Genomic DNA, 54,923 nt, shown 5'->3' on the forward strand with positions numbered 1-54,923 from the left:
AGCCAGTTCGGCAACGGCACCGCCATCTTCACCAACGACGGCGGCGCCGCCCGACGGTTCCAGAACGAGGTCGAGGTCGGCATGGTCGGCATCAACGTCCCCATCCCCGTCCCCATGGCGTACTACAGCTTCGGGGGCTGGAAGAACTCCCTGTTCGGCGACACCCACGCCCACGGCACCGAAGGCGTGCACTTCTTCACCCGCGGCAAGGTCGTCACCACCCGCTGGCTCGACCCCAGCCACGGCGGACTCAACCTCGGCTTCCCCCAGAACAACTAAGGAACCTCTCCCATGACCGCACATCTCTCACTCCCCCGTTTCGCCAGGATCGGGGCCGGAGCAGTCGACGAGATCGGCTCGGTTGTCGACCAATTGGGTCTGCAGAGGCCGGTTCTCGTCACCGACTCCTATCTGACCGGCACCGGCGCGGCCGACCGGATCATGAGCCTCCTCAAGTCCGCGGGCAAGGAGCCGGCACTGTTCTCCGGCACCGTGCCCGACCCCACCACCGATTCCCTGGAGGAGGGGCTGAGGATCGTCGCCGAGCACAACGCGGATTCGGTGATCGGGTTCGGCGGCGGTAGTCCGATGGACACCGCGAAGGCATTGGCCGTGCTGTCCGCGAACGGCGGCGAGATGCGGTCGTACAAGGCGCCTCACGTGTACACCGGGAAGGCGCTGCCGATCATCGCGGTACCGACCACCGCCGGAAGCGGCTCGGAGGCGACGCAATTCACCGTCATCAGCGACAGCGCTTCCGACGAGAAGATGCTGTGCCCGGGACTCTCCTTCCTGCCGATCGCCGCGATCGTGGATTTCGAACTCACGATGTCGATGCCGCCGCGGTTGACCGCCGACACCGGAATCGATGCGCTCACCCACGCCATCGAGGCGTACGTCAGCAAGAAGGCCCAGCCGTTCACCGACGGACTCGCGCTCTCCGCGATCCGCACGATTGGTAAGCACATCGGCACGGCGTACGCGGACGGTGAAGACCGCACCGCGAGGGAAGCGATGATGGTCGCGTCCATGCAGGCCGGTATGGCGTTCTCCAACTCGAGCGTAGCGCTGGTGCACGGGATGAGCAGGCCGATCGGTGCGCATTTCCATGTCGCACACGGACTGTCGAATGCCATGCTGCTTCCCGCGATCACGGCGTTCTCCGTGAACGGAGCGGAGAGCCGCTACGCCGACTGCGCGCGTGCATTCGGCGCTGCACCGGAATCGGCAGGCGATTCCGTCGCCGCGCAGTTCCTCGTCGAAACCCTGACCACGCTGTGTCACGACCTGAAGGTTCCGACGCCGCTCGCCTACGGGATCGACCGCGACGCCTGGGACGGCCTCATTCCGTTGATGGCAGAGCAGGCGCTGGCGTCCGGATCGCCCGGCAACAATCCGGTCGTGCCCACCGCCGACCAGATCGAGACGCTGTATTCGGAGGTCTTCAGCCAGCGCTAGAACTCGACGGTGCCCCTGAGGTACCGCCGGTACGCCCCGGACAGATGGACGCGGTCGCCGCGCACCTCGCAGTGCACCGTTCCTCCCCGCGCCGACAGTTGTCGTCCGACAAGGCTGTCTCGGCCCAGGACGTCAGCCCAGTACGGTGCGATCTGCGAGTGCGCGGACCCCGTCACCGGGTCCTCCTGAACGCCGGCCGCGGCGCCGAACCATCGCGACACGAAATCGAGTCCCTCGACGTCGGATGCTGCGGTGACGACGATTCCCCGCACCTCCAGCGGGCTGATCACGGCGAAGTCGGGTGCCATCGACGCGATGTCGTGTTCGGATTCCGCGACGAACACGAGGTCGGTGGCCTTCAGGCACTCCCGCACCGGAATGCCGAGTGCGGCGACGATCCGGGGATCGGCCGCGGTCGGCGCCGGCGGCTCCGCCGGGAAATCCATCACCAGCGTCGCGTCCGGTCCACGGTCGACGTGCAGCCAGCCGCTGCGCGTCCAGAATTGGATGCGGTCGGCGTCCGGGTGCACGTCCTCGAAGATCTGCGCGGCCGTGGCGAGGGTGGCATGGCCGCACAGGTCCACCTCGACGGCAGGGGTGAACCACCGCAGGTGATATGCCGGGTGTTCCCGGTCGTGGGGCCCCGCGTCCACGGGAAGCCGAGCGGTGTAGAACGCCGTCTCGGACAGATTGTTCTCTTCGGCGAGTTGCTGAAGAACCGAATCGTCCAGCCAGTCGGTCAGCGGCATGACCGCCGCCGGGTTGCCCTCGAAGGGCCCGGCGGCGAATGCGTCGATCTGATAGATGTCCAGCTTCATAGCGTCCGATGGTGGTGGACGGTCCGGCGCCCGTCGAGGGCCATCGCACACACTCTGGACCGGTCCAGCCGGCGTCAGGCCCGCGCGAAGCTCATCGTCTCGCCTTCGACGCCGCGCATCCACAGGTCGTTGCACGCGGCCGCCAGTTCCGGCAGTCCCTCCTCGATGGCGGCGAACACGTTGCCCGGCACCCAGCCGACGTCGCCGTTGAGCAGGAGGTTGTTGCGGCCGTAGAAGATCGCGAGGTCGGTGGCGCCCTGTGCGGCGTGCGCCTCGGATCCCGGCTCGTACCCGTAGGCGGAGTTGCCGATCTCCCAGGGCTCGAAGTCGAACAGGCACACGTCACCGGGAATCGGTGTGACGGTGGGATTTTCCCGCCGCGGCGCCGCGGTGATCCGCGGGATCAGCGTGTACACCTCGTTGCGTGCGTACTTGGCGTGGTACGCGTCGCCGCTCTGTGGAAGCACGTCCCACACCGCGTCGCACGTGAGTGGTGCGTCCTCATCGAGAAGCCGGGCACGGCAGGTCACGCCGCGCTTGTCCAGGCTGATGGTGATGTAGCGAGCCACAGGTCCTCCTTCGGAGCCCGTGAGTACTTGTTAACCGCCCGCGGTTAACAAGTACTCACGGGTGCTTGTCACACCTCGTCGAGTACTTCGGACCAGATCTTCAGGGCGTCCTCGATCTGTTCCGCCGTCACGATGAGCGGTGGAATCATCCGTACCACGTTCATGTGGGCGCCGCAGGTCAAGAGCAGCAGCCCCTTCTTCGCGGCCAGCTGCTGCGCCGCAGCCGCTTTCGCACGGTCCGCACTGCCGTCGGCGGCCGTGAACTCGCTACCCACGAGCAGTCCGAGACCACGGACGTCGCCGATCCCGTCGATGGCACGCGTGCGCGCACCGTCGAGCAACTGGACGCCCCGCGCGGCGGCGTTGGCCACGAGGTCTTCCTTCTCGATCACCTCGAGCGTCGCGACCGCGGCCGCGCAGGACACGGCATTGCCTCCGTACGTTCCACCCTGCGACCCCGGCCAACCCTTGGCCATGAGCTCCTCGGACGCCGCGATGCCCGACAACGGGAAACCACTGGCCAGACCCTTGGCGATGGTGATGATGTCGGGCCGGACGTCGAAATGCTGGTGCCCGAAGAACTTGCCGGTGCGACCGAAACCGGTCTGGATCTCGTCGATGACGAGCAGGATGCCGTACCGGTCGGCGCGCTCGCGGAGCCCCTGGAAGAACGCGGTGTTGCCGGGCACGTATCCGCCCTCGCCGAGGACGGGCTCGACGACGAACGCCGCCGTCTCGTTCGGCGCGGTGAGCGTCGCGAAGATGTAGTCGAGTTCCTTCAGCGCGAACGCGGTCGCCTCCTCCTCGGACCAGCCGTAGCGGTAGGCGTTGGGGAACGGTGCCACGTGCACCCCGCCCATCAGCGGGCTGAAGCCGGCCGAGAACCGGGTGCCGGACGTGGTCATCGTCGCCGTCGCGACCGTGCGCCCGTGGAATCCGCCGTGGAAGACGATCACGTTGGGGCGGCCGGTCGCCTGCCGCGACAGTCGCAGCGACGCCTCGACGGCCTCGCTCCCCGAGTTCGCGAAGAACAGCGAGTCGAGCCCCGGGGGCAGCACCGACCCCAGCCGATCGACCAGTTCGAGCATCGGCTGGTGCATGACCGTCGTGTACTGGCCGTGGATCAGGGAGCCGACCTGCCTGCGCGCGGCCTCCACGACGTGCGGGTGGCAGTGCCCGGTGCTGGTGACGCCGATGCCCGCGGTGAAGTCGAGATAGCGCCTGCCGTCGGTGCCGTAGAGGTAGCACCCTTCACCGTGATCGACCGTCACGGGTGTGGCCTGTGCGAGCAGTGGAGATAGCCGAGTCACGAGAACCCTCCCACGCGTAGATGCCGGCGAATGTCGGCAAGTGCATTGTCAGATTGTTGACAATCTGTATAACATGGGGAGCGTCCCTTCGGCAATGGAGAATGGGGAAAAATCATGCTCGAGGAAGCAGCAATCGCATCGGTGCAGACCGGCCTGTTCATCGGCGGCAAATGGCGCGACAGCGCCCGCACCATGCCGGTCCACGACCCGTCCAATGGACAGATCCTGTGCACGGTCGCCGACGCCGACGCCGCGGAGGCCCGCGAGGCGCTCGACGCGGCGGTGGCGGCGCAACCGTCGTGGGCGGCCACGACACCCCGCGAACGCAGCACCATCCTCATGAACGCACACCGACTCCTGCTCGAGAACGTCGACCGGCTGGCGCTGGTCATGACGCTCGAGATGGGCAAGCCACTCACCGAGGCGCGGGGTGAAATCGCCTACGCCGCGGAGTTCTTCCGCTGGTTCGCGGAGGAGGCCGTCCGCATCGACGGCGGCTACATGACGGCGCCCGGCGGCGGGTCGCGGTTCCTCGTGACCCGTCAGCCCGTGGGGCCGAGCCTGCTCATCACCCCGTGGAACTTCCCGATGGCGATGGGCACCCGGAAGATCGGGCCCGCGATCGCCGCCGGATGCACGTCCGTCATCAAGCCGGCGGCCCAGACGCCGCTGTCGATCCTGGCGCTCGCCGACATCCTCACCGAGGCCGGGCTGCCGGACGGCGTCGTCAACGTCGTCACCACGTCCAGCCCCGACGAGGTCATCACTCCCCTCATCCTCGACGGCAGGGCCCGCAAGCTGTCGTTCACCGGTTCGACCAAGGTCGGGAAGCATCTGCTCGAACTGTGCGCGCGCACGGTGATGCGCACATCCATGGAATTGGGCGGCAACGCGCCGTTCCTCGTCTTCGACGACGCGAATCTCGACGACGCCGTCGACGGGGCCATGGCGGCGAAGATGCGCAACATCGGCCAGGCCTGCACGGCTGCCAACCGGATTCTCGTGCACAGTTCGGTCGCCGAGGAATTCACGCGCAAACTCACGCAGCGGATGGAGGCCCTGCCCGTCGGGCGCGGCACGGAGGACGGCGTCGTGGTCGGACCGCTGATCGACGAGGCGGCCGTCGCGAAGGTGAGCAGTCTCGTCGCGGACGCGGTCGACCGCGGCGCCTCGGTGCTCACCGGCGGCGAGGCACTCGACCGCCCGGGCAACTTCTACCCGGCGACGGTCCTGACGGGTGTGCCCGACGACGCCGAGATGTGCCACAACGAGATCTTCGGCCCGGTGGCCGCGATCAGCACGTTCGAGACCGAGGCCGAGGCCGTCGAGCGGGCCAACGACACCCCGTACGGGCTGGTGGCCTACGTGTACACCGAGAGCCTCAAGCGCGGCATCCGCGTGTGCGAGGCGCTGGAGTCGGGCATGGTCGGCCTCAACCAGGGCGTGGTGTCGAATCCGGCCGCGCCGTTCGGCGGCGTGAAGGAATCCGGGCTCGGACGCGAAGGCGGGACCACCGGCATCGACGAATACCTCGAGACCAAATACATCGGTGTCGCGGTCTAGGAACTAGAGCCAGGTGTCTTCCGACGACGTCGTGAGGAACGCCTCGAGGTCGTCGCGCCACGGCGCAGGCACCGTCTTGTCCGGCTCGATGCCGGTGTACTGCCCGCGGTAGAACAGCAACGGTCGCTCCTCCCTGATCTCGCTCAGGGAGGAGACCCGGCCGAACGCGACCCAGTGGTCGCCGCCGTCGTGCACGCTCTCGAGCGAGCAGTCGATGTGGGCGAGCGAGCCGGTGAGGATCGGCGAGCCCAGCGGCGACTCCGTCCAGTCGATCCCGGCGAACTTGTCCGGGTCGCGGGAACCGAATCGGGCGCACGTCGACTGTTGTTCTTCGGCGAGCACGTTGACGCAGAAGATGCCGCTGCGCTCGATCGCCGCCCACGACCGCGACGTCTTGGTCGGGCAGAACAGCACGAGCGGGGGTTCGAGCGACAGCGCGGCGAACGACTGGCATGCGAACCCCACCGGCACGCCGTCGTCGATCGTCGTGATGATGGTGACGCCGGTGCAGAACTGGCCGAGCACCGTCCGGAACCGTCGCGGATCGATCGCCTCGGCCGCGACGGCCCCGTCCCCGGTCACCTCGCTCACGGCTGCATCCCGACGCTGAAGTCGTGACCCCACAGGCTGACGGCCGTGCTCTCCCTCGCGATCCAGCTCTCGTCCTCCACCTGACGTCCCTCGCAACCGAATTCGATGTCGAAGCCGCCGGGGGTCTTCATGTAGAACGACAGCATCAGGTCGTTGACGTGGCGGCCGAGCGTGGCCGACATCTTGACCTTCTTGCGGAGCGCGCGGTCGAGGCACAATCCGACGTCGTCGGAGTTCTCGACCTCGATCATCAGGTGCACGATGCCGCTCGGCGTCGGCATCGGCAGGAACGCGAGACTGTGATGCCGCGGGTTGCAGCCGAAGAACCGCAACCACGCCGGCTTGCCGTCCGCCGGCCGCCCGACCATTTGCGGGGGCAACCGCATCGAATCGCGCAGGCGGAAACCGAGGACGTCGCGGTAGAAGCGCAGCGACGCCTCGTCGTCCGTGGTCGAGAGCACGACGTGCCCGAGGCCCTGCTCACCGGTGACGAACTTGTGCCCGTACGGGCTGACCACGCGCCGGTGCTCCAGGGCCGCGCCGTGAAACGCCTCGAGCGTGTTACCCGACGGGTCCTCGAACGTGATCAGCTCGTCGACCCTGCGGTCCTGCAGCTGCTCGGCCGTCCCCTCCTTGAACGCGACGCCGGCCGCCGACAGGTTGTCCCGGACCTCCTGCAACTCCGCGGCATTGGCCGTCTCCCAGCCCGACACCGACAGCCGGTCCTGTTCCCCCGGGAAGATCACGAGGCGAGCCGGGAAGTCGTCCATCCGCAGATACAGGGCGTCCGGGTCGGAGCCCTTGCCCTCGACCATGCCGAGCACCTTGAGACCGTATTCGCGCCACGCGGCCATGTCGGTGGCCTCGATGCGCATGTATGCCAGTGAACGAATACTCATCACTTACCCCCGTCCAGAAGGAAATCGGTGGCCAGGCGGTTGAACTCGTCGAACTTCTCCAGCTGCGCCCAGTGTCCGCACCCGCCGAAGACGTGCAACTGCGCCCGCGGAATCATCTTCAGCGCCACCAGCGCACCGTCGAGCGGGTTGACCCGGTCTTCGCGACCCCAGATCAGCAGCACCCGCTGGCGCAGCTTGTACGCGTCGCGCCACAGCATTCCCAGCTCGAAGTCGGCCGAAGAGAACGACTTTCCCATCGCCTTGGCGGCCGCGAGCGACTCGGGTGTGCTCGCCGCGGCGAAACGTTCGTCGATCAGTTCGTCGGTGATCAACTTCTGGTCGAACACCATGATGCGCAGGAACGCCTCGAGATTCTCCCGGGTGGGCTGGTAGCCGAACTTGCCGAGGTTCTTGACGCCCTCGGTCGGGTCCGGGGCGAACAGGTTGACGCTCAGCCCGCCCGGACCCATGAGCACCAGCCGGCCCGCGCGGTCGGGGTAGTCCAGCGCGAAACGCACCGCGGCACCGCCACCGAGCGAGTTGCCGAGCAGGTGGACACGCCCGCCGACGCCGAGGGTGTCGAGCAGGTCCTTCAACGCGGACGCACTGTGCACGAAGTACTGCGGGTGCTGGGTCGGCTTGTCCGACAACCCGTATCCCGGCTGATCGACGGCGAGCACGTGGAACTTCTCGGCGAGAACCGGGATGTTCCTGGCGAAGTTCGACCACGACGAAGCGCCCGGTCCGCCGCCGTGCAGCAGCACGATCGTGGTGTCGTTGCCGACGCCGGCCTCGTGGTAGTGCAACTTCAGGTCGGGCCGGACCTGCGCGAACTTCGAGGTGGACTCGAACGTGAGGGCCTCTTCGGTAGTCGTCACGTGTTCTCCTAGACCATCGTGTCGGTGATGGGCAGACCGAATTCGCCTGTGCCGTACATGACGTAGGCGCGCTCGGGATCGTTGGCCGCGTGGACGCGTCCGGCGTGCGCATCCCGCCAGAAACGCTGCAGCGGCGTCCCGTTGGCCAGCGCGGTGGCCCCCGAGCTCTCGAACAGTTTGTCGATGGACGAAATGGCGCGGCCCGTGGCGCGCACCTGGTCGCGGCGAGCCCGCAGCCGCAGCTCGAACGGGACTTCCTCACCGGCGACGAGCAGTGCGTATTCGTCGGCGACGTTCCCGGACAGCTGGCGCCAGGCTGCGTCGATGTCACTCGAGGCCTCTGCGATGCGAACCTTGGCGAACGGGTCGTCCTTCGCCTTCTCGCCGGCGAACGCCGCGCGGACGCGCTTGCCCTGATGTTCGACGTGCGCGTCGTAGGCGCCGTAGGCCATCCCGACGATCGGCGCGGAGATGGTGGTGGGATGGATTGTTCCCCAGGGCATCTTGTAGACGGGTGCGGTGTTGCGCTCGAGCCCGGGTGCGGTGAGGTTGCTCATCGCCTTGAAGCTGAGAACGCGGTGCGTCGGGACGAAGACGTCCTCCACCACCACGGTGTTACTGCCGGTTCCGCGGAGTCCCACGACATTCCACACGTCGTCGATCCGGTAGTCCTCACGCGGGATCAGGAAGCTGACGAAGTCGACGGGGCGGCCGTCCTTGATGACGGGCCCACCGAGCACCGCCCAGCTGGCGTGATCACAGCCGGAAGACCAGGCCCAGGCGCCGTTGACCGTGTATCCGCCGTCGACGACCTGCCCGGCGCCCATCGGCGCGTACGACGACGAGATGCGGACGTCGGTGTCGTTGCCCCACACGTCTTCCTGAGCCTGCTGCGAGAACAGGGCGAGGTGCCAGTTGTGCACACCGATGATCGACGAGACCCAGCCGGTGGAACCGCAGGCGCTCGCGATCTTCCGCACCGCGGAGTAGAACAACACCGGATCCGCCTGGTAACCACCCCACTGTTCGGGCTGGAGCAACCGGAAGAATCCGGTCTCCTGGAGCGCCTTCATGGAATCGTCGGGGATACGACGTAGATCCTCGGTCTCCTGCGCACGCTCTCGCAGCGTCGGCAGTAGTGCGTCGAGCCGCTGCATCACCTCGTGACTGTCATGGTCACCCACAGGACGCTCCTGTCTCGTTCGATGGTTCATTTATCTTCTGAGACTAGAACACGTTCCCATTTATGTCGAGATACCGGCAAAGGCGCTGTTTGACGGCCCGGGTCTGGAAGAAAGCCCCCGAAAATCTGGCGGATCGTGTCGAAGTTCTATAACGTGTTCTACTAACAGCATGAAGGGATGTGAGGGCACAATGGCGCAGATTCGCGAGATCGATGTGGGCACGGTCCAGACCCGCTTCGCGCGTGGTTGGCACTGCCTCGGTTTGACCAAGACGTTCAAGGACGGCAAACCGCATTCGATCGAGGCATTCGGCACCAAACTCGTCGTCTTCGCCGACAGCAAGGGCGAACTGAAGGTTCTGGACGCGTATTGCCGGCACATGGGCGGCGACCTGTCTCAGGGCACCGTGAAGGGCGATTCCGTGGCCTGCCCGTTCCACGACTGGCGCTGGGGCGGCAACGGCAAGTGCACCAGCATTCCCTACGCACGCCGGGTTCCCCCGATCGCCCGCACCCGGGCATGGCTCACCCTCGAGCAGAACGGTCAGCTGTTCGTCTGGAACGACCCGGAGGGCAATCCCCCACCGGAGAACGTGACCATCCCCCGCATCGAAGGCGCCTACAGCGACGAGTGGACCGACTGGACCTGGAACTCGATGCTGATCGAAGGGTCCAACTGCCGCGAGATCATCGACAACGTCGTCGACATGGCGCACTTCTTTTACATCCACTACGCGTTCCCGACGTACTTCAAGAACGTCTTCGAAGGCCACATCGCAACGCAGTACCTCAACACGAAGGGTCGCCCCGACGTCGGGATGGCGACGCAGTACGGCATGGAATCGCTGCTGCGCTCCGAGGCCGCGTACTACGGGCCGTCCTACATGATCAATCCGCTGTGGAACAGCTACGGCGGGTACGAGGTCGAGAGCGTCCTCATCAACTGCCACTATCCGGTGACCAACAATTCGTTCATGCTCCAGTACGGCGTGACCGTCAAGAAGCCGACCGGCATCGACGACGAAACAGCCGACAAGCTGGCCGCGAAGTTCACCGAGGGCATCGCCGAGGGCTTCCTGCAGGACGTCGAGATCTGGAAGAACAAGACCAAGATCGACAACCCCCTGCTCTGCGACGAGGATGGTCCGGTCTACCAGCTGCGACGCTGGTACGACCAGTTCTACGTCGACGTCGCCGACGTCACCGACAAGATGACGCAGCGTTTCGAGTTCGAAGTCGACACCACCAAGGCCAACGAGGCCTGGCAACACGAGGTCGAGGAGAACCTGGCCCGTCAGAAGGCCGAACGCGAGGCCGCGGAGCGGTCCGAGAACACGACTGCGGAGCGGTCCGAGAACCGGGAAGCGCAGGTCTGATCATGAGTGCCTCGATCGAATGGGCCAAAGCTCCCGACTTCGCCGGGCAGCCTGCTCGGCTCGAGGCCATTCATGCGCAGACGTTGGCCGACAAGGCCAATTACCTCGACGACGGCATGAACGAAGTCGAGTGCCGTACGTGCGGAACCTGTGTGCTGGTGCGCAAGAACAGCCTCAAGCACACGAGCGTCCAGTGGACGGACGACCCTGCGAAGACGTGCCCGACGTTCCGGGACGCCGTCGGCGAGGGACAGTCCACCGCGCTCCGCGAGGGGTGCCCGCGACTGTGGGACAGCATCAACCACGCGGTGATGGAGGGGTTCATCGACGTGCGAGATCGCGTCGAATAGTCGTCGGTACCGCTGTGACGCGGATGCGTCGCCCAATGTGACATTTGTGCAGTCAGGCTGCACGGATGTCACATTGGGCGCTTAGGCTGGATGTGCCGTCGGATCCGGCGGTTCCAGCCGAGCCGGAGGCGCGCCATGACAGGCCGAATCGTGCACTTCGAGATCCCCTTCGACGACGGTGACCGCGCACGAGCGTTCTATCGGGACGCATTCGGGTGGGCCATCGCCGAGATCCCCGACATGGACTACAGCATGGTCACCACCGGACCCGTCGGTGAGAGCGGCATGCCCGACGAACCCGGTTACATCAACGGCGGCATGATGCAGCGCGGGGAGGTGACCACTCCCGTGGTCACCGTCGACGTCGAGAGCATCGAATCCGCCCTCGAAAGGATCGAATCCCTCGGTGGCAAGACCGTCACCGGCCGGACCCCCGTCGGGAACATGGGATTCGCCGCGTACTTCACCGACTCCGAGGGCAACGTCGTCGGGCTGTGGGAGACCGCCCGCTGACCCGTGAGTACTTATCAACCGCCCGACGTTAAGAAGAACTCACGGGCGGCGCAGCCGCAGCCCGCTCGCGCTGCAGCTCGAGCGCGATGTCGATGAGCTGGTCTTCCTGGCCGCCGACGAGCTTGCGCTTGCCGGCGCGGACGAGGAGTTCGGCCGACGAGACGCCGTACCGTTCGGCCTGGCGTTCGGCGTGCTTGAGGAAGCTCGAATAGACGCCGGCGTACCCCATCATCAGCGCCTGGCGGTCGAGGAGGCATTCGGCGGGCATCGCCGGACGCACCACGTCCTCGGCGGCGTCGGCGATCGCGAAGAAGTCGATCCCCGTCTTGACGCCGATCTTGTCGCACACGCCGACGAACGCCTCGACCGGCGCGTTACCGGCGCCGGCGCCGAATCGTCGTGTGCTGCCGTCGATCTGCTTGGCACCTGCCCGCACGGCGGCGATCGAGTTGGCCACGCCGAGTCCGAGGTTCTCGTGACCGTGGAAACCCACCTGGGCGTCCGAGCCGAGTTCCTGCACCAGCGCCTCGACGCGGTCCGACACCTGCTCGAGCACGAGCGCACCTGCGGAGTCGACGACGTACACGCACTGGCAGCCCGCGTCGGCCATGATGCGGGCCTGCTTGGCGAGCTTTTCCGGTGCGATCGAATGCGCCATCATCAGGAAACCGACGGTCTCGAGACCGCGGTCGCGGGCCAGCCCGAAGTGCTGGATGGACACGTCCGCCTCGGTGCAGTGCGTGGCGATGCGGCAGATCGAGGCGCCGTTGTCCTGGGCGACGATGATGTCGTCCTTGATGCCGAGCCCCGGCAGCATGAGGAAGGCGATCTTCGCGTTCTTCGCCGTGTCGACGGCGATCGAGATGAGTTCCTGCTCCGGGACCTTGGAGAACCCGTAGTTGAACGAGGACCCACCCAGTCCGTCGCCGTGCGTCACCTCGATGACCGGGACCCCGGCGTTGTCGAGCGCACCGACGATGGCCCGGACCTCCTCACCGGTGAACTGGTGCCGCTTGTGGTGCGAACCGTCCCGCAGGGAGGTGTCGGTGACGCGGATGTCCCAGCTGCTGCTCATATTTCCCGTCGCTCCGCTCGCCCCGTCGAAATGAACCATTGTGCTCATGCCTCCACACTCAGGAGCTTCTGGGCGATCTCCTCGCCCACCTTGGTTGCCGCTGCGGTCATGATGTCGAGGTTGCCCGCGTACGGCGGCAGGAAGTCGCCTGCGCCCTCGACCTCGACGAACGTGGTGACCGTCGCCTGCCCGCCGGACACGACACTCGGGTCGTCGAACTGCGGTTCGTTGAGCAGCCGGTAGCCGGGGACGTACTGCTGGATGTCCGCGACGACGCGGTGGATGGAGTCGGTGATGGCGGCGCGGTCGGCGTCCTCGGGGATCGCGCAGAAGATCGTGTCGCGCATGATCATCGGCGGGTCGGCCGGGTTGAGGATGATGATGGCCTTGCCGCGCTGCGCTCCGCCGATGGTCTCGATGCCGCGGCTGGTGGTCTTGGTGAACTCGTCGATGTTGGCGCGGGTGCCCGGGCCTGCGGAGACGGACGCCACCGACGCGACGATCTCGGCGTACGGCACGTCGACGACGCGGGAGACGGCGTACACGATCGGGATCGTGGCCTGCCCTCCGCACGTGATCATGTTGACGTTGGGGGCGCCGAGGTGTTCGAACAGGTTCGCCGGTGGGACCACGGCGGGTCCGACGGCGGCGGGTGTCAGGTCGACGGCGCGGATGCCGGCGGCCTCGTACCGCGGTGCTGCCTCCCGATGCACGTACGCGGACGTGGCCTCGAAGACGAGATCGGGTTTCTCCGGCTGGTTCAGCAGCCAGTCGACACCCTCGGCAGACGTTTCCAGTCCCAACTTGCGGGCCCGCGCCAGGCCTTCGCTCTCGGGGTCGATCCCGATCATCCACCGGGGTTCGAGCCACTCGGATCGCTGCAGCTTGTAGAGCAGGTCGGTGCTGATGTTGCCCGAACCGACGATCGCCACACTTGCCTTGGTCATGAACAAACTCCTACTTGAACTGCAGGGATACGGAGCCGAGCCCACTGAACTCGGCGCGGAAGTGATCGCCCGGGTGCGCGTCGATGGCGCGGGTGCACGAGCCGGGCAGCACGATGTCGCCGGCCTTCAACAAGACGCCGAAGCTCTCGACCTTCTGCGCGAGCCAGGCGACGGCCGTCACCGGGTTGCCGAGCACGGCGTCGCTGCGTCCCTCGGCCTTGGTCTCGCCGTTACTGGTCAGAACTGCGTCGATGGACCTGATGTCGATGTCCTCGGGCCGCACCCGGTTCTTGCCGAGCACGAACCCGGCGGACGAGGCGTTGTCGGCGATCGTGTCCGGCAGCGTGATCTTCCAGTCGGTGATCCGGCTGTCGATCAGCTCGATGGACGGTGCGAACGCCACGGTGGCGTCGAGGACGTCCTGCTCGGTGCAGCCTGCGCCGGGGAGGTCGGCGCCCAGCACGAATGCGACCTCGACCTCGACGCGCGGGAAGCAGAACCGCGCCGTGTCGACGGGTTGGTCCTCGAAGACCTCCATGTCGGCGAGCAGGTGGCCGTAGTCGGGTTCGTCGACGCCCATCATCTGCTGCATGGCGAGGGACGACAGGCCGACCTTGTGCCCGACGACCTTTGCGCCGTCCTGCAGCCGGCGGCGGATGTTGATCAGCTGGATCTCGTAGGCGTCGACGACGTCGATGTCGGGATGGTCCGCGGTCAGGGGGCCGATGGGAGCGCGGCCACGTTCCGCGGCGTCGAGCTGATTCGCCAACTCGGTGCGTAGTTGCGTCGAGAGCATGGTGTGAGGACCTTCCCTGAAGTTCGTTTGCGTGCGCACGCCCACCGGTTTCCACTGCAACGTGTTTCGTTCTTGTTTGTTGGCGTCAGTAATACTTCCTGGCAGAAAGGATGGACTGACAACCCCATCATTCTATAACGTGTTCTACATGAGCAAGCACGAATACGACATCGTGGTCGTCGGCAGCGGTGCCGGTGGAATGACCGCGGCCCTCACCGCGGCCCACAAGGGACTCAGCGTCGTCATCCTCGAAAAGGCGCCGCACTTCGGCGGCTCCACCGCGCGCTCCGGCGGTGGCGTGTGGATCCCGAACAACGAGGCGCTGATCGCCGCGGGGGTCGAGGACACCACAGACGCCGCGCGGACCTACCTGCACAGCATCATCGGCGACGTCGTCCCGAAGGACCGGATCGACGCCTACATCGACCGCGGCCCCGAGATGCTGTCGTTCGTGCTGAAGAACAGCCCACTGAAACTGCAGTGGGTGCCCGAATACTCCGACTACTACCCCGAGGCCCCCGGCGGACGGCTCGGCGGACGGTCCGTCGAGCCGACACCGTTCGACGGCAGGAAACTCGGCGCCGACCTCGCGCAGCTCGAACCCGATTACGTCAAGGCGCCGTCGAATTTCGTGATCACCCAGGCCGATTACCGCTGGCTGAACCTGCTGATGCGCAACCCGCGCGGTCCGCTGCGCGCAGCCCGGGTCGGCCTCCGCTTCCTCGGCGCCAAGCTCACCGGGAAGCGGCTGCTCGTCCGCGGTCAGGCGCTCGTCGCGGGACTGCAGGCCGGGCTGAAGGCCGCCGGCGTCCCGATCCTGCTCGACACCCCGCTCACCGACCTGTATGTGGAGGACGGCGTGGTCAAGGGCGTCAACGCCACGGTCGACGGACAGCCGCAGGTGTTCCGGGCACGCCGCGGCGTGGTGATCGCGTCGGGCGGTTTCGAGCACAACGACGAGGCCCGCAAGAAGTACCAGCGAGCACCGATCGGCACCGAATGGACCGTCGGCGCGAAGGCCAACACCGGCGACGGCATCTGGGCGGGCGAAAAGCTCGGCGCCGCGCTCGATCTGATGGAAGACGCCTGGTGGGGACCGTCCATCCCGCTCACCGGCGGCCCGTGGTTCGCGCTGTCCGAGCGGAGCCTGCCGGGCTGCATCATGATCAACGAATCCGGCAAACGCTTCGTCAACGAATCCGCACCGTACGTCGAGGCGACGCACGCGATGTACGGCGGCACGCACGGCCAGGGCGACGGACCGGGCGAGAACGTTCCGTGCTGGCTCGTCCTCGACCAGCGTTACCGCGACCGGTACGCGTTCGCCGGAGTCACCCCACGGTCCCCGTTCCCCGGTCGCTGGCTGAAGGCCGGTGTCATCGTCAAGGCGGGCACCGTCGCCGAGCTGGCCGGGAAGATCGGCGTGCCGGTCGACGCGCTCACCGAAACGGTCTCACGTTTCAACACTTTCGCCCGCAACGGCAAGGACGAGGACTTCGGCCGTGGTGAGAGCGGGTACGACCACTACTACGGGGATCCCCGCAACAAGCCCAACCCGAGCCTCGGGGCGCTCGAGAAGGCGCCGTTCTTCGCCGTCAAGATGGTCCCGGGCGACCTCGGCACCAAGGGCGGTCTGCGCACCGACCGCAACGCCCGCGTGCTGCGGGAGGACGGCAGCACCATCGAGAACCTCTACGCGGTGGGCAATGCCAGCGGCCCGGTGATGGGCCACACCTACGCCGGACCCGGCGCAACCATCGGCCCGGCGATGACGTTCGGCTATCTCGCGGTACTCGATATCCTCGACAAGACCTCGCAGGCCGATTCCCCGACGTCACTCACCGGAGACACCACCAATGCCCATTGATCCGAACATCGCCATCGGAGCCGAACTGCCCGTTCAGGAGTTCTCCTGGACCAGTTCCGACGTGCAGCACTACCACCTCGCTCTCGGTGCCGGATCCCGTCCGCTGGACGAGAGGGAGTTGCGGTACCTGACCGACGGGAAGCCGCAGGTGCTCCCCACGTTCGCCACGGTGGCCGCGACTTTCCACGCCACCGAAGCCCCGCGAGTGTCGTTCCCGGGCGTCGAGATCGACCTCGCCAAGGTGGTCCACGGCAGCCAGGAAGTGACCGTGCACCAGCCGATTCCCCCGGAGGGCAAGGCCCGCACCACCACCCGCATCGCCGAGGTGTGGGACAAGGGCAAGGCCGCCGTCATCGTGCAGGAGTCGACGACCACCGACCTCGACGGCACCCCCCTGTGGACCGGGCGGTCGTCCATCTTCGCCCGCGGGGAAGGCGGTTTCGGCGGTGAGCGCGGGCCGTCCCAGTCCGTCGAACTACCCGACCGGCCTGCCGACGTCGAGGTCGACACGCCCGTCCTTCCGCAGCAGGCGCTGATGTACCGGATGTGCGGCGACCGCAACCCCCTGCATTCCGACCCGAAGTTCGCTTCCGCCGCAGGGTTTCCCGCCCCGATCCTGCACGGCCTGTGCACCTACGGAATGGTGTGCAAAGCGGCCGTCGACGCAGTGCTCGACTCGGACGCGTCGCAGGTCGCGGGCTTCCGAGGGCGGTTCGCGGGCGTAGTTTTTCCCGGCGAGACGCTGCACACGCGGATCTGGCGGGACGAGGGCAGGCTCCTCATCTCGGCCACGGTTCCCGAGCGTGATCATGCTCCGGCCCTGGCCGACGTGGTGCTGACCCTGGCCCAGGGGTGACAGTTACCGACATTTGACCGAATGTGCCCAGTTCGGGCGGATATTCGCGAATATCAGGCACGATGCCGCAACACTTTGTACGCTTTCCGTGACCTCATCGAGACGTGTCAACCGATGGTCGGGGCGGTTCCACGGCTCTCCACGAGCAGTAGCGAACAAAGGGGGGACCTCGTGTCCCAGCGCAGACATCTCCGTCCCGTGCGGCGCGCCGCCGTTGCCGGTGCTCTCGCGTTCTGCGCGACCGCCCTCGTCGCTGTCCCCGCGAACGCCGCGCCTGTGGCGGGCAGTTCCGACAGCGGCAGCACCGGCGGCAGTTCGATGGGTTCGTCTGTTCTCCCGACACCCATTCCCACCCCGACCGGGCTGGCCGCGCTCGCGGCCGCGACGACCCAGACGGGCAAGCCCTATCTGTGGGGTGGGACGGGTCCGGACGCGTGGGACTGCTCGGGGCTGGTGCAGTGGGCATTCCGTCAGGCGGGGGTGAATCTGCCACGCACCACGTGGGAGCAGGCCGAGGTCGGCGCACCCATTCCGCTGTGGGCGCTGGCTCCCGGCGACATCGTGGTGCTCAACCCGGACGCGTCGCACATCGGTATCTACGCGGGCTTGGGCCAGGTCTTCAATGCGTACGGGCGCGGCGTGCCCGTGGGTCTGGCACCGCTGTCGCAGTTCCACATCTACAGCATCCGCCGGTTCTGACTCTCGGTCGTGCGTCTGCCGACGTACGGCCACACCGCGACGAGGAACAGCACCACCACCGCAACCGGCCCGCGCAGGGACACCCATGCCGGCCCGTCCGGCAGTGCCGCTGCCAGAGACGCCGCGGCGCCGGTGACGACCGCGCCCAGCAGCAGCGTCGAGATTCCCGGTGCGAGACCGGTGTACGCGACGAGCAGCAGTCCCGTCGCCCCGACACCCGCGGCGGCGGCCGCGAACGCGGACGCGGCGCCCAGGACGAGCGCGATCAACGCTGCCTGCACCGCGACCATCGCAATCCATCTCATCGGAATGCCCCCGATGGCCGGCGGGCACGATCGACGAGGGCCAGCGCCAGATCCAGTGCGGAATCGTCGTCCCACGCCACCACCGGGACCCCGAGAACGCCCATGTTCCGGTACATGTTCCGCCGCTCGAGCCGCCACATCCTGCCGGTCATCGGATCGAGTTCGTACTCGAACGGCGGGCCGCGGAGCACGTCGACGGCCACGACGACGTGACCGCGACGCCTCAACTCCAGCAGCGACAGCGCGAAGTTGGTGTCCAGCATGGTGGAGAACGCGATGACCACCGCCCGCGGCGGCAACGCGACCCGCGGGACGAGTGTGCCTTCGGCGGCGCCGGCGTCGGAGTCGAGGACGGTGTCGAGGATTCGGTAGAACTGCCTGCGTCCGATGTCGGCGCCGAGCCATCGCAGCCGGAGCCCATGGGCGACGACCCCGGCGCGGTCGCCGCGCTGCAGGGCCGTCTGCACCACCTGCGTGGCCCCGCGCACGGTCCGGTGCAGGCTCTCCGACGCCGGGCCCGGTGCCTGCGGGGTGGTGTCGAGTACGGCGACGACGTCCGCGGCGCGGTCCATGATCCGTTCGGTGACGTGCAACCGGCCGCGCCGGGCACTCACCGGCCAGTTGACGCTGCGCAACGGATCCCCCGGCGCGTGCGGCCGGATGTCCCCGAACTCGACGCCCGAACCGAATCGGCGGGTGCGGTGCGCGCCGATCCGGTCCGGAAGTGTGGCGTGGGGCAACGGAGTCGGCATCGGCGGCGCCAACGGGAACACTCGCAGTTCCGCAACGGGAACCGGCAGCGACGCCGTGAGCAGGCCGCCGCCTGCACGTGCCGTGACCGTCAGTGCGGGTTCGTACCGGCCCCACCGGTCCGCCGATACCACGTAGTCGCCGTCGCCGATCTGCTCGACCGTGTAGCCGTCGGACGGCGTAGGTGCCACCTGGAGTTCCGCCGCACCACCGCAGACCGTCACGTCCACCGAGAAGTGCACGGACTCGGATTCGAAACACCGCAGCGTGCGCGCCGACGCCTCGACGCGGATGCCGGTGGCCGGACGGGGCAACCACGTCACCGTGCCGAGCGCTCCCAGCATCGGGGCGGCGAACACGATCAGTTCCCACCACCGCCCCACGACACCCGCCGTCAGCGCCACGGCCGCGCAGGTCGTCAGTGCGAGGGCTGCCGGCGACGCCCGCCACGTCAACTGGTGCTCCGTCATCGGGCCCTCGGCGCGGGGAGACGGCGCAACAGTTCCGCGAGGACGTCGTCGCTGCGGATGCGGCGCACCCACATCTCCGGTCGCAGGCTGATGCGATGCGCGACAGCGGGAACGGCCAGGGCCTTGATGTCCTCGGGTATGACGAAGTCGCGGCCCGAGAGCAGGGCGCGCGCCCGTGCCAGCTGTACGAGGTCGAGTTCCGCGCGGGGGCTGGCCCCGACCTCCACCTGCGGGTGATGCCGGGTGGCATTCGCGAGCGCGACGACATACCCGAGGACGTCGTGATGAACACTGACCTGCTCGAGCGATTCGCGCATCGCCAGGAGGTCGGCCGCATCGACCACCTGCTCGACGACGACGGCGGCGGATCCCCGGTCGAGGCGCCGGCGCAGCATCTCGTGCTCATCGGTCTCGGTGAGGTACCCCAGTCGCAGGCGGAGCGCGAACCGGTCCAGCTGCGCCTCGGGTAGCGGGTAGGTGCCCTCGTACTCGATGGGGTTGTCGGTGGCGAGCACGATGAAGGGACGCGGCAGGATCCGGGTGGTGCCGTCGACGCTGACCTGCCCCTCCGCCATCGCCTCGAGCAGTGCGGCCTGGGTCTTGGGCGGGGTGCGGTTGATCTCGTCGGCGAGGAGCAGGTTGGTGAAGATCGGGCCCGGACGAAATTCGAAGCGACCCGACGGCATGTCGTAGATGGTGGCGCCGAGCAGGTCGGCGGGCAGCAGGTCGGGGGTGAACTGGACCCGCGTGAAGTCCAGCCCGAGCGCGGCAGCGAACGATCGTGCCACCAAAGTCTTTCCGAGCCCGGGCAAGTCCTCGATGAGCACGTGCCCGCCGGCGAGTACCGCGAGCAGGATCGACGTGAGTTCGTCGTGCTTGCCGACCACCGCCCGTTCGACCTCCGCCAGCACCGCGTGGGCGCGCGCGGTGGTGACCTCGGCGGGCATCGTCACAGCTGCTCCAGCCGTTGCAGGATCCGGTCGAGCACGTCCCGGCCCGGACCGGGTGCGGCCCTGTCGGAGCGCTGCACGCACTCGGGATCGACCCACTGCCACAAGTCGCCGAAGAACACCTCACCCGCGGCCGCGGTGTCGGCGGGGTCGAGTCCCTGCCGGTGTCCGGTGGACTGCTGGAACTCGCGCGCCAGGAGCGGACGCAGATGGTGGTCCCAGTCGCCGCGCGTGCCGTCCGCCCAGCTGATCAGTGATTCCGTCCGCGCCATCCAGCGGGCGGTCGCCTCGGCTCGTTCGGCCTCCGTGCCCAGCGGCTGGTCGTCGACGTCCCCGGGTGCCAGGCGTCGTCGAATCTCGAAGAGCACCAGCGCGGTCACCGCTCCCGCGACCAGTACGGCCGCGCTGTACCGGCCGGCGGCAACCAGCGGGACCTCCACGGCCAGCACGGCCCCGACACCGGCTACGGCGACGGCGAGCACGCGTCGCTCCCCAGGTCGTCGAGCACGCGCCGGAGCAGATCGGCGGCCTCGTCACGGTGCTGTTCGCCCATCGGATGCAGGCTGAACCGCGCCTCGGTGAACAGCCGCACCAGCGGCGCCGCCGCCTCGAAGCGCAGCGCTCCGAGTTGCACTGCGCGAGCCAGCACTTCGGATGGGGTGTCCGACTCCCGCGGTTCCGCGCCCGGCGCCTCGCGCAGCGCATCCTCCATGGCGGCGTAACTGGCGATGATGGCCTCACGCGGCGGCAGGCTCGGGGCCACGACCACGGCGAGACCTTCCTCCGCCGCCCGGGCCAGCGACTGCGAGGCAGCCGGATCGTCGGGGGAACTCGCCGCGGTCCAGCCGCCGACCCGGGCCCGGAGGGGGCGCCGGGCCACGGCGCCGAGGATCAGCACGGTCACCAGTATCGGACCGGCAATCGCTGCCGCGGTCCACAATTCCGTCAGGTCCTCGCGGGCCTCGTCCACCATGTCGGGCGGTGGGCGTGTGTCGGCGGGCACGGACGCGTCGGTTCGGTCGGCCCCGTCGTCGGTGGTCGGGCTTGCCGTCGACCGCTGACGGTCGAGCGGCTCGTCACCGCCGACGGACCCGAGGAGGAATGCCGCGGTCACGAGAAGCGCGGCGAACGCCGCCCATCCGAGAATGTGCCGGCGCGAGACCGAGGACCCGGTGTTTCCGGTGAGCCCGACCGGCGGCGGGTCGGGTGCGACCCTCGGCCGACCGCTGCGAAAGGCGGACGCGAGCGCCACCACCGCGACGACGACGGCGATCGCCGAGAGGATGATGAGAGCGCGCGTCGCACCGGCGCCCGGCTCCGACGGTGTCGCGGGGGTGTCGGGCGCGGGGACCACCCGGACGGCAAGGGTGACCGTCACGACGGCCGCCAGCAGGGCGACCGTGTGGACGACCCTGCTTCGCACGCGACGGTCCGGCATCCTCACTCCCGAGTTGCCCCTCCATCGTGACACGCGGGGACCGGGAAAATCACCCGTTCACGGCGGCGGACAGCGCAGCATGTTCGGGACGTATCCATCCACGAAGGAGTTCTACTTGACCACGTCCCCGGTAACCGGAGCCGAACTGGCTCGCTCGCTGGAACCTCTGGGGGTTGCGGTCCCCTCGGCCGTACCCACGCACTGGTACAACCTTGCCGCCGATCTTCCGGAACCCGTTCCGCCGCATCTGCATCCCGGCACACGTGAGCCGCTCGGACCGGAAGACCTGGCACCGCTGTTCCCCGCGAGCCTGATCGAGCAGGAGGTCGCGACGGAACGGTACATCGAGATCCCCGAGACGGTCCGCGAGATCTACGGCATGTGGCGGCCGTCGCCGCTGGTGCGCGCACGCCGCCTCGAGCGGGTGCTCGGCACACCGGCACGGATCTACTACAAGTACGAGGGTGTCAGCCCGGTCGGATCGCACAAGCCGAACACGGCTGTGGCACAGGCCTATTACAACGCACTCGAGGGCACCACCAAGCTCACCACCGAGACCGGCGCGGGTCAGTGGGGCGCGTCGCTGTCGTTCGCCGGCGCCCTGCTCGGCCTCGAGGTGGAGGTCTGGCAGGTTCGCGCCTCGTTCGACGCCAAGCCGTACCGTCGACTCCAGATGGAGGCCTACGGCGGCATCTGTCATCCGTCGCCGTCCGACCTCACCGAAGCCGGCCGGGCCATCCTGGCCGAGCATCCCGACACCACGGGTTCGCTGGGCATGGCGATCAGCGAGGCCGTCGAGATGGCCGCCAACGATCCCGGCGCGCACTACTCGCTGGGCAGCGTCCTCAACCACGTCATGCTCCACCAGACCGTGATCGGCCAGGAAGCGATGGTCCAGCTGGAGGAGGCGGGTGAGCCTGTCGCGCACACGGTATTCGGTTGCGCCGGCGGCGGTTCCAATCTCGCGGGCCTGACCTTCCCGTTCCTGGGTCGCAATCTGCGCGAGGGCACCACCACCCGCCTCGTCGCCTGCGAGCCTGCGGCGTGCCCGTCGCTGACGCAGGGCGAATACCGCTACGACTTCGGCGACGTCGCCGGTCTGACGCCGCTGTTGAAGATGTACACGCTGGGCAACGACTTCGTTCCGCCCGCCATCCACGCGGGTGGCCTGCGGTACCACGGCATGTCACCGATGGTCTCGCACGCCGTCGCCCTCGGGCTGATGGACGCGACCGCGATCGAACAGGACGACGCACTCGCCGCGGGCCTGCTCTTCGCCCGCGCGGAAGGCATCATCCCGGCGCCGGAATCCACGCACGCCGTGGCCGCGGCCATCGAGCACGCCCGCACCGTCACCGAGCCGGAGGTCGTGGTCATCGGACTGTCCGGCAACGGCCAGCTGGACCTCCCCGCGTACAGCCGGTACGTCTGATCGATTCACCGAGGCAGACCCACGTACGGGTCTGCCTCGGTGGTCACCGGCTCAGCGTCGACAGCCTGCTCACCAGCCGGTCGAAGTCGAGGGTGTCGTCGAGCCCGGCGAACACGTCGTCCCACGAGGCTTCGGCCACCAGGGTCAGCGCGGTTCCCCGGTCGTACAGCACGTCGACGACGTTCGCGAACCGCCGCACGGTCTCCACGCCTGCCTCCCGCAATCGGGGCACACCGGTGACCACCCAGCATCCGAACCGCTCGGACAGGTCGAGGTAGTCGGCGGGTGCGGTCGGGGTGCCGCACAGCACCGCGAACTCGAACCAGACCGTGCGGTCCCGCACCGCGGAGGCCGTCACCGTGCGGGTCCCGACGGTCAAGGCGACGCGCTCGGACAGTGCCGGAGGCTCGGTGTCGGAGGCACGGACGAAACGTCCGGAAGCGAACCCGGCGTCCGCCGTGGCCACGGTGCGGTAGTCGACGGGACCGGCCACCCGCACGACGGTCAGATTCTGTTCCAGCACGGCGATCGACGGCGCGAACAGGTGATGGAACAGCGGATTCGGCAACAGCCCGTCCGGTGGATAGTTCGACGTCGCCACCAGCGTGATCCCGCGGGTGAACAGGGCCTTCAGCAGTCGCGCGACCAGCATCGCGTCCCCGACGTCGTGCAGGTGGAACTCGTCGAAGCACAGCAGCCGGACATCCCCGAGTGCCGCGTCGATCGCGAGGTCGATGGACCTCAGCGCGTGCGCGTCGGCGTGGAGTCGGCGGAAGAACGAGTGGAAGTGCACGCGCCGCTTCGGGACCGCGGCCGACCCGTAGAAGCGGTCCATCAACCACGTCTTGCCACGTCCGACGGGCCCCCACAGGTACACGCCGCGAACTCCGGGCCTCCCCTGCCCCAGGCCCTCGGCGGTCTCGTGCAGGACGGCCGCGGCCGCGCGCTGCGCGTCGTCCAACAGAACCTCTACATCCACAGAGGAAACACTACGAATGTAGAGTCTCGGGCGACAAGCCGATGTGAGGAGGAAGACACCGTGCCCGAGCGGCGTGAGCAGATAGCCGACGCGGCGATCACGATCATCGCGCGCGAGGGCATCCGCGCGCTGACGCATCGGGCCGTCGACCGCGCACTGGATCTGCCGGGCGGGTCCACGTCCTACTACTTCCGCACCCGGCGAGCCCTGATCGAATCCGCCGTGCGCAGGCTCGCCGACCGCTCGCGGCAGGAATTCGCGACCACGACGGCCCCACCACTCGACCTCGCATCCATCGCCGAGGGCGTGGCCCGGTCGCTGGACCGGCTGCTGCACACCCGTCACGACGACGTCGTCGCGCGGCACGCGCTGACCGTCGAACTGTCCGGCGACGCCGAACTGCACGCACTCCTCGCGACGTGCCTGTTCTCCCGTGCCCGCGCCACCGAATTGTTCGACGCCCTCGGCGTCGCCGACCCCGAGAACGCGGGCGCGGACTTCGTCAGCGTCGTCGAAGGCCTGGTCTTCGACCGTTTCGCAGGAGCCCGGTCACTCGACGGCATCGAGCCCGGCACCGAACGCAGCGTGCGACAGCTGGCCCACGCCGTCGAATCGTATCTGCGTGGTGTGACGTCCTGAAGGAATGCCACCCGGCACGGTGCGGACGACGAGGATCCCGCGTTTCTGCCAAGATCGTGGCGTGAACCCCCAGTACCTCAGCCGTCTCCCCGACAGCGGTTTCGACCGCGTCGACGCACTCCTCGATCCCGTCGACACCGACCTCGAGGACGCCTTTCCGGGTGATCGGCAGCAACCGCAGCCCGTCCACACCGTCTACGTGAGTGCGGCGGACGCCGGACCGGACACCCCGAGGGTGTGGGGTGAGCAGGCTGTCGAACTGCTGGACAGGCACTCGAATGCGCTGTCCGAAATCGGAACGACCGGTGCGCTTCCCGACGTCCGCACGATGCTCGAGCACCGTCCGATCATGGATCTGCGGATCGATTTCGAGGACGGCTACGGCTGGCGGAGCGACGACGTCGAGGACGCGGCCGCACTGGAGGCAGGGCGCACGCTGCGACTGCTCTCGTCCGACCCGTCCGGCCCGCGGTCGCTGGGCATCCGCGCGAAGGGTCTGGCCCCGCACGAGCGCCGCCGCGGGATCCGGACGCTCGAACTCGTCCTCGAAGGCGCGGGTGGGGTTCCCGACGGTTTCGTGTTCACGGTGCCGAAACTGCGTGCGGCCCAGCAGGTCACCGCCGTCGTCGCGTTGTGCGAGGAACTCGAGCGCGCGTACGGGCTCCCTGACAGGTCGCTGCTCTTCGAGTTGCAGATCGAGAGCCCGCAGGCCGTGCTCGGACCCGACGGCACCGTGACCGTCGCGAAGGCCATCCACCTCGCGGACGGGCGCTGCACCGGATTGCACTACGGCACTTACGACTACAGCGCGGCCTGCGGAATCGCGTCCCGGTTCCAGTCGCTCGAGCACCCGGTGGCCGACCACGCCAAGTCCGTGATGCTGGTGGCGGCGGCCCAGACCGGGGTGTGGGTGTGCGACGGATCCACCCAGGTCATCCCGCAGGGCAGCGACGAGGAGATCCGCGCCGCGCTGGCCCGGCACTACCGACTCGTCACCCGCTCGCTCGAACGCGGGTACTACCAGGGATGGGACATGCATCCCGGGCACCTGATCACCCGCTGGCTCGCGACGTTCGACTTCTACCGCGCCGCGCTGCCCGCCGCGGCCACCCGCGTGCAGGCGTACCTCGACCGCCAGGGTGGCGGGGTGATGGACGAACCGGCGACCGCACAGGCCCTCGCGACGGTGATCCTGCGGGGACTGGCGTGCGGCGCGTTCGACGAGGACGCCGTCCGCGCGCAGGCCCCCGGATGCACGGTGGACACCCTGCGCGACCTCCTCACCCGGGCGGTGGTTCCGGGGAGCTGAGCACCTCGCCGCGCACGAGGACCGCCCGCAGCACCCACTCCGACGCCCTACACTTGCCCCCACGCCGATCAGGAGGTAGCCGCACCCGTGAGCCCGAACACCTTGACCGCGCCCAGGTTCCACAGTCCGCCCCCGGGCGAGGCGAGCGTCCGCGAACGGGACGGCGGCACGGCGCGGTTACGCCTGTGGGGTTCCCTGACCGAGGCCGGTCGGGCAGGCTTGGCATCATGACCCACGGTTTCGACTCCAGCTACCCACGCGACCTGGTCGGATACGGGCAGCACCCGCCCGATCCGCAGTGGCCGGGCGGCGCGAAGATCGCCGTCCAGTTCGTCCTCAACTACGAGGAGGGCGCCGAGAACAACGTGCTCCACGGCGACGAGGCGTCGGAGACGTTCCTGTCCGAGATGGTCGGGGCCCAGCCGTTCCCGAACCGGCACATGAGCATGGAATCGATCTACGAATACGGGTCCCGCGCCGGACTGTGGCGCGTGCTCCGGGCGTTCGAGCGACGAGGGCTTCCACTCACGATCTTCGCGGTGGCGAAGGCGATGCAGCGGAACCCCGAGGCCGTCAGTGCCTTTCGCGAACTCGGACACGAGATCGCCTGCCACGGTCTGTGGTGGAAGTCGTACCAACTCTCCGACGAGGACGCCGAGCGCAAGGACCTGGCCGAGGCCGTGGAGATCCTGCGCGACCTCACCGGCGAGGCACCGCTGGGCTGGTACACCGGCCGCGACTCCCCGCTCACCCGGCAGCTGGTCGTCGAGCACGGCGGCTTCGAGTACGACTCCGATTCTTACGCCGACGACCTCCCGTACTGGGTGAAGGTCGATGCCCCCGGGAAGGGCCTCGTCGACCACCTGGTGGTGCCGTACACCCTCGACACCAACGACATGCGGTTCGCGTCGCCCGGCGGTTTCCCGAGCGGCGAGCAGTTCTTCGCGCACCTGCGGGACGCCTTCGACGTCCTGTACGCGGAGGGAACGGCCGGGGCGCCGAAGATGCTGTCCGTGGGTCTGCACTGCCGCATCGTCGGCAGGCCCGCCCGCACCGCGGCGCTGGAGCGTTTCCTCGATCACGTGCAGTCCCACGACGACGTGTGGGTCGCCCGGCGCATCGAGATCGCCCGCCACTGGCGCGCCGTACACCCCGCCTGAGGACGGTCCGATGCCCCAGCGACGACCGTCGATGCTGGTCACGAACCTGGCCAACCGCGATCCCGGCAGCTCTCAGACCGTGATCCTGGAGGAGTTGCGCCGGGTGATCCTCAGCGGCGGCGCCCCGCCCGGCACCCCGATCCCGGTGGACGAGGTGGCCGAGCACTTCGGCGTCAGCCGTATCCCGATCCGGGAGTCGCTGAAGACGCTGATCGGCGAGGGGCTCGTCGACCACCGGGCCAACGCCGGGTACACGGTCGCCCGGCTGACCGTCGACGAACTCGAGGAGCTCTACCTGGTGCGGGGCGTCCTCGAGTCGGCGGCGCACTCCGTGGCGATCACCCTCGCCGACGAGGCCGACGACGCCCGGGCCAGGCAGGCGTACGCGGCACTCGACCGCTCGGTTCTCGAGGACGACCTGACCGCGTACCACCGGGAGAGCCGCAACTTCCACCTGGCCCTGGCGTCGCCCTGCCGGATGCAGCGACTGCTGCACATGTTCGAGTCGGCGTGGAACATCACCGAGCCGGTGCAGCCGATGTCGCAGGTGGGGACCCCGGCGCGGCTGCAACTCCATCTCGGGCACCGGGACATGCTCGCGGCGTTCCTCGCCCGCGACGCCGCGGCGTTGAAGGCGGCCACCGACCGGCACAACGAACAACTCGACACGGTGATCGCCGCCCTCCCCACCGACACCGGAATCTTCCGGGACACGCCCGGGTAAGCCGTCCGGCAAGATATATTCTCAGCTCGCACCGGCGCCGGCGAGAATATATCTTCGCCGTCACAGGCAGGAAATATCCGAAAACTACTTTTGCTCCCAGCACTTCGGTGGTGTGCTTTTCACCGAGGCACCCTTACGTCGACGCAGTCGTGTCCGTACTGCACCAGGGAGCAAAACGATGACTCAGACAGCGCCTTCCAACGAGGGGGAAACCGTCCCCGGTGCACACCTGGCCGGCGCCGGGCTGATCAAGCCCGGCTATCACCCGAGACTCACCAACGACGATCTCGCGCCGTTGAAGACACAGTCGTGGTCGTCGTACAACATCTTCGCGTTCTGGATGTCCGACGTGCACAGCGTCGGCGGCTACGTCACCGCGGGCAGCCTGTTCGCGCTCGGGCTGACCAGCTGGCAGGTCCTCGTCGCCCTGGTGGTCGGCATCGCGATCGTCAACGTGTTCGCGAACCTGGTGGCCAAACCCAGCCAGGTCACCGGCGTCCCCTACCCGGTCATGTGTCGCAGCGCTTTCGGCGTTCTGGGTGCCAACGTGCCGGCCATCATCCGCGGTCTCATCGCGGTGGCCTGGTACGGAATCCAGACGTACCTGGCGTCGCATGCGTTCGTGATCCTCGGCCTGAAGATCTGGCCGGGTCTGGCGCCCTGGGCGGACGTGCACGAGCACGGATTCCTCGGACTGTCGGCGCTCGGCTGGGCCGGGTTCATGACGATGTGGGTGCTGCAGGCGCTGGTCTTCTGGCGCGGCATGGAGAGCATCCGCAAGTTCATCGACTTCTGCGGTCCCGCGGTCTACGTGGTGATGCTGATGCTCGCGATCTACCTGATCAGCGAGGCCGGTTGGTCGAACATCAGCCTGAACCTCGGCGAGGTCAACTACACCGGCTGGTCGGCTGTGCCCGTGGTGCTGGGCGCGATCGCCCTTGTCGTGTCGTACTTCTCGGGTCCCATGCTCAACTTCGGCGACTTCTCCCGATACGGCAAGACGTTCGGCGCGGTCAAGCGCGGTAACTTCCTCGGCCTCCCGGTGAATTTCCTGTTCTTCTCGATCCTCACCGTCGTCACCGCCTCCGCGACCCTGCCCGTGTACGGCCGCCTGATCACCGATCCCGTCGAGACGGTCGCGCAGATGGACAACCTGTTCGCCGTCGTCCTCGGCCTCCTCACCTTCATCGTCGCCACCATCGGTATCAACATCGTCGCCAACTTCGTCTCCCCGGCCTTCGACTTCTCACACGTCAGCCCGCAGCGCATCAGCTGGCGTACGGGCGGAATGATCGCCGCCGTCGGATCCGTCCTGATCACACCGTGGAACCTGTACAACAATCCCGAGGTGATCCACTACACGCTCGAGACGCTGGGGGCGTTCATCGGACCGCTGTTCGGAATCCTCATCGCGGACTACTACTTGGTGCGCAGGCAGCGAGTGATCCTGGACGACATGTTCACCATGTCCGAGAGCGGAACATACTGGTACAAGAAGGGTTACAACCCCGCTGCGATCATCTCCACCGTCGTCGGAGCCCTGGTCGCGATGATTCCCGTGATCCTCAAGGCCCAGCCGTTCGGACTCGACGTCTGGGGCATGGCGGGTGCGGCCCAGTACTCGTGGTTCCTCGGCATGGGTGTCGGATTCGTCTGCTACCTCGGGTTGTCCACCGGCGCCCGTCGTGCGAATCGCACGGCCCCGATCGAAGCGTAGGTCGACGAACGTGCACATCAAGATCATCAATCCCAACACCACCCAGTCGATGACCGACAAGATCGGCGACTGCGCGCGCTCCGTCGCGGGGCCGGGGACGCTCGTCGAGGCGGTGAGCCCGCAGATGGGTCCGGCGTCGATCGAGAGTCATTACGACGAAGCACTCAGCGTCCCCGGGCTTCTCGAGGAGATCGCACGTGGTGAGGCGGCCGGGGTGGACGGGTACGTGATCGCCTGCTTCGGCGACCCCGGCCTCGACGCCGCCCGTGAGCTGGCCTCCGGGCCCGTCCTCGGGATCGCCGAGGCGGCCATGCACGCCGCGAGTTTCCTCGGCCGCGGGTTCAGCGTCGTCACGACGCTGGGACGAACCCGGGGCCGGGCCTGGGAACTGGCCGAACGGTATGGGATGCAACGCTTCTGCCTCGGTGTGCACGCGTGCGAGATCGCCGTCCTCGACCTCGACCGCGATCCGGATGCGGTGAAGGTGATCACCGAGGCCTGCCGCGTCGCCCTCGACGGGGACGGTTCGGACGCGATCGTGCTGGGGTGCGCGGGCATGGCGGACCTGTGCGCCGTCATCTCGGCGGAACTCGGGGTGCCGGTCGTCGACGGCGTGGCGGCGGCCACCCTCATGGTGCAGTCCCTTGTGACGCTCGGATTGCGAACCGGCGCGGGCGGAGAGTTCGCGGCTCCCCTGCCCAAGAAGTACACCGGACTGCTCGAGGGTTTCGGCCGCTGACGGTCAGAAGGACGGCGGGGTGCTCGTGATGAGGAACCGTGCCGGTTCCGCGGCGTCGTTGAACCACCGGTGCGGCACGGTGGCCGGGTAGTACAGAGTGTCTCCCTTGTCGAGCACGTAACTCTCCTCGACGCCCACTTCCACGCGCACGCTGCCGTCGATGACGTAGATGAACTCCTCGCCGGCGTGTTCGGTGTGTTCGCCGGCCTGCGAACCCGGTTGCGCCGTTACCTCGTTCGGTTCCATCGCGCGCACACCCGTGGAGCAAAAGCGGAGCACGGCGCCGTCCGACAGCGCGAAGCGTCTGCCCTCGCGGCTGCGCACGAGGCTGGTCGGCGTCCGCGCGCCCTGTTCGAGCAGGGCGTGTGCCGTGGTTCCCAGTACCTGGGCCACCCGGTGCAGATTCATGACGCTCGGCACCGAGTGGCCGTTCTCGGCCTGACTCAGGAACGGCTGCGACAGTCCCGTTTTGGCCGCCACGTCGCGCAGGGTCAGTCCCGCGTCTCGCCGGGCCGATCTGATCGCGGTGCCGATGGCGACGGCCAGTAGGTGTTGATCCTCGTCCATGAGGCGAACGCTAGCACCGTGTTTCGCGGAATCCGCGACTGATAACACGGACGAAACGAAATTGACCCTGCTTAGTAAAGATTGGCGTGCTCAATAGAACGTGAACTCGAACGCTCCCTTCACTCGGACGGAGATCGACCCATGTCCTTCCACGCAGTCGACCAGCGCCTGCCCTTGGTGCGGCAGGCGGCCTTCGGTCTGCAGCACGTGCTCATCATGTACACCGGCTGCATCACCGTTCCGCTGGTCTTCGGTGCCGCAGTAGGACTCGACAAGTCCACCGTCGCGTTGTTGATCAGCGCCGACCTTCTGATCGCCGGCATCATCACGATCATCCAGAGCCTCGGAGTGGGGAAGCTGGCGGGCGCACGGCTGCCGATCGTCTGCGGCGCCACGTTCGCCGGGCTGACTCCGATGATCCTCATCGCCGAGGAATACGGACTGCAGGCGGTGTACGGCTCGATGCTCGCAGGCGGCCTCGTCGGACTCGCCCTCGCCGTACCCTTCGCGCGGCTGATCCGGTTCTTCCCACCGCTGGTCACCGGTGTCGTCCTGACCGTCGTCGGCATCTCCCTGATCGGCGTCGCCGCCGGCCTGATCGTCGGAAACGATCCGACGGCAGACACTTTCGCGGATCCCGGCAACATCATGCTCGCCGGTGTCGTCGTGCTCGTCGCGATCGCCTTCCTCTGCCTCGGCCGCGGGATCTGGACCCAACTCGGCGTGCTCCTCGCCCTCGTGATCGGCACGCTCGTCGCAATTCCAATGGGCCTGATCGACTTGGGCGGCGTCTCCGGCAGCCCCTGGTTCGGCATCACCGCCCCGTTCCACTTCGGGGCACCGGAGTTTCCGATCACGGCGGTAGTGGCGATGAGCATCGTGATGGCCGTGGTGTTCGCGGAGTCGACGGCGAGCATGCTGGCCCTCGGCGAGATCACCGGAAAGCCGCTCACCAAGGGCGACGTGGCCCGCGGCCTCGTCGGCGATGCGCTGTCCGGCGTACTCGGCGGCATCTTCAACGCGTTCGTCGACACGATCTTCACGCAGAACGTCGGAGCCGTCGCCACCACCCGCGTCCACAGCCGGTACGTGACGGCCACCAGCGGTGCCATCCTGATCGTCCTCGGACTGATCCCGAAGATGGGCACCGTCGTCGCGGCCCTGCCCGCGCCGGTCGTCGGCGGTGTCGGCATCATCCTGTTCTCGACGGTCGCCGTGGTGGGGATGAACACGCTCCGCAAGGTGGATCTCAGCGACCGGATCAACACCACCATCGTCGCGGTGTCGGTGGGCATCGGCCTGCTCCCCGAGTTCGCCGAGGGCATGTTCGAGCACTTCAACTCATCCGCCCAGATCCTGCTCGGCAGCGGCATCACACTCGCCGCCATCTCCGCGTTCTCCCTGAACCTGCTGTTCAACCACACCCGGATCGGCGCCACCGCGCGCGCCGCCTCCGCACCCGTCATTGCGGCCGATCCCGTTCCCCCGACCTCCGAGGAGCCGCATGTTGCCGCCCGTGCCTGAGCCGTTCGACGTCCCCGTCATCGACATCTCCCCCTACGTGACCGGTGGGTCCGACTCGGAACGCGACCGGGTGGCGCGCGAGATCGACTCCGCCTGCGCCACCGTCGGATTCATCCAGATCCTCGGTCACGGCATCCCCGAACCGGTGATCGAGGGACTCGCCGGCGCCGTCGACGACTTCTTCGCGCTGCCCCTGGAGACGAAGAAGACGTATCGCGTGGAGGGCGCCAACCGCGGGTACAGTCCGCCGAAGAGCGAGTCGCTCAGCCTGAGTCTGGGCGTCGAATCGGCCACCCGGATGAACGACTTCTTCGAGGCCTACAACGTCGGAACGGAGGCCCGGTCGTTCCCGGACCTGGACCTGTCCGAGGCCGACTACGGACTGAACGTGTGGCCCGAGGTGCCCTCCTTCACCGACTCCGTGCAGGCCTACTACGCGCACGGCGAACGCGTCGCCCGCACCCTGACGCGGATCTTCGCCGACGCCCTCGGGCTCGATCCGGGTTTCTTCACCGCCCTGACCGACCATTCCATCGACGTCCTCCGCATGAACAACTACGCGCTGCCGGAAGGCAGTGTCACCCTGGACGGCGAGCTGACCGGCATGGGTGAGCACACCGACTTCGGACTGGTCACGGTGCTGTGGGCCGACCGGGTGGCCGGCCTGCAGGTGCTCGGGCGCGACGAGCGCTGGCACGATGTGAGTCCCGCGGAGGGCGCACTGCTCGTCAACCTCGGCGACCTCACCGCCCGGCTCACGAACGACCGGTGGATGTCGACGCTGCACCGGGTTACTCCGCCCGTCGTCGACGGAACGATCAAGCGCCGCCGATCGGCGGCGTTCTTCCACGACGGCAACGTCGACGCGGTGATCGCGACCCTGCCGGGACTGTGCGAGAACTCCGACGACGGGTACGCGCCGGTGACGGTCCGTGAGCACATCAAGGCGAAACTGGCGGGTTCGCGTCACGGCAAGAAGAACACCGCCGCGGGGCGGGAGGCCGAGCGGGTTCTCGCCGCCGCGGACCGGGCGGCCGCCCGGTGACCCGTGGGCACGTCGTATTGATTCACGGCGCGTGGGCGGGCAGCTGGGTGTGGGACACACTTCTGGAGCCGTTGCGCAACAGCGGGTACGAGCCGCACCCGCTCGATCTTCCCGGCGTGGGGAGCTGGCCGGACGGCGCGCGAACCGATCTGGACGACGTCACGGATGTGGCGGTGGCACATATCGATTCGCTGGACGGGCCCGTGTTCGTGGTCGGCCACTCCGGAGGCGGCATCGTGGCCACCCAGGTGGCCGAGCGCCTTCCGCACCGGATCTCGGGTGTGGCGTACGTCGCCGGAATGATGCTGCCCTCGGAAAGCACTTTCGGCGACGTCTGCGGAGACCTGGTCCTACCGGAACCGGTCGGGATCTCGGCCTGGCTGGAGTCCACCCCCGACGGGTCCGGAACGGTCGTGCCGTCGGAAGCGGCGGCCGCCGTCTTCTTTCACGAGTCGTCGGCCGGTGATGCGATCGCTGCCGCGCGAAAGCTGCTGCCGCAACTCGAGACTGCACGTCTCATGGCCCCGACGTGGACGCCGGAGCGGTTCGGCTCCGTCCCCCGCCTGTACGTGGAGGCGACGCTCGACCGTTCGGTGCCGCTCGTGACGCAGCGTGCAATGCAGGCCCGGGTGCCGGGCGCGCGGGTGGTGACGCTGGACAGCGATCACGCCCCGCAGCTGTCGGCGCGCGCGGCCCTGGTCACGGCGCTCGTCGACTTCTGCGCCTCGGTCGGTCCGAGAACTATTTCCGCACAGGAAATCTGATGGAAACACGAGCCTCCTACATTTCAGAGCACGTTGCCCATGGCTGAAACGAGCAACGGGCGAACCCGTGTCCCACGGGCGCGAACCAGCCGCACTCCCGAGAACCCATGGAGGATGCGGATGCATGCCGATCTGATTTCCGATGTCACCGTCTACTCGAACGGCAGCTGGCTGCCGCACCGCGACGTCCTGATCGCCGACGGTCTGATCACCGAGATCCGCCCGACCGCTCCGGCACCGCCGGGGGCCACAGCGGTCGACGGTGCGGGGGCATACCTGATCCCCGGATTCGTCAACACCCACACCCACCTGCAGCAGTCGTTGATGCGCGGCATCGGCGAGGGGCAGCCGCTGCTCAGCTGGCTACTGACCGTCGGTGAGGAATCCGCGATCATCACCCCCGAGCGGGCGTATCTGGCCGCGGTCGCCGCGAGCCTCGACGCCCTGCGCAGCGGCACCACGGCGCTGGTCGAGCACATGTGGCCACATCCGTCTGCGGACGTGCACGACGCGGTGCTGCGCGCCCTGGAGGACACCGGGGTGCGGGCGCTCCTCGGTCGCGGAGTCGCGGACCGGGCGGACGTAACGCGCAAGTGGGGCGTCGACCCGCGCCTGCTGCAGCCGCTGGCCGGGGTGCTCGAGCACACCGACCAGCTGGTCAAGCAGGCCGACGGCACACGCGTCGCGGTCGGTCTGGCCGTCCCGAATCCCCGATCGCTGACCCCGGAGGGGATGGCAGCGGTGCGGCAATTCGCCGGCGAACGCGATATGACGGTGTCGATCCACCTGCTGGAGACGCCCACCGACGACGTGATGTGCCGTGAGCATGCCGGCGCAGGCGCGGTCGACTATCTCGACACGAACGGGTTCCTGTGGGACCGATTGCTCGCCGTGCACTGCTGCGAACTCGATGCCCACGGGCGCGAGGTGTTGGCCCGCCGCGGTGTGGCCGTCTCGTACAACCCGATGAGCAACATGCGACTCGGAAGCGGTCTCGCCCCCGTCCCGGAGATGCTCGCGGCGGGGATCGCGGTCGGGCTCGGCGTCGACGGCGCCGCCAGCAACGACACCCAGGACATGCTCGAAACGCTGCGCATGGGCGCCTACGTGCAGCGGGCGCATCGCAAGACGGCCGACCTGTTCGGATTCGACGCCATGATGGACCTCGCGACGAACGGCGCGAACGGGAATCTCGGTTTCGCGTCCCGCCCGAACGGTGTGGCCGTCGGCGGCGCGGCCGACCTGACCCTGATCCGCTTCGAGCGCGACTTCGGTTGCCTGCCGGTCCGCGACCCGGGCGCGACGCTGTTGACCACCGGGAGCCGGCAGATCGTCGACACCGTGCTGGTCGACGGCGAAGTGCTGATCCGGGACGGACACAGCACCAGGGTCGACGAAGCGGGGCTTATCGCCGAATTGACCGCCACCGGTGCGCCATAGTGGTAGCCAGAGGTACCGAAAAGGCGCACGAGCGAGGAGCCCTCATGACCGAACCGCCCGGCCTGATCGCGTTCAACGCACTGAGCGACGCGCGGGCCGTCGATCTGCTCGTGCAGTGCTGCTCGTCGACGGTGTGGGCGCAGCGGATGGCCGCCGGCCGCCCGTTCCCGTCCGCCGACTCGCTGTACACCGCCGCCGACAACGTTCTCGGCGACCTGACGGAGTCCGAGATCGACGCTGCTCTGGCCGGCCACCCGAGGATCGGGGACCGGGCCGACAACCCGTCGTCTGCTCGCGAACAGTCGGCGGTCGCGTCCGCCGACGACGACGTCCGCGCGCGCCTGCGGGCCGGTAACGGGGAGTACGAGCAGAAGTTCGGGCACGTCTACCTGGTATGCGCGTCCGGCCGGTCGGCGCAGGAACTACTGGACGTGCTGCGCGACCGCCTCGGCAACGACAGCGCGACGGAGCGCAAGATCCTGCGGACCGAGCTGGCCGCCATCAACCGGATACGCCTCGAACGCCTTCTCGGCGAGATCGGAGACACGGCACCCTGATGTCCAAGATCCTCAGCACCCACGTGCTCGACGCCACCGACGGCACACCCGCGGCCGGGATGTTCGTTCACCTGCTGTCACCTGAACGCGACGTCATCGCGAGCGCGTCGACCGATGCGGACGGCCGGATCGCCGAGATCGCGCCCGAGGGTCTGATCGCGGCCACCTATTCGCTGGTCTTCGAGACCGGCGAGTACTTCGCCGCCCGCGGCCAGGAGACGTTCTACCCGGAGGTGTGCGTCTCGTTCGTCCTCGACGACCTTCAGCGCGGTTACCACGTCCCGTTGCTGTTGTCCCCCTTCGCCTATTCCACCTACCGCGGGAGCTGAAGAATGACCGACCTCACCGGCGCTATCGTCCTGGGCGACCACCAGTACGGCAAAGCCGAGATCCGCATCGTGCGGATCTACCGCGACACCCCCCGGCACGAGATCCGGGACGTGAGCGTGTCGACCTGCCTACGAGGCGACTTCTCGGCGGCGCATCTCGCCGGCGACCAGAGTTCGGTGCTGCCCACCGACACCCAGAAGCAGACGGCGTACTCCTACGCGAAGGAGAAGGGACTCGACTCCATCGAGGAGTACGGGCTGACGCTGGCACGGCACTTCGTGGACGACGTGGCCCCGGTCGAGGGCGCCCGCATCGAGATCGAGGAATACGCCTGGCAGCGCGCGGTGGTCGACGGAGCGGAGCACGACCACACCTGGGTGCGCAAGGGTGAAGAGGTGCGCACCGCGGCGATCACCGTCGACGCCGACGGCACGTGGGTGGTCGGCGGGCTGAAGGATCTGGTGATCCTCAAGTCCACGGGCAGCGAGTTCTTCGGATTCCTGAAGGACGAGTACACGATCCTCGAGGAGACCCACGATCGGGTGATGGCGACTTCGCTTGTCGTGCAATGGCGGTTCGTCACCACCGACATGGACTGGAACGGTGTCTACGCCGGCATCAAGGAGCAGATCGTCGCGACGTTCGCGACCGTCCACTCGCTCGCCCTCCAGCAGACGCTGTACGAGATCGGCAAGGCGATCCTCGAGCGCTACCCCGTGCTCGCGGAAGTGCGCCTGTCCGCGCCCAACAAGCATCACTTCGCCCACGACCTCGCCCGCTTCGGCGTGGAGAACGACAACGAGGTCTTCCACGCCGCCGACCGCCCCTACGGCCTGATCCAGGCGACGGTGCAGCGGTCCGACGCCCCGGACGCCGGGCCCGCATGGTCGGCGTACGCGGGCTGGCTCAGCTGATGAATGCCGGCTCGGGCACCGTCGTCGTCTCCGGCGCGTACGTCGCCACTGTCGACGCGGCGGGCACCGAGTATCCGGACGGTTACGTCGTCGTGCGGGGCAACCGCATCGTCGACGTCGGTGCCGGGCCCGCGCCGGTGATCGAGGGCGCGCGGGTGGTCGACGGACGAGGTTGTCTGCTCACCCCCGGGCTGGTGAACACGCACCATCACCTGTACCAGTGGATCAGCCGGGGGCTCGCCGCCGACGACACCCTGTTCGGCTGGCTGACCACCCTCTACCCGGTCTGGGCGGGCATCGACGCCGACGCCGTCCGGACCGCGGCCACCGGCGGTCTCGCGTGGCTGGCGAAGCACGGCTGCACGACCACGACGGACCACCACTACGTCGTGCCGCGCGACGGCGGCGACGTGTTCGGCGCCGAGATCGAGGCCGCGCAGATCGTCGGGCTCCGCTTCCACCCCAGCCGAGGGTCGATGGACCTCGGCCACAGCCAGGGCGGACTGCCACCGGATTCGGTGGTGGAGCGTCTCGAGGACGTCCTGAAGGGCACCCAGGACGTCATCGACCGCTGGCACGACCCGGCTCCCGACTCGATGCTGAGAATCGCGGTGGCCCCCTGCTCGCCGTTCTCCGTCACCGCCGACCTCCTGACCGAGGCCGCGACCCTCGCCCGTTCGGCAGGCGTGCGGCTGCATACCCATCTCGCGGAAACCCTTGACGAGCAGGACTTCTGCCACGAGCGGTTCGGCTGCACCCCGGTGCAGTACATGGAGCAACTCGGCTGGGTGGGCCCCGACGTCTGGTACGCGCATGCCGTCCACCTGGACGACGTCGCGATCGCCGCGATGGCCGCCACCGGAACCGGGGCAGCCCACTGCCCCACGTCCAATGCCCGCCTCGGCGCCGGGATCGCCCGCGCCAAGGACCTCCACGCGGCGGGGGTTCCTCTGGGGCTCGGCGTCGACGGCGCCGCCAGCAACGAGGCGTGCAACATGCTCGAGGAGGCCCGGCACGCCGTGCTGTTCGCGCGGGCCCGCGGCGGCCCGGGCGAGATGACGGTGCGCACCGCCCTCGAACTCGCCACGCGCGGCGGGGCCCGGGTACTCGGCAGGGAGGACGAACTCGGCACTCTCGAGCCCGGCAAACTGGCCGACCTCGCATTGTGGCGGGTCGACACCCTCGCACATTCCGGCATCACCGATCCGGTGGCGGCGCTCGTACTCGGAGTCACACCGCCGCTGGAGTTGCTTCTGGTGAACGGGCGAGCCGTCGTCGAGCGTGGGAGAGTGATCACCGTGAACGAGGAGAACGTCGCCGCGGAGGTCGAGCAGGCCCACCGGGCCCTGGTGCGTAAGGCGGGGTGAGTCGATGGATCTGTCGTTCGTGACGGAACTCTCGGCCCCGCGCAGCCGTGACGACCTACCCGCCCCGGAACCCGGAACGGCATTCCTGGCGGGCGGCACCTGGCTGTATTCGGAACCGCAGCCGACGGTCACCCGGCTGGTGGACCTGATCACCCTCGACTGGCCTGCGATCACCGTCCACGACGACGGACTCGAGCTCGCCGCGACGTGCACCATCGAGAACCTCTGCAACGCACCGCTTCCCGCGGAGTGGACGGCGGCGAGCCTGTTCCGGCCGTGCGCCGAGTCCCTGGTCGCGTCGTGGAAGATCTGGCACACCGCGACCGTCGGCGGCAACCTGGCGCTGGCGCTCCCGGCCGGGGCGATGATCACCCTGTGTTGCGCCCTCGACGCCGAACTCCTGATCTGGACCGCCGACGGGGGTGAACGCCGGGTTCCGGTCGACCGGTTCGTCACCGATGCCGGTCACACGGTGCTCGGAGCCGGTGACCTGATCCGCAGCATCCACCTCCCCGCCACCGCGTTGCGGGGCCGCACGTCGCTGCGCAAGATCGCGTACTCGCCGCTCGGACGGTCCGGCGCCCTGCTGGCCGGACGGGTCGACAAGGACGGTTTCGCGCTGACCGTCACCGCGTCGACCTTCCGCCCGTTCGTCCTCCGCTTCCCCGCCGTTCCCGGCCCCGACGTGTTGAGCGAGTCTCTGTCGGAACGGATCTCCCCCGACGACTACCTGACCGACGCGCACGGCGCCGCGGACTGGCGTCGGCACGTCACGGGCGTACTCGCCGAGGAGATCAGGAGGGAGCTGGAATGAAGTTGACGGTCGACGGACAGTCGGTGGATGCAGACCCACGGCCTGGTCAGTGCCTGCGCACCTTCCTGCGGGAGCAGCAGCGGTTCGCGGTCAAGAAAGGCTGCGACGCCGGCGATTGCGGCGCCTGTTCCGTACTGCTCGACGGCGCCCCGGTGCACTCGTGTGTGGTGCCGGCGCACCGCGCCGAGAACCGCGAGGTGACCACCGCGGCCGGTCTCGGCAGTCCCGATCGACTCCACCCCGTGCAGCAGCAGTTCGTCGACGCGGCCGGCTTCCAGTGCGGGTTCTGCACCCCCGGGATGGTGGTGACCGCGTCCGCGCTCGACTCCGGCCAACGCGCCGACCTGCCGCGCTCACTGAAGGGGAATCTGTGCCGCTGCACCGGCTATCGCGCCATTCGCGACGCCGTCGGCGGTGTGTGCACCACCGAATCGGACAGTGCCGGTGAGTCGTTCGGCCGCTCCATTCCCGCGCCCGCCGCCGCCCGGGTGGTGTGCGGCGCCGAGCCCTTCACACTGGACCTGGCCGTCGAGGGCCTGACGCACATCCAGATCCTCGGCAGCCCGCATGCGCACGCCCGCATCACCCGACTCGACACGTCCGCCGCGGAGAGGCTGCCCGGCGTCCACGCGGTGCTCACCCACCGCGACAGTCCCGACGTCGCCTTCTCCACGGCCCGCCACGAGTTCCGCACCGACGACCCCGACGACACCTACGTGTTCGACACGATCCTCCGGTTCCGGGGGCAACGGGTCGCGGCCGTCGTCGCCGACTCCGTCGACATCGCCCGGCGCGCAGTGGAACTGATCGACGTGCAGTACGAAGTATTGGAACCCGTCTTCGATCCCGACCTGGCACGCCGCCCCGGCGCCCCCGTGCTGCACGGCGACAAGGGCGCCGATTCCCGGATCGCGGACCCGGCCCGGAACCTGGTGGCCGAGGTCCACGGCGAAGTCGGCGACCTCGCCGCCGGGCTCGCGGCGGCGCGGGACACGGGCGCCGTGGTGGAGGGCACGTGGCAGACGCAACGCGTGCAGCACGCGCATCTCGAAACCCACTCGGCCATCGGCTGGCTCGACTCCGACGGGCGGCTCACCCTCCGCAGCAGCACCCAGGTGCCCTTCCTCGTCCGCGACGAACTCGCCCACCTGTTCTCGCTCGACCGCTCACAGGTCCGGGTGTTCACCGCCCGCATCGGGGGCGGCTTCGGCGCCAAACAGGAAATGCTGGTCGAGGATCTCGTCGCCCTCGCCGTTCTGCGCACCGGCAGACCGGTGCAGTACGAGTTCACCCGCTCCGACCAGTTCACGATCGCCCCGTGCCGGCATCCCATGCGCGTCTCGGTGAAGGTCGGGGCCGACGGCGACGGAAAGCTGACGGCGCTCGCCGTCGACGTGCTCTCGGACGCCGGTGCGTACGGCAATCATTCGGTGGGCGTGATGTTCCACGGCTGCAGCGAATCCGTTGCGCTGTATCGATCGCCGAACAAGCGGGTGGACGCCCAGGCCGTCTACACCAACAACCTGCCGTCCGGGGCGTTCCGCGGCTACGGTCTGGGCCAGGTCATCTTCGCGGTGGAATCCGCGCTCGATCAGCTGGCGACGCAGCTGGGCGTCGATCCGTTCGAACTGCGCCGCCGCAACGTGGTCGTCCCGGGTGACGACTTCGTCGATGCCGAGGTGGAGCGCGGCGACCTCACGTACGGCAGTTACGGACTCGACCAATGCCTCGACCTGGCGGAGGCCGCACTGCGCCGCGGCAACGACGTGCCCCCGCCGGACGGCCCGCAGTGGCGGGTCGGTGAGGGCATGGCGGCGTCGATGATCGCGACCATTCCGCCGCGGGGGCACTTCGCGGACGTGTCCTGCACCCTCGTCGAGGGCGGCCGGTACGAACTGCGGGTGGGCACCGCGGAGTTCGGCAACGGCACCACCACCGTCCACGCCCAGCTCGCCGCGTCCGCGTTGGGCACCACCGCCGACCGGATCACCGTGCTGCAATCCGACACCGACGTCGCCGGGCACGACACCGGCGCGTTCGGTTCGGCGGGCACGGTGGTCGCCGGTAAGGCGGTGCATCTTGCGGGAACCCGGTTGCGGGAGCAGCTGTTCGAGGTCGCTCGCCGCGTGGCGGGTGCCGCCGAGGACGCCGACTGCGCGCTGACACCCGACGCGGTCGAGGTCGCCGGGCGGGTCGTCGAACTCGACAAGCTGGTGCCCGAGGGACCGATCCGCGCCGAGGGCAGGCACGACGGTACCCCCCGCTCGGTGGTGTTCAACGTGCACGCGTTCCGGGTGGCGGTCGACACCGTCACCGGGGAGGTCCGGATCCTGCAGTCCATCCAGGCGGCGGATGCCGGCACGGTCCTCAACCCGCAGCAGTGCCGCGGGCAGGTCGAGGGCGGTGTCGCGCAGGCGATCGGCAGCGCACTGTACGAGGAGATCCTGCTCGACGGCGCCGGGACCGTGCTCAACCCGCAGCTCCGGAATTATCACCTTCCGCAGCTCGTGGACGTGCCGGACACCGAGGTCTACTTCGCGGACACCTACGACGAACTGGGCCCGCAGGGCGCCAAGTCGATGAGCGAGTCCCCGTACAACCCGGTCGCCCCCGCCCTGGCCAACGCGATCGCGGACGCCACCGGCGCCCGGCTTCGGCGGATCCCGATGACCCCCGCCGCCGTCTGGCGTGCGCTCCCGCGCCCGTGAGTACTTACTAACGTCCCGCGGTTAATAAGTACTCACGGGGCGAGGTGCTCGCGCAGCGCTCTTACTAGCGGACGCTGCCCCTTGACCAGCTTCGTCTCGGCGACGCTCGCCGGGAACCAGCGGGCGTCGTCGACCTCGGGGAACTGTTGACGCTTCCCCGACCGCGGCGGCCACTCCAGTTCGAACGTGTTGCTCTTCACGAACGTGACGTCCTCGCTCACCTCGGCCGCGTAGACGGTGATCAGCTTGCGTGAGGGCTGCCGGAATTCGCCGAGCAGCTCGTACTCGACGGCCGGCGGCGGCGCGCCGATCTCTTCCTCGAACTCACGCAGCGCGGCCTTGTAGGGATCCTCGCCCTCGACGTACTCACCCTTGGGGATCGACCAGGCGGCCTCGTCCTTACGCGCCCAGAACGGGCCGCCCATGTGCACGATCCACAACTGGAGCACCCCCGCATCGTCGGTGCGATACAGGAGTACTCCAGCGCTGGTGACGGTCATGGACCCAGGTTAGGCTGCGGCGCCCTCTCGCTGCTCGGTCAGCTCGGCGGGTTCGATTTCCTGGGCGTAGTGGAAGTGCGGGCGGCGGTGTCCGAGGAACGAACCGCACCACGACATCACCGCGACGTACCGGTTGCGGAATCCGACCAGGTAGACGAGGTGCACGGCGAGCCACAGGAACCAGGCGAGCACACCGGTCAGCTCGATCTTGCCGACGCGGGTGATCGCACGGAACCGGTTGATGATCGCCATGCTGCCCTTGTCGCGGTACGTGAACGGCGTTCCGAGGGCGCGTTTCCCGGTGATGATGGCCGCGACGTGCCGTCCACCCTGCATCGCGAACGGCGACTGCGCGGGCAGATTGTTCAGCGACGCCATGTCGCCGATCGCGTAGATGTCGTCGAAGCGACCCACCGTGAGGTCCTCGTCGACCAGCAGACGGCCGCCGCGGCCGGTCTCGCAGCCGGTCCGGTCCGCGAGCACCGCTGCGAAGTCGTTGGCCTGGATGCCTGCCGACCAGATGATGGTGTCCGCCGTGAGGCGCTTCTCGAAGCCGGTGCTCGGCGACGACAGGGTGGCGCCGCGTTCGTCGATGTCGGTCACCATCGTGCCCAGCACCACCTCGACTCCGGCCCGTTCGAGCGAATCCTGGGTGTACTTGCTGAGCTTGCCGCCGAACACGGGCAGCGTCTCCCCCGCACCCTCGACGAGGGTGACGGTGACGTCTTCCGACGTGATGTCGCGGAGCGACTTCTCGAAGTAGCGGCCCGCCAATTCCTTGATCTGACCTGCCAGTTCGACACCGGTCGGACCGGCACCGATCACGATGAAGTGCAGCAGGTCGCGGCGACGCTCCGGGTCCGAGGTAGTGTGCGCCTCCTCGAAGCAGCGGACGATCTGCCTGCGCAGCCGGTCGGCGTCGGCGACGGTCTTGAGCGCGTACGTGACCTCGGCGAACTCGTCGTGGCCGAAGTAGGCCTGCCGGGCGCCGGTCGCGGCGATCAGGCTGTCGTAACCGATCGTGTGGCTCACCCCGCCGGCCTCGTAGACGACCTGCTTCTTGTCCGGGTCGACGTCGACGACGCGGCCGAGCCGGACGTCACCGCTGGGGTACTTCGCGAGGATCGCGCGGATGGACGGGGCGATCTCGCCGGGCGAGATGACACCGGTGGCGACCTGGTACAGAAGGGGCTGGAACAAATGCTCGGTGGTCTCGGAAATCAGCACGAACGGCGTGCCTGCCTTGCCGAGCTTCTTCGCCGCCGCGAGGGCGCCGAATCCCGATCCCACGATGACGACCTGTGTGCGATCCACCGAAAACCTCCTACTGCTTCTGGCGTCTACTTAGCGCCGCGTATGAGCTCCACATTAGGGATCGACCATTGTTAATCGCCAGTAAGCTGGGGAAATCGAAATTGTGTTATCTCGATTGCTCATAAGTCTTCACGGAAGGACGTAACCTCAGGTCATGGAGTTCCGACAGCTTCGCTACTTCCTCGCGGTCGGCGAGGAGGGCAGTTTCTCGCGCGCGGCGCAACGCTGCTTCATCTCCCAGTCCGCGATCAGCCACCAGATCGCGAAGCTCGAACACGAGTTGGGCACCACCCTCCTGGAGCGGTCGACGCGCGCCACGCGGCTGACCGCGGCAGGCGAACGGCTGATGCCCATCGCGGCCGAGATGATGGGCCTCGAGGCCCGCGCGCTGTCGGTGGGACTCGATCCCCGCAACCGGCTCCGCATCAGCGCGAGCATGAGCTTCGCGACACAGAGCCTCGAGGCGATATCGGCTGTCCGCGAAGACTTCCCACAGCTCGACATCGAATTCGTCATCAAGGACTTCACCGACCGGATGACCGCCGTCGCGTCGGGGGACGCCGATCTCGCGCTCATCCGCGGCGGCGTCGACCGGCCCGGGCTCGAAACGGTGGAATTCGGCCTCGAGGACCTGGTGATCGTGACGTCGAGCAAGCACCCACTGGCGGGGGTCTCGACCGTCGACCTGAGCGAACTGGCACCGTACCCCCTGCTGCTACCGCCACGCAGCAGTCAGATCCTGATCCACACCGTGGTCGAGGACGCGTTCCGGCAGGTCGGGCAGCGGGTCATGCTCGGACCGTCGATCCCCAGCGACCACACCGCGACCCTCGACGTACTGACGACGCCGCGGTCGTGGACGGTGCTGTACGCGGACACCGCCGATGCGACTCCCCGCCGCGGGCTGAGCTTTCTGCGCGAGGCGCACGACCGACTGCGCATCCCGGTGTGCGGGGTCGTCCGGAGCGGAACGGCGACGAGACCCGAACTCACCCACCTGTTCCGCGCGCTCGCACAGTCGATCGCCGGGTCCCGCGGATCGGCCGAAACCTAGGCGTCGATCAGTCCGTGCCGGTCCACCCACGTGAGCACGTGGTCGAGCATCGTGTCGGGAACCTCGAGCTGCGGGGTGTGCCCCACGTTGCCGAGAATCACGCTGTCCCACCGCGGGTTTGCCGTTGCCACCTTGCGGGCCGCCGCGACCGGGACCAGTCGGTCGCGGTCGCCGTGGAGCAGGAGAACGGGTTGTGCGATCGACCGCATGGTGTCGAGGTATCGGCGCGGGCGAGCCAGGACCCGCATGAGGGACCGGCTGGCCTGAAGGAACGCCGCATCCTCGGACGGCAGCCCGCGCCGGTATCCCGCGAGAGCCGCTGCGGCGTCGAGGGAATCTTCCGATGCCCGGCTCGGCTCGGCGAAGCACAGGTCGATCATCCGCTGGACCAACTGCCGGTCCGTCAACTTCCTGCTCGAGTACTGCAGGAACCGCTCCCCCACGAACGGCGTGAAGTACATCGCGAACTGCGCGGCGATCCGCGGGTCCGGGATCCGTTGCGCGACAGGCAGTGCGGGATCGACGAGAACCAGCGCCGAGACCATCTCGGGGTGCGCCGCCGTCTCGAACAGCGAGATCATGCCGCCCATCGAGTTGCCCATCAGGATCACGGGACCGCCGACGACGTCACGGAGGAAGCGATGCAGCACCTTCGCATTGGCGCCCACCCCCGTCCGGCGGCGCCCGGACGGACTGAGCCCGAAGCCGGGGAGATCCACGGTCAGCACCCGGGTGCGCTCCGCAAGGACCGGTGCGATCCGGACCCAGTTGAGATGCGAGCCGCCGAGTCCGTGAACCATCACCACGGGAGGAGATCCGGTGCCGGCACCGTATTCGACCCAGTGGACGGGACCGTCGAGGTCGACGACGCTGCCGGAGCCGCCCCACTGCTGCGCGAACTCCTGCCGGGAAGGTTCGCCGACTCTGTTCGGATCCACCATGTGTCCGTCCGTTCCGACTGTTGGCGTGTCGAGGCCACCGGCCAGTCTACGGTGCACGTCGCGACGTGGGAGCGAAGCATGGATCGACCGCGACGTCGTCATCGCCGGGCCGGCGGGCAAGTACCCCGGCATCACCGCCGAGGACTACCTCTACCAGCGCGTCGACGCGAACTTCGCCGAGGAAAAGTATGTTGAACCCATGCAGCGCGGACCGGTGAGACCACGATGACGATCGGGGGCGTGCTGCTCGCCGCCGGGGCCGGTTCGCGGATGGGCATACCCAAGGCACTCGTCGTCGGCGCGGACGGAGAACCGTGGCTCGCGCGCGGAGTGCGAGTGCTGTCGGAGGCGGGATGTGAGCCCACCGTCGTGGTGCTCGGTGCCCGCGCCGAGGAGGCCGAGGACCTACTGCCGGGCGGTGTCCCCGTCACCGTCGGGATCGCGGAGGACTGGCAGTCGGGGCTGTCCGCCTCCCTGCGCCGGGGGCTGGAGGTCGCGGCAACGTTCGACGACGTCGATGCCGTCGTCATCACCCTCGTCGACCTCCCTGACCTCGGCGCCGACGCAATCCGGCGGGTGGCGTCGGTGCCGCCCGGCGACGCCCGAGCGTCGCTGCGTCAGGCTCACTACGCCGGCCGTCCGGGCCACCCCGTGCTGATCGGCCGGGACCACTGGCTCCCGTTGCGGCGCAGCCTCACCGGCGACTCCGGTGCACGCACGTACCTCGGGGCACACGGCGCCGAGACGGTCGACTGCTCCGACCTGGGGTCGGGACGCGACGTCGATTCACCGCGCGAACTCCCCTAGCCCTCTGGACGAACGGGACGCTCGTTCGATCTGACGCAACGAGCGTCCCGTTGGCCCGGCGGAGGTGGGTATACGCCGCGACGTGATCGGCAGACAATGGAGTCATGTCACTGGAAACGAACAAGGAATTGATCCGGCGTTTCTACACCGAGATCGACGCAGGCAACATCGACGCACTGGACGAACTCGTCGACGAGAATTACCTCGACCATTCACCGCCGCCGTTTCCCGGCCTCGAAGCACCGGGGCGCGAGGGACTGAAACAGGTGTTCCGGTTGTTCTGGGAGGCCACACCGGGGACGCACCTGATCGAGGATCAGGTGGCCGAGGGCGACAAGGTCGTCACCCGGCTGCTGTGCGCCGGAACGCAGACGGGTGATCTGCCCGGAATTCCCGCGACGGGGAACCGCATGGAAATGACCGCCACCGTCATCCACCGCATCGAAAACGGGCGGATTGCGGAGAAGTGGTCGGACAAGGACGTCCTCGCCATGCTCCAGCAGTTGGGGGTGATCCCTGCCGCGGGGCGGTGACCGTCGCCCTCAGCGGCTGACGGCCTTCTTGTAGCGCCGGATCGCGAACGGCACGAAGATCACCAGCAGCACCGCCGACCATGCCAGTGAGGCGATGATCGGGTGCTGCAACGGCCACGCGTCGGGAACGGTCATGTCCGGGTTGGTGTTTCCGAACAGTTCCCGCACGGCCTGCGTCACCGCGGACACCGGATTCCATTCCGCGATCACCTTCAGCGGACCGGGCAGGTTGGTGGTCTCGACGAACGTGTTCGCGATGAACGAGAGCGGAAAGATGACGATGAAGCTGGCGTTGTTGAACACCTCCGGTGTCCGGATCCACAGGCCGACCACCGCCATCACCCACGACAGCGCGTAGGCGAACAACAGCAGGAGCAGGTAGCCGAGCAGCGCTTCGCCGAGACTCGAGTGGATGCGCCACCCGATGATCAGACCCGTCAGTGACATCACGATGAGGCTGACGATGTTGATCAGGACGTCGGTGGAGGTGCGGCCGAGGAGGACGGCGGACGGGGCCATCGGCAGCGACCGGAACCGGTCGATGATCCCCTTCTGCAGATCCTCGACCATCCCGAGACCCGTCCACGTGGCCCCGAAGATGACTGTTTGTGTGAAGATCCCGGCGATCAGGAACTCCCGGTAGGACATCCCGGGAACCTGAATGGCACTACCGAACACGTACGCGAACAGCAGCACGAACATGATCGGCGACAACGTGGTGAACACGATGAGGTCGGGGACGCGCTTGATCTTGATCATGTTGCGCTTGGCGATCGTGAGCCCGTCCGCGAGCGCGGTGTGCACGGACGCGGTCTGTGGGGCGCTCATGAGACGTGCTCCTCTTCGGCTTCGTGTCCGGTCAGGGTGAGGAAGACGTCGTCCAGGGTCGGTCTGCGCAGACCGACGTCGAATACCTTCACTCCTCGATTGGAGAGTCGGCCCAGCGCCTCGACGAGGGCGTCCGCACCGCCGGTCACCGGCACCGTGACCCGGCGGACGTTCTCCTCCACCAGGATGTCCCCGGCGGCGAGCGGGGCCAGTTCGTCGCGCACGACGGAGAGTTCGATGCCCTCCCGGACGCTCAACTCGATGCGCTCACCGCCCACGCGGTCCTTCAATTCGTCGGCGGTTCCGCGGGCGATGACCGAACCGTGGTCGATGACGGCGATCTGGTCGGCGAGGCGCTCGGCTTCTTCCATGTACTGGGTGGTCAGGAGAAGCGTGGTGCCCCTGGCTACCAGATTGTCGATGACGTCCCACAGCGCCAGCCGGGCGCGGGGGTCGAGCCCGGTGGTCGGTTCGTCCAGGAACAACACTTCCGGCTCGGCGACGAGCGCTCCCGCGAGGTCGAGCCGACGACGCATGCCACCCGAGTAGCCCTTGACGGGGCGATCTCCTGCCTCGACCAGGTCGAACTGTTCGAGCAGTTCGCGGGCGCGCGCCTTACTGCGTTTGCCCCCGAGGTGGTAGAGCCGCCCGACCATCTCGAGGTTCTCGAACCCGGTGAGGTACTCGTCGACGGCGGCGTACTGACCCGACGCCCCGATCCGGGATCGGAGCACCCGCGCGTCGTGGACGACGTCGAGACCGGCCACCTCCGCCCGGCCGGCATCCGGGACGAGAAGGGTGGTGAAGACCCGCACTGCCGTCGTCTTGCCGGCGCCGTTCGGGCCGAGCAGCGCCATCACCGTTCCCGACGGGACCGCGAGGTCGACCCCGTCCAGTGCCGTGACCTTGCCGTACTTCTTGACCAGACCCTCTGCCGTTATCGCATCGACCATCAGAAGTTCCCATCCGTTGGCGTGTGGAACCAGTGTGACTCGAGGCACCGACAGGTTGCAGGGAATATTCGACGTTCCCGGCGGGCCCGGTGCGGCGGTAGTCTGAAATCCGAGCAGGTCAGCGCGCAGATCTTCGGCAGGAGACAGTGATGTCCGACGCGGCGTCGGAACTCCGGACGGGCCGTGCGGCCTTCGAACGACGAGACTGGCGCGACACCTACGCCCGACTGTCGGGCGCCGACCGGCAGGACCCGCTGTCCGGTGATGACCTCGAACTGGTCGCCACCGCCGCCTACCTTCTCGGTGACGACGACGCCAGCACCGAATGGTGGGAACGGGCGGTGCACGAGTGGGCCCGCGCGGGTCGGCCGGTGCGCTCCGCGCGGTGCGCGTTCTGGCTCTCGTTCGTCCTGATCATGCGGGGCGAGCAGGCGCGCGGTGGCGGCTGGCTGAGCAAGGCCCAGCGACTGCTGGACACCGCGGGCGTCGATTGCGCCGAGCGGGGCTACCTGCTGGTGCCGCAGGGACTGCAACGGATCGACGCCGGTGACGGCAAGGCCGCCCACGACATCTTCCGTGCGATCACGGAGGCAGGCACCCGGTTCGCCGACCCGGATCTGACGACGCTCGGGGTGCTGGGCACCGGCCATTCGCTCGTCCTGCTGGGGGACGTTGCCAACGCGGTGTCGGCGTTCGACGAGGCGATGGTCGGGGTGACGTCCGACGAGGTGTCCCCGGTGGTGGCGGGGATCGTGTACTGCGCCGTGATCGAGCAGTGCCAGAACATGTGCGATCTCCGCCGGTCCCGGGAATGGACTGTGGCGCTGGAGGAGTGGTGCTCTTCGCAACCCGACCTCGTCCCCTACCGCGGTCAGTGCCTCGTCCACCGCGCCGAGATCCTGCAACTGCAGGGCGAGTGGCCCACGGCGATGGATTCGGCGCGGCGGGCGCACGAGCGGCTCGCCTCGCATGCCGCGGCCGGGTCCGCCGCCTACGTGATGGCCGACCTCCACCGCCTGCGCGGCGAGGTCGCTCAGGCCGAGAAGTTGTTTCTGGAGGCGAACCGCTGGGGCAGGCGGCCGCAGCCCGGACTCGCGCTGCTGCGGATGGCGCAGGGGCGGGTCGGCAGCGCGGTCGCCTCGATCCGCTGCGCGGTGGACGAGTCCACCGGCGCGGTGGAACGCGCCCGGCTGCTGCCCGCCTGCGTGGACATCCTGCTCGCCGCCGGCGACGTCCCGGCGGCTCGCACCGCAGCCGACGAACTCGACTCGATCGCAACACGATTCGCGATCCCCTACCTGTGTGCTCTGTCCGCTCAGGCGTCGGGGTCGGTGCTGCACGCCGAAGGACGGGGTAGCGACGCGCTGACCGTTCTGCGCGACGCGTGGCGGCGCTGGCAGGACATCGGCGCGCCGTACGAGTGTGCGCGGGTCCGGGAGTCGGTCGCGCTGGTGTGCCGCGACCTGGGTGACGACGACACCGCGCAGATGGAGCACGACCTCGCGTCCGCCACCTACCGGCAACTGGGTGCGGTCCCGGACCTCGGGCGACTGCGGGCGGAGTTCCGCCCCGACCCGACGGTCAGCACTCCCCTGACTCCGCGTGAAGTGTGCGTGCTCCGCCTCGTGGCGGCAGGAAAGAGCAACCGGGCGGTGGCGACGGAACTGTTCCTCAGCGAGAAGACGGTCGCGCGGCACCTGAGCAACATCTTCCTCAAGCTGGGGATCTCGTCGCGGTCCGCGGCCACGGCCTATGCCTACGAGCATCGCCTCGTCTGGCCACCTACATGAAAGTACCCATACGGTCGTACGTATCTGCGCCATTCTCCCGACGCGCCGAGATCGGCCCGGTCATAGCGTTGAGCACGACCACCGATCACCCGAGGGAAGAAGACAGACGATGTCCACAGAACGCTTCGACACGATCGTGATCGGCGCCGGACAGGCCGGCCTCGCCACCGGATACCACCTCACACGATGCGGGCAGCGATTCGTGATCCTCGACGCCCACGACCGCGTCGGGGACGTGTGGCGGGAGCGATTCGACTCGCTCCGGCTCTACAGTCCCGCCCGGTACGACGGCCTGCCAGGCTGGGGAATTCCCGCCCCGGCTTGGTCCTGGCCCGGGAAGGACGAGGTCGCCGACTACTTCGAGGCCTACGCACAGCGATTCGCACTGCCGATCCGGACCGGCACCACCGTCGACGACCTGTCCCGTGCCGGCGACCGTTACGTCGTCACGGCCGGGACGGACCGATTCGAGGCCGACAACGTCGTCGTCGCCTCCGGAACGTGGCAGTCCCCGGTCATCCCGGACCTCGCCGAGCGCCTCGACCCCCGGATCCGGCAACTGCATTCGAGCGACTACCGCAATCCCTCCCAACTGCAGGACGGGCCGGTGCTGGTGGTCGGGTGCAGCCACTCCGGCGCGGACATCGCACTGGAAGTCTCCCGTTCGCATCGCACCACGATCTGCGGGCCCGTCCGCGGGGAGGTGCCGTTCGACCTCGAGGGGCGCCTCGCCCACATCGCGATCCCGATCATGTGGTTCATGGCCAATCACGTTCTGACGGAACGCACACCCGTCGGCCGGAAGATGCGCACCCACGTCCGTTCGGGTGGCGGACCACTCCTGCGGGTCAAACGGGCCGACCTGGCCGCCGCCGGGGTGGAGCACTTCCCCGCGAAGGTCACCGGTGTCCACGACGGCAGACCGGTCCTCGACGACGGCACCGCACTCGACGTCCGCAACGTCATCTGGTGCACCGGGTTCCGCAAGGACACGTCGTGGATCCAGATCCCCGTCACCGGATCGGACGGGTGGCCCGAGCAGTCCCGCGGAGTGTCGCCGGACCATCCGGGACTGTATTTCGTGGGGCTGCCGTTCCTGCAGGCGTTCGCCTCGATGCTCACCGGCGGGGTGGGCAGGGATGCCGGGTATGTCGCGAAACACATTGCGCGCAGACAGACTCGGGCCGGACTCAGGCCGTCAGCACCAACCCTGACGTAGGCACACCGGTCCCGGCGGTGACGAGGACGTTCTGCACGCCGGAGACCTGATTCACGGACGTGCCGCGGATCTGACGCACACCCTCGGCGATGCCGTTCATCCCGTGGATGTAGGCCTCGCCGAGCTGACCTCCGTGGGTGTTGAGCGGCAGACTGCCGTCGAGGTCGATGGCACCGTCGGCGATGAAGTCCTTGGCCTCGCCGCGGCCGCAGAAGCCGAGTTCTTCGAGCTGCATCAATACGTATGGGGTGAAGTGGTCGTAGAGGACGGCCAGATCCATGTCCCGCGGTCCGAGCCCGGCCTGATCCCACAGCTGCCTGCCGACCAGCTCCATCTCGGGCAGTCCCGCGAGCTCCGGGCGGTAGTAGCTGGTCATGATGTACTGGTCGCTGCCGCTCCCCTGAGCCGCCGCGGCGATCACGGCCGGCTTCTGCTTCAGATCCTTCGCCCGCTCCGGTGACGTGACCACGATCGCGATGCCGCCGTCGGACTCCTGGCAGCAGTCGAGCAGGTGCAGGGGCTCGGCGATGAATCGGGAGTTCTGGTGGTCCTCGAGGGTGATCGGCTTGCCGTAGAAGAAGGCGTTCGGATTGGTGGCGGCGTGCTTGCGGTCGGTGACCGCGACCCGTCCGAAATCCTCACTCGTGGCGCCGTATTCGTGCATGTACCGCTGGGCGACCATCGCGACGAACGCCGCAGGCGTCGACAGGCCGTGCGGGTAGGAGAACGCGTTGTCGGTACCCGACGAGTTCACCTGCTGCACCAGACCGGAGTTCACCTGCCCGAACCGCATCCCCGACCGCTCGTTGAACGCCCGGTACGCCACCACCACGTCGGCGACACCGGTGGCCACGGCCATCGCCGCCTGCTGCACGGTCGCGCACGCCGCACCGCCGCCGTAGTGGATGCGGCTGAAGAACTTCAGATCCGGAATGCCGACCGAACGGGCCACGGCAGCTTCGGTGTTGGTGTCCATCGTGAAGGACGTCAGGCCGTCGACGTCCGCGGGGGTCAGCCCGGCATCGTCGAGCGCCGCCGTGACCGCCTCTGCCGCCAGCCGCAATTCGCTGCGGCCCGAGTTCTTCGAGAAGTCGGTTGCGCCGATACCGGCGATGGCAGCCTTGCCCGACAGCCCGCTCATGCACCCGCTCCGTTCGTGCGTCCGTCCAGGACGAGGGTCACCTTCGACGTGATGTGGTCGCCGAGACCGTTCTTCCCGACGACGTCCAGCGTGACGACGCCGTCGTCCACCGCCGCCACCGTGCCGCTCAGCGTGAGGGTGTCGTACGCGTACCACGGAACGCCGAGGCGCAACGCGATCGACTTGATCACCGCGTTCGGCCCCGCCCAGTCGGTGACGAACCGCTGCACCAGACCCGTGTCGGTGAGGATGTTGACGAAGATGTCCTTCGACCCGCGTTGCTGCGCCAGGTCGCGGTCGTGGTGGACGTCCTGGAAGTCGCGTGTCGCCAATGCGGCCGAGACGACGAACGTCGGGTCGCCGGTGACGGTCAATTCCGGAAGCGTCGTTCCCACCGCGACATCGAGTGTGGACGTCATGACTGCTCCTTCGCTCCGCGCTGCCACGCGTACAGGGTCCACGGCGTGCCGCCCGTCTCGTCGTCACCCGGGAAGTCGAGGTAGATCGCCTCCACCGGCATCCCGACCGTCACCTCGGCGGGGTCGACGCCGCGCAGCTCACCGAGCATGCGGACGCCTTCCTCCAGTTCGACCAGCGCCACCACGAACGGCAGCGAGCGTCCCGGCACCTTCGGCGCGTGGTGGACCACGTAACTGAACACGGTGCCGCGACCCGACGCGACGACGTAGTCCGTCGTCTCCGCCTTGTCCTTCCACAGCGCGGGCACCGGTGGGTGCTGCAGCGATCCGTCCTCACGCTGCTGGATCCGCAACTCGTGCGCGGCCACCCCGTCCCAGAAGAACTGGGTGTCCTGTGAGGCGCTGGGCTGCATCAGCTTGGTGGGGTCCAGATCGTCGAAAGACGCCCCCTGACCGTTCGCCGACTGTGACGCCGGTTCAGCGGATTTGGGCGCGAACTTCAGGATGCGGAACAGCATCTCGGCGACGACCTCGCCGGTGCCGTCGTCGTCGGCGACCCGCCACAGGCTGCGGGTGGTGAAGAACCACCCCTCACCGAGGCCCGTCTTCTTCGGACCCACGACATCCTCGAGGGTCGTGGTGATGGTGACCTCCTCACCGACCTTCAGGTAGCGGTGGTAGATCTGATCGCAGTTGGTGGCGACGACGGACGTGAACCCGGCCTCGTCGAGGATGGTCGTCATGCGGCCGAGCGGGTCGTCGGGTTGCCGAACCGCGTTCAGCCCCTGCATCGTCCACACCTGCGCCATCGCGGGCGGGGCCACGATGGCGTCGTGTCCCGCTGCCCGCGCCGCCGCCTCGTCGACGTAGATCGGATTCCGGTCGCCGATCGCCTCCACCCAGTTGCGGATCATCGGCAGATTGATCGGGTCACGCCCGGGGCGAGGGGCGCTCGGGCCCGCCGACCGGACCTCGTCCGCGGCAGCGAGAATCTGTTCGGAACTCATTTCGCGCGGCGCTCCTATCGCGGGACT

Annotated in this window: 58 protein-coding genes (1 of these 58 running past the window's edge); 32 read left to right on the forward strand and 26 right to left on the reverse strand. The window is 68.1% G+C overall.

The window, feature by feature from the left end; genetic code table 11:
* Together ACNJ7E_RS03860 and ACNJ7E_RS03865 are read left to right on the forward strand one after the other, a co-directional pair.
* Positions 1-279, forward strand: a 279-nt coding sequence (locus ACNJ7E_RS03860; protein ID WP_418339178.1) for an aldehyde dehydrogenase family protein, incomplete at its 5' end; no start/stop codon positions are given.
* Between the two features lie 12 nt (positions 280-291).
* Positions 292-1,458, forward strand: coding sequence for an iron-containing alcohol dehydrogenase (locus ACNJ7E_RS03865; protein WP_418339179.1), 1,167 nt, complete (start codon positions 292-294; stop codon positions 1,456-1,458).
* On the opposite strand, the gene ACNJ7E_RS03870 is transcribed toward ACNJ7E_RS03865, so the two are convergent.
* From ACNJ7E_RS03870 to ACNJ7E_RS03880, 3 genes are all read right to left on the reverse strand, one after another.
* Positions 1,455-2,276, reverse strand: a complete 822-nt coding sequence (locus ACNJ7E_RS03870) for a PhzF family phenazine biosynthesis protein (protein ID WP_280779022.1) — start codon at positions 2,274-2,276, stop codon at positions 1,455-1,457. The two genes, ACNJ7E_RS03865 and ACNJ7E_RS03870, sit on opposite strands and share 4 nt — an antisense overlap.
* Positions 2,277-2,350: 74 nt before the next feature.
* Positions 2,351-2,845 carry a DUF3830 family protein gene (locus ACNJ7E_RS03875; protein ID WP_005244798.1) on the reverse strand — a complete coding sequence of 165 codons (495 nt, stop codon included), beginning with the start codon at positions 2,843-2,845 and terminating at the stop codon, positions 2,351-2,353.
* A gap of 68 nt (positions 2,846-2,913) precedes the next feature.
* Positions 2,914-4,155 carry an aspartate aminotransferase family protein gene (locus ACNJ7E_RS03880; RefSeq protein ID WP_164059384.1) on the reverse strand — a complete coding sequence of 414 codons (1,242 nt, stop codon included), beginning with the start codon at positions 4,153-4,155 and terminating at the stop codon, positions 2,914-2,916.
* Between the two features lie 114 nt (positions 4,156-4,269).
* Between ACNJ7E_RS03880 and ACNJ7E_RS03885 the strand changes: the two genes are divergently transcribed.
* Positions 4,270-5,718, forward strand: coding sequence for an NAD-dependent succinate-semialdehyde dehydrogenase (locus tag ACNJ7E_RS03885; RefSeq protein ID WP_418339180.1), 1,449 nt, complete (start codon positions 4,270-4,272; stop codon positions 5,716-5,718).
* Positions 5,719-5,721: 3 nt separating this feature from the next.
* On the opposite strand, the gene hsaB is transcribed toward ACNJ7E_RS03885, so the two are convergent.
* Genes hsaB through hsaA form a run of 4 tightly spaced genes read right to left on the reverse strand, consistent with a single transcriptional unit; the run spans position 5,722 to position 9,270 of the window.
* Positions 5,722-6,309: a 3-hydroxy-9,10-secoandrosta-1,3,5(10)-triene-9,17-dione monooxygenase reductase subunit gene (hsaB, locus tag ACNJ7E_RS03890; protein WP_005244804.1), complete on the reverse strand. Its 588-nt coding sequence runs from the start codon at positions 6,307-6,309 to the stop codon at positions 5,722-5,724.
* Positions 6,306-7,208: an iron-dependent extradiol dioxygenase HsaC gene (hsaC, locus tag ACNJ7E_RS03895; protein ID WP_005263859.1), complete on the reverse strand. Its 903-nt coding sequence runs from the start codon at positions 7,206-7,208 to the stop codon at positions 6,306-6,308. The genes hsaB and hsaC overlap by 4 nt, the downstream gene beginning before the upstream one ends.
* Entirely contained in the window at positions 7,208-8,086 is an 879-nt protein-coding gene (gene hsaD / locus ACNJ7E_RS03900; protein ID WP_317570277.1) for a 4,5:9,10-diseco-3-hydroxy-5,9,17-trioxoandrosta-1(10),2-diene-4-oate hydrolase, read from the reverse strand. The genes hsaC and hsaD overlap by 1 nt, the downstream gene beginning before the upstream one ends.
* Positions 8,087-8,094: 8 nt before the next feature.
* On the reverse strand, positions 8,095-9,270 hold the full coding sequence (gene hsaA, locus ACNJ7E_RS03905) for a 3-hydroxy-9,10-secoandrosta-1,3,5(10)-triene-9,17-dione monooxygenase oxygenase subunit (protein ID WP_005244809.1): 1,176 nt from the start codon (positions 9,268-9,270) through the stop codon (positions 8,095-8,097).
* 190 nt (positions 9,271-9,460) lie between these two features.
* On the opposite strand from hsaA, the gene ACNJ7E_RS03910 reads away from it, so the two are divergent.
* The 3 genes from ACNJ7E_RS03910 (at position 9,461) to ACNJ7E_RS03920 (ending at position 11,508) form a co-directional block, all read left to right on the forward strand.
* Entirely contained in the window at positions 9,461-10,645 is a 1,185-nt protein-coding gene (locus ACNJ7E_RS03910; protein ID WP_418339181.1) for a 3-ketosteroid-9-alpha-monooxygenase, oxygenase component, read from the forward strand.
* Positions 10,646-10,647: 2 nt separating this feature from the next.
* On the forward strand, positions 10,648-10,995 hold the full coding sequence (locus ACNJ7E_RS03915; protein WP_037242045.1) for a hypothetical protein: 348 nt from the start codon (positions 10,648-10,650) through the stop codon (positions 10,993-10,995).
* Positions 10,996-11,130: 135 nt separating this feature from the next.
* Positions 11,131-11,508: a VOC family protein gene (locus ACNJ7E_RS03920; RefSeq protein WP_009477597.1), complete on the forward strand. Its 378-nt coding sequence runs from the start codon at positions 11,131-11,133 to the stop codon at positions 11,506-11,508.
* A 28-nt stretch (positions 11,509-11,536) separates the two neighbouring features.
* On the opposite strand, the gene dmpG is transcribed toward ACNJ7E_RS03920, so the two are convergent.
* From dmpG to ACNJ7E_RS03935, 3 genes are read right to left on the reverse strand one after another with little or no spacing between them, the layout of a single operon-like run.
* Complete coding sequence (dmpG, locus tag ACNJ7E_RS03925; RefSeq protein ID WP_418339219.1) at positions 11,537-12,583, reverse strand: 4-hydroxy-2-oxovalerate aldolase; 1,047 nt, start codon at positions 12,581-12,583, stop codon at positions 11,537-11,539.
* Positions 12,584-12,627: 44 nt separating this feature from the next.
* Positions 12,628-13,530 (reverse strand): acetaldehyde dehydrogenase (acetylating), encoded by a 903-nt coding sequence (locus tag ACNJ7E_RS03930; protein WP_418339182.1) that lies wholly within the window; start codon positions 13,528-13,530, stop codon positions 12,628-12,630.
* A 10-nt stretch (positions 13,531-13,540) separates the two neighbouring features.
* Positions 13,541-14,326 carry a 2-keto-4-pentenoate hydratase gene (locus tag ACNJ7E_RS03935; RefSeq protein ID WP_280779027.1) on the reverse strand — a complete coding sequence of 262 codons (786 nt, stop codon included), beginning with the start codon at positions 14,324-14,326 and terminating at the stop codon, positions 13,541-13,543.
* Between the two features lie 148 nt (positions 14,327-14,474).
* On the opposite strand from ACNJ7E_RS03935, the gene kstD reads away from it, so the two are divergent.
* The 3 genes from kstD (at position 14,475) to ACNJ7E_RS03950 (ending at position 17,748) form a co-directional block, all read left to right on the forward strand.
* Positions 14,475-16,193 carry a 3-oxosteroid 1-dehydrogenase gene (gene kstD, locus ACNJ7E_RS03940; protein WP_280779028.1) on the forward strand — a complete coding sequence of 573 codons (1,719 nt, stop codon included), beginning with the start codon at positions 14,475-14,477 and terminating at the stop codon, positions 16,191-16,193.
* A complete protein-coding gene (locus tag ACNJ7E_RS03945) occupies positions 16,183-17,049 on the forward strand; it encodes a MaoC/PaaZ C-terminal domain-containing protein (RefSeq protein ID WP_280779029.1) in 867 nt (288 codons plus the stop codon). Before kstD ends, ACNJ7E_RS03945 begins: the two co-directional genes overlap by 11 nt.
* A gap of 198 nt (positions 17,050-17,247) precedes the next feature.
* On the forward strand, positions 17,248-17,748 hold the full coding sequence (locus tag ACNJ7E_RS03950; RefSeq protein WP_280779184.1) for an NlpC/P60 family protein: 501 nt from the start codon (positions 17,248-17,250) through the stop codon (positions 17,746-17,748).
* Here ACNJ7E_RS03950 and ACNJ7E_RS03955 read toward each other — a convergent pair.
* The 5 genes from ACNJ7E_RS03955 to ACNJ7E_RS03975 are packed head-to-tail and all read right to left on the reverse strand — an operon-like array spanning position 17,727 to position 21,661.
* Entirely contained in the window at positions 17,727-18,053 is a 327-nt protein-coding gene (locus ACNJ7E_RS03955; RefSeq protein WP_418339183.1) for a hypothetical protein, read from the reverse strand. The two genes, ACNJ7E_RS03950 and ACNJ7E_RS03955, sit on opposite strands and share 22 nt — an antisense overlap.
* On the reverse strand, positions 18,050-19,273 hold the full coding sequence (locus ACNJ7E_RS03960) for a DUF58 domain-containing protein (RefSeq protein WP_418339184.1): 1,224 nt from the start codon (positions 19,271-19,273) through the stop codon (positions 18,050-18,052). The genes ACNJ7E_RS03955 and ACNJ7E_RS03960 overlap by 4 nt, the downstream gene beginning before the upstream one ends.
* Entirely contained in the window at positions 19,270-20,226 is a 957-nt protein-coding gene (locus tag ACNJ7E_RS03965; RefSeq protein WP_005263839.1) for an AAA family ATPase, read from the reverse strand. Before ACNJ7E_RS03965 ends, ACNJ7E_RS03960 begins: the two co-directional genes overlap by 4 nt.
* A complete protein-coding gene (locus ACNJ7E_RS03970; protein ID WP_280779032.1) occupies positions 20,223-20,705 on the reverse strand; it encodes a hypothetical protein in 483 nt (160 codons plus the stop codon). The genes ACNJ7E_RS03965 and ACNJ7E_RS03970 overlap by 4 nt, the downstream gene beginning before the upstream one ends.
* A complete protein-coding gene (locus ACNJ7E_RS03975; RefSeq protein WP_418339185.1) occupies positions 20,687-21,661 on the reverse strand; it encodes a DUF4129 domain-containing protein in 975 nt (324 codons plus the stop codon). The genes ACNJ7E_RS03970 and ACNJ7E_RS03975 overlap by 19 nt, the downstream gene beginning before the upstream one ends.
* A 115-nt stretch (positions 21,662-21,776) precedes the next feature.
* On the opposite strand from ACNJ7E_RS03975, the gene ACNJ7E_RS03980 reads away from it, so the two are divergent.
* On the forward strand, positions 21,777-23,093 hold the full coding sequence (locus ACNJ7E_RS03980) for a TrpB-like pyridoxal phosphate-dependent enzyme (RefSeq protein ID WP_418339186.1): 1,317 nt from the start codon (positions 21,777-21,779) through the stop codon (positions 23,091-23,093).
* 43 nt (positions 23,094-23,136) lie between these two features.
* Here ACNJ7E_RS03980 and zapE read toward each other — a convergent pair whose 3' ends face one another.
* Positions 23,137-24,054 (reverse strand): cell division protein ZapE, encoded by a 918-nt coding sequence (gene zapE / locus ACNJ7E_RS03985; RefSeq protein ID WP_348539587.1) that lies wholly within the window; start codon positions 24,052-24,054, stop codon positions 23,137-23,139.
* Positions 24,055-24,132: 78 nt separating this feature from the next.
* Between zapE and ACNJ7E_RS03990 the strand changes: the two genes are divergently transcribed.
* From ACNJ7E_RS03990 to ACNJ7E_RS04015, 6 genes are all read left to right on the forward strand, one after another.
* Entirely contained in the window at positions 24,133-24,711 is a 579-nt protein-coding gene (locus tag ACNJ7E_RS03990; RefSeq protein ID WP_105420940.1) for a TetR/AcrR family transcriptional regulator, read from the forward strand.
* A gap of 61 nt (positions 24,712-24,772) precedes the next feature.
* Complete coding sequence (locus tag ACNJ7E_RS03995; protein ID WP_418339187.1) at positions 24,773-26,020, forward strand: DUF6986 family protein; 1,248 nt, start codon at positions 24,773-24,775, stop codon at positions 26,018-26,020.
* A gap of 227 nt (positions 26,021-26,247) precedes the next feature.
* The gene (gene puuE / locus ACNJ7E_RS04000) at positions 26,248-27,180 is read left to right on the forward strand and encodes an allantoinase PuuE (protein WP_105420936.1); all 933 of its coding nucleotides are present in this window, start codon (positions 26,248-26,250) and stop codon (positions 27,178-27,180) included.
* A 10-nt stretch (positions 27,181-27,190) separates the two neighbouring features.
* Entirely contained in the window at positions 27,191-27,904 is a 714-nt protein-coding gene (locus ACNJ7E_RS04005) for a GntR family transcriptional regulator (protein ID WP_418339188.1), read from the forward strand.
* A 178-nt stretch (positions 27,905-28,082) separates the two neighbouring features.
* Positions 28,083-29,621 carry an NCS1 family nucleobase:cation symporter-1 gene (locus ACNJ7E_RS04010; RefSeq protein WP_280779042.1) on the forward strand — a complete coding sequence of 513 codons (1,539 nt, stop codon included), beginning with the start codon at positions 28,083-28,085 and terminating at the stop codon, positions 29,619-29,621.
* Positions 29,622-29,631: 10 nt separating this feature from the next.
* Positions 29,632-30,360 (forward strand): aspartate/glutamate racemase family protein, encoded by a 729-nt coding sequence (locus tag ACNJ7E_RS04015; protein ID WP_280779043.1) that lies wholly within the window; start codon positions 29,632-29,634, stop codon positions 30,358-30,360.
* Between the two features lie 3 nt (positions 30,361-30,363).
* On the opposite strand, the gene ACNJ7E_RS04020 is transcribed toward ACNJ7E_RS04015, so the two are convergent.
* Entirely contained in the window at positions 30,364-30,927 is a 564-nt protein-coding gene (locus tag ACNJ7E_RS04020; RefSeq protein WP_280779044.1) for a helix-turn-helix domain-containing protein, read from the reverse strand.
* A 141-nt stretch (positions 30,928-31,068) separates the two neighbouring features.
* Here ACNJ7E_RS04020 and ACNJ7E_RS04025 point away from each other — a divergent pair, with 141 nt between their 5' ends.
* The 10 genes from ACNJ7E_RS04025 to ACNJ7E_RS04070 all read left to right on the forward strand — a co-directional run bounded on the left by ACNJ7E_RS04025 (position 31,069) and on the right by ACNJ7E_RS04070 (position 42,390).
* Positions 31,069-32,451, forward strand: coding sequence for a uracil-xanthine permease family protein (locus tag ACNJ7E_RS04025; RefSeq protein ID WP_418339189.1), 1,383 nt, complete (start codon positions 31,069-31,071; stop codon positions 32,449-32,451).
* The gene (locus ACNJ7E_RS04030) at positions 32,432-33,496 is read left to right on the forward strand and encodes an isopenicillin N synthase family dioxygenase (protein WP_418339190.1); all 1,065 of its coding nucleotides are present in this window, start codon (positions 32,432-32,434) and stop codon (positions 33,494-33,496) included. The genes ACNJ7E_RS04025 and ACNJ7E_RS04030 overlap by 20 nt, the downstream gene beginning before the upstream one ends.
* Complete coding sequence (locus ACNJ7E_RS04035) at positions 33,493-34,260, forward strand: alpha/beta fold hydrolase (RefSeq protein ID WP_418339191.1); 768 nt, start codon at positions 33,493-33,495, stop codon at positions 34,258-34,260. Before ACNJ7E_RS04030 ends, ACNJ7E_RS04035 begins: the two co-directional genes overlap by 4 nt.
* Before the next feature lie 120 nt (positions 34,261-34,380).
* Positions 34,381-35,700, forward strand: a complete 1,320-nt coding sequence (locus ACNJ7E_RS04040; RefSeq protein ID WP_418339192.1) for an amidohydrolase family protein — start codon at positions 34,381-34,383, stop codon at positions 35,698-35,700.
* A gap of 44 nt (positions 35,701-35,744) precedes the next feature.
* Positions 35,745-36,257 carry a 2-oxo-4-hydroxy-4-carboxy-5-ureidoimidazoline decarboxylase gene (gene uraD, locus ACNJ7E_RS04045; protein ID WP_418339193.1) on the forward strand — a complete coding sequence of 171 codons (513 nt, stop codon included), beginning with the start codon at positions 35,745-35,747 and terminating at the stop codon, positions 36,255-36,257.
* Positions 36,257-36,586, forward strand: coding sequence for a hydroxyisourate hydrolase (uraH, locus tag ACNJ7E_RS04050; RefSeq protein WP_418339194.1), 330 nt, complete (start codon positions 36,257-36,259; stop codon positions 36,584-36,586). Before uraD ends, uraH begins: the two co-directional genes overlap by 1 nt.
* Before the next feature lie 3 nt (positions 36,587-36,589).
* Entirely contained in the window at positions 36,590-37,501 is a 912-nt protein-coding gene (gene pucL / locus ACNJ7E_RS04055; RefSeq protein WP_418339195.1) for a factor-independent urate hydroxylase, read from the forward strand.
* A complete protein-coding gene (locus ACNJ7E_RS04060) occupies positions 37,501-38,868 on the forward strand; it encodes an 8-oxoguanine deaminase (RefSeq protein ID WP_418339220.1) in 1,368 nt (455 codons plus the stop codon). The genes pucL and ACNJ7E_RS04060 overlap by 1 nt, the downstream gene beginning before the upstream one ends.
* Before the next feature lie 4 nt (positions 38,869-38,872).
* Positions 38,873-39,682, forward strand: coding sequence for an FAD binding domain-containing protein (locus tag ACNJ7E_RS04065; RefSeq protein ID WP_418339196.1), 810 nt, complete (start codon positions 38,873-38,875; stop codon positions 39,680-39,682).
* Positions 39,679-42,390 (forward strand): molybdopterin-dependent oxidoreductase, encoded by a 2,712-nt coding sequence (locus tag ACNJ7E_RS04070; protein ID WP_418339197.1) that lies wholly within the window; start codon positions 39,679-39,681, stop codon positions 42,388-42,390. Before ACNJ7E_RS04065 ends, ACNJ7E_RS04070 begins: the two co-directional genes overlap by 4 nt.
* Positions 42,391-42,422: 32 nt before the next feature.
* On the opposite strand, the gene ACNJ7E_RS04075 is transcribed toward ACNJ7E_RS04070, so the two are convergent.
* Positions 42,423-42,890, reverse strand: a complete 468-nt coding sequence (locus ACNJ7E_RS04075) for an NUDIX hydrolase (protein WP_280779054.1) — start codon at positions 42,888-42,890, stop codon at positions 42,423-42,425.
* Positions 42,891-42,899: 9 nt separating this feature from the next.
* On the reverse strand, positions 42,900-44,204 hold the full coding sequence (locus ACNJ7E_RS04080) for an NAD(P)/FAD-dependent oxidoreductase (protein WP_418339198.1): 1,305 nt from the start codon (positions 44,202-44,204) through the stop codon (positions 42,900-42,902).
* A 154-nt stretch (positions 44,205-44,358) separates the two neighbouring features.
* Between ACNJ7E_RS04080 and ACNJ7E_RS04085 the strand changes: the two genes are divergently transcribed.
* Complete coding sequence (locus ACNJ7E_RS04085; protein WP_009477562.1) at positions 44,359-45,258, forward strand: LysR family transcriptional regulator; 900 nt, start codon at positions 44,359-44,361, stop codon at positions 45,256-45,258.
* On the opposite strand, the gene ACNJ7E_RS04090 is transcribed toward ACNJ7E_RS04085, so the two are convergent.
* On the reverse strand, positions 45,255-46,199 hold the full coding sequence (locus ACNJ7E_RS04090) for an alpha/beta fold hydrolase (RefSeq protein ID WP_418339199.1): 945 nt from the start codon (positions 46,197-46,199) through the stop codon (positions 45,255-45,257). The two genes, ACNJ7E_RS04085 and ACNJ7E_RS04090, sit on opposite strands and share 4 nt — an antisense overlap.
* Before the next feature lie 25 nt (positions 46,200-46,224).
* Between ACNJ7E_RS04090 and ACNJ7E_RS04095 the strand changes: the two genes are divergently transcribed.
* From ACNJ7E_RS04095 to ACNJ7E_RS04105, 3 genes are all read left to right on the forward strand, one after another.
* Entirely contained in the window at positions 46,225-46,428 is a 204-nt protein-coding gene (locus tag ACNJ7E_RS04095; RefSeq protein ID WP_418339200.1) for a 1-aminocyclopropane-1-carboxylate oxidase, read from the forward strand.
* Entirely contained in the window at positions 46,425-47,006 is a 582-nt protein-coding gene (locus ACNJ7E_RS04100; protein WP_418339201.1) for a nucleotidyltransferase family protein, read from the forward strand. The genes ACNJ7E_RS04095 and ACNJ7E_RS04100 overlap by 4 nt, the downstream gene beginning before the upstream one ends.
* Positions 47,007-47,110: 104 nt before the next feature.
* A complete protein-coding gene (locus tag ACNJ7E_RS04105; protein ID WP_280779060.1) occupies positions 47,111-47,539 on the forward strand; it encodes an ester cyclase in 429 nt (142 codons plus the stop codon).
* Between the two features lie 9 nt (positions 47,540-47,548).
* Here the strand turns inward: ACNJ7E_RS04105 and ACNJ7E_RS04110 are convergent, their stop codons facing one another.
* Positions 47,549-48,367: an ABC transporter permease gene (locus ACNJ7E_RS04110; protein WP_105420896.1), complete on the reverse strand. Its 819-nt coding sequence runs from the start codon at positions 48,365-48,367 to the stop codon at positions 47,549-47,551.
* The gene (locus ACNJ7E_RS04115; RefSeq protein WP_025431767.1) at positions 48,364-49,320 is read right to left on the reverse strand and encodes a daunorubicin resistance protein DrrA family ABC transporter ATP-binding protein; all 957 of its coding nucleotides are present in this window, start codon (positions 49,318-49,320) and stop codon (positions 48,364-48,366) included. The genes ACNJ7E_RS04110 and ACNJ7E_RS04115 overlap by 4 nt, the downstream gene beginning before the upstream one ends.
* Positions 49,321-49,469: 149 nt before the next feature.
* Here ACNJ7E_RS04115 and ACNJ7E_RS04120 point away from each other — a divergent pair, with 149 nt between their 5' ends.
* The gene (locus ACNJ7E_RS04120) at positions 49,470-51,110 is read left to right on the forward strand and encodes a helix-turn-helix transcriptional regulator (RefSeq protein WP_418339202.1); all 1,641 of its coding nucleotides are present in this window, start codon (positions 49,470-49,472) and stop codon (positions 51,108-51,110) included.
* A gap of 109 nt (positions 51,111-51,219) precedes the next feature.
* The gene (locus ACNJ7E_RS04125) at positions 51,220-52,329 is read left to right on the forward strand and encodes a flavin-containing monooxygenase (protein WP_280779062.1); all 1,110 of its coding nucleotides are present in this window, start codon (positions 51,220-51,222) and stop codon (positions 52,327-52,329) included.
* Here the strand turns inward: ACNJ7E_RS04125 and ACNJ7E_RS04130 are convergent.
* The 4 genes in view from ACNJ7E_RS04130 to ACNJ7E_RS04145 are tightly spaced (at most 14 nt apart) and all read right to left on the reverse strand, a layout consistent with a single transcriptional unit that may run on beyond the window.
* The gene (locus tag ACNJ7E_RS04130) at positions 52,301-53,470 is read right to left on the reverse strand and encodes a lipid-transfer protein (protein WP_418339203.1); all 1,170 of its coding nucleotides are present in this window, start codon (positions 53,468-53,470) and stop codon (positions 52,301-52,303) included. The genes ACNJ7E_RS04125 and ACNJ7E_RS04130 overlap by 29 nt on opposite strands.
* The gene (locus ACNJ7E_RS04135) at positions 53,467-53,889 is read right to left on the reverse strand and encodes a MaoC family dehydratase (RefSeq protein WP_005566081.1); all 423 of its coding nucleotides are present in this window, start codon (positions 53,887-53,889) and stop codon (positions 53,467-53,469) included. The genes ACNJ7E_RS04130 and ACNJ7E_RS04135 overlap by 4 nt, the downstream gene beginning before the upstream one ends.
* The gene (locus ACNJ7E_RS04140; protein WP_418339204.1) at positions 53,886-54,896 is read right to left on the reverse strand and encodes a bifunctional MaoC family dehydratase N-terminal/OB-fold nucleic acid binding domain-containing protein; all 1,011 of its coding nucleotides are present in this window, start codon (positions 54,894-54,896) and stop codon (positions 53,886-53,888) included. Before ACNJ7E_RS04140 ends, ACNJ7E_RS04135 begins: the two co-directional genes overlap by 4 nt.
* Positions 54,897-54,910: 14 nt before the next feature.
* A protein-coding gene (locus tag ACNJ7E_RS04145; protein ID WP_280779066.1) for an acyl-CoA dehydrogenase family protein crosses the window boundary here: on the reverse strand, positions 54,911-54,923 show its final stretch. Its footprint extends 1,139 nt past the window's final position; 13 of the gene's 1,152 nt are visible here — the last part of the coding sequence; its start codon lies off the right edge, out of view; the stop codon is at positions 54,911-54,913.

Origin of the sequence: Rhodococcus mengyinensis (assembly GCF_048381435.1) — a bacterium.
In the GTDB taxonomy this organism is placed as follows: domain Bacteria; phylum Actinomycetota; class Actinomycetes; order Mycobacteriales; family Mycobacteriaceae; genus Rhodococcus_F; species Rhodococcus_F opacus_D.

Bases quoted from the DNA above. Each gene is read 5' to 3' on its own strand.
- ACNJ7E_RS03945 (WP_280779029.1), top strand. From the start codon at position 16,183: ATGCCCATTGATCCGAACATCGCCATCGGAGCCGAACTGCCCGTTCAG.
- ACNJ7E_RS03955 (WP_418339183.1), bottom strand. From the start codon at position 18,053: ATGAGATGGATTGCGATGGTCGCGGTGCAGGCAGCGTTGATCGCGCTC.
- puuE (WP_105420936.1), top strand. From the start codon at position 26,248: ATGACCCACGGTTTCGACTCCAGCTACCCACGCGACCTGGTCGGATAC.
- ACNJ7E_RS04105 (WP_280779060.1), top strand. From the start codon at position 47,111: ATGTCACTGGAAACGAACAAGGAATTGATCCGGCGTTTCTACACCGAG.
- ACNJ7E_RS03915 (WP_037242045.1), top strand. From the start codon at position 10,648: ATGAGTGCCTCGATCGAATGGGCCAAAGCTCCCGACTTCGCCGGGCAG.
- kstD (WP_280779028.1), top strand. From the start codon at position 14,475: ATGAGCAAGCACGAATACGACATCGTGGTCGTCGGCAGCGGTGCCGGT.
- ACNJ7E_RS04085 (WP_009477562.1), top strand. From the start codon at position 44,359: ATGGAGTTCCGACAGCTTCGCTACTTCCTCGCGGTCGGCGAGGAGGGC.
- ACNJ7E_RS04010 (WP_280779042.1), top strand. From the start codon at position 28,083: ATGACTCAGACAGCGCCTTCCAACGAGGGGGAAACCGTCCCCGGTGCA.
- ACNJ7E_RS04115 (WP_025431767.1), bottom strand. From the start codon at position 49,320: ATGGTCGATGCGATAACGGCAGAGGGTCTGGTCAAGAAGTACGGCAAG.
- ACNJ7E_RS03870 (WP_280779022.1), bottom strand. From the start codon at position 2,276: ATGAAGCTGGACATCTATCAGATCGACGCATTCGCCGCCGGGCCCTTC.
- uraD (WP_418339193.1), top strand. From the start codon at position 35,745: ATGACCGAACCGCCCGGCCTGATCGCGTTCAACGCACTGAGCGACGCG.
- ACNJ7E_RS03960 (WP_418339184.1), bottom strand. From the start codon at position 19,273: ATGACGGAGCACCAGTTGACGTGGCGGGCGTCGCCGGCAGCCCTCGCA.
- ACNJ7E_RS04030 (WP_418339190.1), top strand. From the start codon at position 32,432: ATGTTGCCGCCCGTGCCTGAGCCGTTCGACGTCCCCGTCATCGACATC.
- ACNJ7E_RS04070 (WP_418339197.1), top strand. From the start codon at position 39,679: ATGAAGTTGACGGTCGACGGACAGTCGGTGGATGCAGACCCACGGCCT.
- ACNJ7E_RS04040 (WP_418339192.1), top strand. From the start codon at position 34,381: ATGCATGCCGATCTGATTTCCGATGTCACCGTCTACTCGAACGGCAGC.
- ACNJ7E_RS03910 (WP_418339181.1), top strand. From the start codon at position 9,461: ATGGCGCAGATTCGCGAGATCGATGTGGGCACGGTCCAGACCCGCTTC.
- ACNJ7E_RS04020 (WP_280779044.1), bottom strand. From the start codon at position 30,927: ATGGACGAGGATCAACACCTACTGGCCGTCGCCATCGGCACCGCGATC.
- ACNJ7E_RS04125 (WP_280779062.1), top strand. From the start codon at position 51,220: ATGTCCACAGAACGCTTCGACACGATCGTGATCGGCGCCGGACAGGCC.
- ACNJ7E_RS04135 (WP_005566081.1), bottom strand. From the start codon at position 53,889: ATGACGTCCACACTCGATGTCGCGGTGGGAACGACGCTTCCGGAATTG.
- ACNJ7E_RS04060 (WP_418339220.1), top strand. From the start codon at position 37,501: ATGAATGCCGGCTCGGGCACCGTCGTCGTCTCCGGCGCGTACGTCGCC.
- ACNJ7E_RS04140 (WP_418339204.1), bottom strand. From the start codon at position 54,896: ATGAGTTCCGAACAGATTCTCGCTGCCGCGGACGAGGTCCGGTCGGCG.
- ACNJ7E_RS03975 (WP_418339185.1), bottom strand. From the start codon at position 21,661: ATGCCGGACCGTCGCGTGCGAAGCAGGGTCGTCCACACGGTCGCCCTG.
- dmpG (WP_418339219.1), bottom strand. From the start codon at position 12,583: ATGAGCAGCAGCTGGGACATCCGCGTCACCGACACCTCCCTGCGGGAC.
- ACNJ7E_RS04130 (WP_418339203.1), bottom strand. From the start codon at position 53,470: ATGAGCGGGCTGTCGGGCAAGGCTGCCATCGCCGGTATCGGCGCAACC.
- pucL (WP_418339195.1), top strand. From the start codon at position 36,590: ATGACCGACCTCACCGGCGCTATCGTCCTGGGCGACCACCAGTACGGC.
- ACNJ7E_RS04065 (WP_418339196.1), top strand. From the start codon at position 38,873: ATGGATCTGTCGTTCGTGACGGAACTCTCGGCCCCGCGCAGCCGTGAC.
- ACNJ7E_RS04110 (WP_105420896.1), bottom strand. From the start codon at position 48,367: ATGAGCGCCCCACAGACCGCGTCCGTGCACACCGCGCTCGCGGACGGG.
- ACNJ7E_RS03865 (WP_418339179.1), top strand. From the start codon at position 292: ATGACCGCACATCTCTCACTCCCCCGTTTCGCCAGGATCGGGGCCGGA.
- uraH (WP_418339194.1), top strand. From the start codon at position 36,257: ATGTCCAAGATCCTCAGCACCCACGTGCTCGACGCCACCGACGGCACA.
- ACNJ7E_RS04120 (WP_418339202.1), top strand. From the start codon at position 49,470: ATGTCCGACGCGGCGTCGGAACTCCGGACGGGCCGTGCGGCCTTCGAA.
- ACNJ7E_RS04075 (WP_280779054.1), bottom strand. From the start codon at position 42,890: ATGACCGTCACCAGCGCTGGAGTACTCCTGTATCGCACCGACGATGCG.
- ACNJ7E_RS03930 (WP_418339182.1), bottom strand. From the start codon at position 13,530: ATGACCAAGGCAAGTGTGGCGATCGTCGGTTCGGGCAACATCAGCACC.
- ACNJ7E_RS04090 (WP_418339199.1), bottom strand. From the start codon at position 46,199: ATGGTGGATCCGAACAGAGTCGGCGAACCTTCCCGGCAGGAGTTCGCG.
- ACNJ7E_RS03920 (WP_009477597.1), top strand. From the start codon at position 11,131: ATGACAGGCCGAATCGTGCACTTCGAGATCCCCTTCGACGACGGTGAC.
- ACNJ7E_RS04005 (WP_418339188.1), top strand. From the start codon at position 27,191: ATGCCCCAGCGACGACCGTCGATGCTGGTCACGAACCTGGCCAACCGC.
- hsaC (WP_005263859.1), bottom strand. From the start codon at position 7,208: ATGAGTATTCGTTCACTGGCATACATGCGCATCGAGGCCACCGACATG.
- ACNJ7E_RS04025 (WP_418339189.1), top strand. From the start codon at position 31,069: ATGTCCTTCCACGCAGTCGACCAGCGCCTGCCCTTGGTGCGGCAGGCG.
- ACNJ7E_RS04100 (WP_418339201.1), top strand. From the start codon at position 46,425: ATGACGATCGGGGGCGTGCTGCTCGCCGCCGGGGCCGGTTCGCGGATG.
- ACNJ7E_RS03935 (WP_280779027.1), bottom strand. From the start codon at position 14,326: ATGCTCTCGACGCAACTACGCACCGAGTTGGCGAATCAGCTCGACGCC.
- ACNJ7E_RS03885 (WP_418339180.1), top strand. From the start codon at position 4,270: ATGCTCGAGGAAGCAGCAATCGCATCGGTGCAGACCGGCCTGTTCATC.